Raw genomic sequence first — 48,068 nt, 5'->3', positions numbered from 1 at the left:
GGGTGAAGCTCGACGGCAAACTGATTGCCAGCGGCGGCGATATTCAGCTCGATGCAAATGGCCAACTGAGTCTGGCCGACACCTCGGCCACTGGCGCGGTCAACATCAAAGCCGCCAGCCTCGATGCACGCGGCCCGGTCTACGCCGGCACCGCGCTCAACGTGCAAACTCAGGGCAACCTGACCAACCGCCAGACCCTCGCAGCCCGCGACAGCCTCACCCTCAGCGCCGGCGGCCAACTGACCAACGCCGGCGTCATCGATGCCGGCGTCAACGCCGACGGCAGCCGCAATGCCAGCGGCGATCTGAGCCTCACGGCACAGAACCTCGACAACACTGGCAAAAGCCTCACCGCCAGCCGCAACCTGACCATCAACACCGCGCAAACCCTGAACAACCAGGGCGGCACGCTCAGCGGCCAAACCGCTGCGATCAGCGCCGGTACGCTGGACAACCGCAACGCCGGCAAAGTGCAGAGCAACGGCACGCTGAACCTCAACGCCGCGCAGGTGCTCAACAGCCAGGGCGTGATCAACAGCAACGCCATTCTTACCGCCAACATCGGCCAGTTGATCAACAGCAACGGCGAACTCAGCAGCCAGACCGACGCGGTTCTCAACGTCACCTCACTGGATAACGTTGCCGGCCTGATGAGCGCCGGCCGTCTGCTCGACATCAGCGCCCTCGGCGCGATCAACAACCGCACCGGCAGGATCGGCGCCAAACAGAATCTCACGCTAAAAGCCCAACAGCTCGACAACAGCCAGCAGGGCCAGTTGACCAGCGAAGGCACGCTGACCACGCGGATCAGCGAGCAACTGAACAACCAGAGCAAGGGCCTGATTCAGGCCAACGGTGCCATGGACGTGCAGGCCACGCGCCTGGATAACCGCGCCGGCAAGATTTCCAGCCTCGACACCCTGACCGTCAGCAGCGCCAACACCGACAACCGCGGCGGGACGATTCGCGCCGATCGGGCGGCCAAACTGCTGATCGACAACCTGGACAACCGCGACAAGGGCCGCCTCGAAAGCAAGACGGCGCTGACCTTCGACGGCAATACGCTGAACAACAGCAACGGCGGCCTGCTGACCTCGACCGGCCTGTTGAGCCTCAAAGCCAAAGCAGTGACCAACGATGGCGGACGGATTTCCACCAAGGGCGATATCGACGCCAACATCGACACCCTCAATCAAGAACACGGTGAACTCGTCGCCGAAGGCAATCTGCTGCTGACCGGGAAAACCCTCAACAGCCATCAGGACAGTCTGGTCGGTTCGCTCAAAACCCTGACCGTCAATGTCGAGCAGATCGACAACCGCGCCAGCACACTGTCCAGCCAGCTGGATTTGCACATCAACGGTTCGCGCCTGGACAACAGCGATGGCGGCAAGGTGCTGTCCGACACCACACTGGCGCTGAAAGTCGCGCAGATCATCAACGCCACCAACGGCCTGATTTTCAGCAAAGGCGCGAGCACCCTCAGCGGCATCGGCCTGAGCAACGTTGGCGGGCGCATCGTCAGCCAGAACACGCTCGGGCTGACCTTCGACGAGGCCATGGACAACCAGCAAGGCCTGATCAGCAGCGAAGGGCAGATGACCCTCACCGCCGGCAGCCTCGACAACCGTCTGGGCAAACTGTCGAGCCTTGAAGCGATGGCGCTGACTGCCAGCGGTTCCGTGCTGAGTCAGGGCGGCCTGATCGTTTCGCAGAAAGGCCTGACCTTTAAAAGTGGCAGTCTGGATAACAGCGACAACGGCATCATCAGCGCCAAGGCTGATTCGACTCTGACTACCGGTGAGTTGAAGAACCGCCAGGGCGGCAGTATCGCCACCGATGGCTCACTATTATTGACTGCCGCACACCTGGACAACTCCGGCGGCAGCCTCGGCAGTCAGCAGAAACTCGAAGTCTCGGTGACTTCGCTGGCGCAGGACGGCGGCGAGCTGTTCAGCAACGGCGACCTGACCCTGGACATGCACAACGGTCTGCTCAACAACCAGCGCGGCAACATCCATACGCCGGGCCAGTTGTTGCTGAAAAACCTTAAAGACGTCAACAACAGCGCCGGCGAAATCTCTGCGGCCAAGGCTTGGGCCATCAACGCACAAAGCCTGAACAACGACGGCGGCAAACTGCTCAGTAACGAAAAACTTACCTTGGTCATCGAACGCGCCCTGAGTAACGTCAAAGGCCTGATCGCTTCCGCCAGCCTCGACAGTCGCAGCGACAGTTTGAACAACAGCAGCGGTGACATCCGCGCGCGTGGTGATGCTGATTTCAGCGTCACCGGCATGTTCGATAACCAGAACGGTGTGGTCATCGCCGACAACGGCCTGACGATCACCGCCGCCAGTCTGGATAACCGTCAGGAAGGCCTGATCGGTTCGACTAATGCGCTGAAGCTCAGTGTTGACCGCGTCGACAACCGCAGCGGCGAGTTGTCGAGCAAGAGCGATGTCAGCCTGATCGGTGCGTGGCTGGATAACAGCGACAGCGGTTATATGCTGGCGGGAGGCAATCTGGCGCTGACCGTCAACGACGTCATCAACCGCAATAAAGGCCTGCTGTCCGGCGACAGCGGGTTGACGCTGAGCGGCAAGACGCTGGAGAACAGCGGACGTCTGACCAGCCAGAAAGACCTCGCGATCAACCTTTCCGGGGATCTGAACAACGCACAGGGCAGCCTCGTCAACGAAGGCGCTTTGGCGATCACCGCGCAAAGTCTCAATAACAATGGCGGCACGGTCTCCAGCGCCAAAGCGCTTACCGTCAACACGCGCGGCGCCGTCAGCAACCAGGGCGGCAAACTGCTGACCAACAGCGATTTCACGCTCAACAGCAGCACACTCGACAACCAGCAAAACGGTGCGATCAGCAGCAAGACCAAACTGAACATCAGCACCGGTGCACTCAACAATAGCCAGGCGAGCATTTACGCTGATGACCACGTCGAGATCAGTGCCGCTCAGGTGACCAACAGCGGTGGCAGTCTGGGCGCGGGCAAGACCCTTAACGCCAATGTCCTGGGGCTCGACCAGCAGGGCGGCAAACTGTTCAGCGGCGGCACCGTCAGCGTCGATCTGAACGGTGGCGCGCTGAACAATCAGGGCGGCGTGATCAACGCGCCGGACCAGTTACTACTGAAAAACCTCACCGACGTGAACAACCGTGGCGGCGAGATTTCCAGCGACAAGGCTTTCGAACTGATCGCCACGTCGCTGGACAACAGCGGCGGTCAATTGCTGAGCAACCAGAAACTCACGCTGACCCTCGCCAAGGCACTGACCTCGATCAAAGGCACGATTGCCGCTGCGGCATTGCAGGTTCGCGCGGAAAGTCTGGATAACAGCGATGGCGGCGTGTTGCTCAGTGACAGCGACATCGAGGTGACTGTCGATGGCCTGCTGAAAAACACCAACAAAGGCAGCATCCGCGCCGCGCAACAACTGACCCTCAACAGCACCGGCCTGAACAATCAGGGCGGCACGCTGGTCGGCGTTTCCGGGCTGAATATGGATCTGGGCGCCACCGCGCAGGATCTGAATAACCAGAACGGTGTGATCAGCAGCAAAGGTGGGTTGAGCATTGCCCATCTGCGCGACCTGAATAACCAGAACGGCGTGATCAACAGCAAAGGCGTGCTGAGCATCGCCACCCTGCGTGACTTGAATAACCAGCAGGGCGAAATCTCCAGCGTCAACAGCTTCAGCCTTACTGGCAATCGCCTCGACAACCGCGGCGGCAACCTGATCAGCAACGATCAACTGACCGTGACGGCGGTCGATCTGAACAACCAGAACGGTCTGGTTTCCGGCTGGAAAGGCGCAAGCCTCAGCGGCGGCACCCTCGACAACAGCCTGGAAGGCGCCATCTCCAGCCAGCTCGGCAACGTCAACATCGACCTCAGCGGCGCGCTGCTCAACCACAGCAAGGGTGGCATCGGTGGCCTCGGCGAAGTGACCATCACGGCCGCCAGTCTCGACAACACCGCCGGCACCGTTAGCAGTGACGGCAAACAAACCCTGAGCATGACCGGCGGCGCAATCAGCAACGCTTCGGGTGGCCTGATCAAAAGCGGTGACACCCTCGACATCCGCGCGGCCAGCCTGAACAACAGCAGCGGCAACGTCATGGCGAAAAAAGCCCTGACTTTCACCGGCGGCCCACTGAACAACAGCAGCGGCAGTCTGGTCGGTGACGACAGCGTCACCCTCGATCTGCTCGGCGCTCTGACCAACGTCAATGGCGCACTCGGCAGCACGGGAACGCTGTTGATCAAACGCGCCGCCAGCGTCGACAACCAGGGCGGCCAGTTGATCAGTCAGACCCTGCTGAGCCTGCTCACCAGCGGCGATCTGAACAACAGCCAGCGCGGCACTGTATCGGCCAACGGCCAACTGGACCTCACCGCCGGCGGCACGCTGCGCAACGACGCTGATGGCCTGCTCTCCAGCCGCGATGCCGGCGTGAACATTACCGCCGCCGCACTGAACAACGCCAAAGGCGCGGTGCAAAGCATGACCGCGCTGACCGTAAACACCGGCAGCGGCGCCATCGATAACCAGGGCGGCAAAATCATCGCCCAGAACGGCGACCTGACCCTCAACGCCGCCAGCCTCAACAGCCGTAGCGGGGTGCTCTCAAGCCTCAACGGTCTGCTGCAAACCCGCCTGAGCGGCGTGTTGCGCAACGGCCAGGGCGGCAAGATCGAAGGCAGTCGCCTCGACCTGCAAGCGCTCGGCGGTATCTACAGCGACGGCGGTCGGATCGCCGCCAACACCGGCAACATCCTGCTCAACGCCGGCGGCAACACCCTCGACAACAGCGGCGGCGGGATCTATGCCAAAGGCGTGGTGAAAACCATCGCCGGCTTGATGAGCAACAACAACGGCCAGATCAGCGGCAGCAGCATCGAGCTGGGTGTCGACGGCAATCTGACGAACCGCAGCGGCCTGATCGAAAGCGCCGGCACACTGGCGATTCGCGCCGCCAACCTCGACAACCAGGGCGGCAAACTGCGCGCGCTCGGCACCAGCGGCAAAACCGACTTCCAGATCGGCAGCCTGTTCGACAACCGCAACGGTCTGGTGGAAACCGCCAACACTGACTTCACCCTCGCTGCACCAAGCTTCCTCAACGCCGGCGGTTCGGTGACGCATGTCGGGCTGGGTGAGTTCGGCATCTCTACCGCCAACGTGATGAACGCCGGCGGCTCGCTGGTGACCCGTGGCGGCCTGACACTGAACGCCGACAGCTGGACCAACAGCAGCGTGATTCAGGCCGGGCGGTTGACGGTGAATGTCGGCAATTTTGTGCAGACGGAAAGCGGGCAGTTGCTGGCTTCCAATCAACTGGTGGGGCGTGGTGGCAACTGGACCAACGAGGGCTTGATTGCCAGTGACGGCAGCATGGACATGCAACTGGGCGGCACCTACGGCGGCAATGGTCGTGTCAGCAGCCTGGGTGATATGACCTTCAATGCTGCGCAACTGGGCCTGACCAGCGCTTCGAGCATTGGCAGTGGCGGGCAGGGCACATTCAACATCGGTGGCCTGCTGAACAATGCCGGCGGACGACTGACTTCAAACTATGCGATGACGATCAACGCCGGTGCGGTGAGCAACACCGGTACGTTGGGGGCTGCGCAGGATCTGACGATCAGGACTGCAAATCTGGTGAATAACCGAGGCCTGATTTTCAGCGGCGGCAATATGAATCTGCTGCTCAATGACTTCACCAACCAGAACGGCAATGTGTACAGCCTTGGCAATCTGACGATCACCGGCATGGACGGCGGTCGGGCGAACAACGTTAACAACCGGGCTGCCACGATCAATGTGGACGGTGACTTTTCGTTGTCAGCCAGCAATTTCAGTAACAAGACCGAAGGCGTCTTGGGGCAGGACAAGCTTGTTTCCGGTGATATCACCTACCAGTGCATTGGCGGCGAATGCAAGTGGATGAATTTCTTCGTCGAGGAACAATACGAGTCAGAGTCGACAATCAGTGGCGAGCAGGCTGTTGTCTCCGTTGGCGGCAATGTAAACGCAACCGTCGGCAATTTTTCCAACTTCGCTTCGCTGTTCTCAGCGGGGAAAAATATCAAGCTCGACGTCGACACGTTTGATAACACAGGGCTGGAATCCGGAAGCTATACCAAGACCCTAGTCTACGAAGCCAGAAACCGTGATTTCGATTTGCTATTTGATGACGTCACCGGCCTGGTCACGGCTTATGCGAAAAAAAACTCCAAGTACGAGCATGAGTATTCGTTCTATTCGTGCGGCGGGCAGGATTGGCAGGGTTGCGGGCTAGGTAGCATTCCCCGCGGCAATCAGACAAAAACAACACTCAACCCTTTCTTCGGCCAAGGCCCTGACGTTCCAGTTCCGGCGAAACTGCTGGGATATGCGCTAGTACCCGGTGGCGGTATCACCTACACAAGCAAAGGTGGAGCCTCCGCGATCATCCAGGCCGGCCAGGCAGTGGAGGTCAATGCTAAAACGACCATCAAAAACGGTACCTTGCAGGCCTATACCAACTTCGCCCCCGTGGCGAAGAACGCTCCGAAGACCGGCGTAAATGCCGGAGCGACTATTCCGGTCATTCGCATCAACGCCCAGCTTCCTCCAGACCTGGCCCAACAACAGGTCAACCCACTGGCTTTGCCGGGCTTCACCCTGCCAACCGGCGATAACGGTCTGTTCCGCCTCAGCCGCAAGGACGGCAGCGAACAAGCGATCTCGCCGGTCAAAGACTGGGCAATCGGCTCGATCACGGCTGCATCCTCTGGACATACCACCGGAATGCCGGTCAGACATGCCACCGATTTCCAGATCGACAAGAACGATCCAGTCTCGATGAAAAAACGCGATCTGGCATTGAGTGATGCCGCGTCGCTGAATCTCAACGACAGAACGGCTCAGTTCAACGTAGGTGCAACCGCTGCTGACGGTCCGGTCGGTGTGCTGGTGCCTGGCCGTGGCAGCCCTTCCTTTGACGTACCGCGCGTACAAGGTTTGCCCGACACCAGCGTGCGCTCCAACCCGCACAAATACCTGATCGAAACCAACCCGGTATTGACCAACCTCAAGCAATTCATGAGCTCGGACTATCTGCTGGGCAAGCTCGGCTACGACCCCGACACCAGCGCCAAGCGCCTGGGTGATGGCCTGTTCGAACAGCGCATGGTGCAGCAGGCCGTGGTCGCCCGCACGGGCCAACGCTTCATCGACGGCCAGACCTCGGACGAAGGCATGTTCAAGTACCTGATGAACAACGCCATCGCCAGCAAGGATCAGCTCAACCTGTCGATGGGCGTCACCCTGACCGCGCAACAAGTGGCGGCACTGACCCACGACATCGTCTGGCTCGAAGAGCACGAAGTGAACGGCGAAAAAGTGCTGGTGCCGGTGCTGTATCTGGCGCAGGCGAATAATCGGTTGGCGCCAAACGGGGCGTTGATTCAGGGCGGCGACGTCACTCTGATCGCCGGCGGCAACCTCGATAACGCCGGCACGCTGCGAGCCTCCAACAACCTGTCGGCCGAAGCCGGTAACAACCTCACCAACACCGGTCTGATCGAGGCCGGCGAACGCCTGACGCTGAAGGCCGGCAACGACATCATCAACAAGTCCGGCGGCATTATCTCGGGCAAGGATGTCAGCCTGACGGCCACCAACGGCAGCGTGATCAACCAGCGTGATGTGACCAGTGTCGATGTCAGCCGCGGTGGCAGTGTGTACCACCGTGACTATCTGGATAACGCTGCGCGGATTGAAGCGGCCAATGATCTGACGATCAAATCCGGTAAAGACATCAACAACATCGGCGGCGTTCTGCAAAGCGGCCGGGACATGACGCTCGATGCTGATCGCGATGTGAACATCACCTCGGTTCAGGATCGCAGCACTGATGCTCGTGGCGGCAGTTACCTCAATCAGACGATCACTCAGCACGGCGCTGAAGTGAAGTCCGGGCGGGATCTGTCGATCAGTGCTGATCGTGACGTGGCGATTGTGGCCAGTCGGCTGGATGCCAAGCGCGATCTCAGCGTCGATTCAGGCCATGACATTGTCATTACTTCGGCCGCCGACGAGAGTGACTACGTCTCGCGCAGCAAGAAGCGCGCGAACGAAACTCACAGCATCACGCAACAGTCGTCGGTATTGAACGCCGGACGCGATATCGCGCTGAATGCGGGTAACGATCTGGGCATCATCGCCAGTCGGATCAAGGCTACGGAAGATGTCAGCCTCGATGCGGCTCAGGACATCACCGTTGCCTCGGCCAAAGACGAAAGTTCTTCTTATTACTACAAGAAGAAAAAGGGCTCGTTCGGGCGCAGCAAAACCACCACGACAGAAAGTTATGAGAGCGAGAACGTTGCTTCCGTGATCGAGGCTGGACGTGACTTGACCGTCAACTCGTCCAAGGACGAAGACGGCGCCGTGAGTCTGGATGGTGGGCGCAATGTCACCATCATCGGTAGTCAATTGAACGCCGGCAAAGACCTCGTCGTCGGTGCGACCAACGATGTGGCTGTGCTTTCCGCTACAGAAGAATCCGGCTCCTACACCAAGAAAACCAAGACCGGTACATTCGGCTTGTCGAAAAGTGGCAGCAGCCATTTACAGACTGCTGTTACTCAAGTCGGTAGCCAGTTGAACGCCGGGCATGATGCCGTGGTGCTGGCAGGACGCGATGTTCGTCTGAACGCCAGTGAAGTCAATGCCGACAATGATGCTGAACTGCATGCGGGTCTCGTGGACAAGGAGGGTGATATCACCCTGTCGTCTGCGGATGACCAAGCGTACAGCCGAGCCGAGGAATACAAGAAAAAACTGGGTATGTCGCTCAAGGACACCATTGGTGTCTTTGCCGGTACTCCGGGGCTGGGAGCCGATATTACCGTCGGTGCCTCGCACAATGGCGGACGTGAAGTCGTCAGTTCCAACAGCATTGGCAGCCAGGTCAATGCCGGGCACGATGCGATTCTCAATGCATCTCGCGACATCAACGTCATTGGCAGTGGAGTCAGTGCCGATAACAGCGTTTCGCTCGATGCCGGCCGCGATGTCAATGTAGTCGCCTCGATCGATCAGCAGCGCAGCAATACTTGGGAGACGGACAAAAGCGTCGGGATCAAACAGACCATCGACAGCAATGCCTTCACCACGTTCGTTGGCAGCGAAACCCTTCAACATGGCGTCAACAGCAAGGGCTACACCGCAGCGGGCAGCTCCATCGATGCGGGGATGAACATCAATGTAAACGCCGGTCGCGACATCAACCAGCAAGGTTCCGATCTGACCGCCGAGAACAACATCCGGCTCAAGGCTGATCGCGACATCAACATCGATGCCAAGGAAGAGGCAAGCGAAGTCACTATCCGTGACAGCATCAAGCGCAACGGCATCACCGTGACCACGGCCTACAACATCGGCAACACCATGGATGGCCTCAAAGGCACTGGCAAAGGTGAGGATGGGGTCAGCAAAGGCTCAAGTGTTCTGAAGTCGGTTGATACGCTGGATCAATTCTTCAGTGGACCGAAATTTGACGGACATATCGGTGGATCGAGCGTCAGTTCAAGCCAGACTCAGACGTCGGTCACTCAACGTCCGTCGACGCTTTCTGCAGGCAATGACATCTCGCTGGACGCTGGCAATAACGTCAATGTCAGCGGTAGCCAGTTCAATGCCGGCCGTGACATCAACGTCAAAGGCAAGGACATCACCTTTGACGTTGCGCATGGTTCGGAAAGCAGCGACGGGCATTCGACCCAGAGCAAGGGCGGCGTCAAAGGGGGCACCACCGGCGGTTTCAAACTGGGCGTAGGTGTCAGCAATGCCGGCACTGTAGACAAATCGACGCAGGGCACCTCGACGGCCAGTCAGTTGAACGCCGGTGGCAGCATCAACCTTGACGCGGAAAACGATCTGACGCTGATCGGTACTCGGGCCACCGCCGAGCGGGATATCTCCCTCAAGGCCGGCAACGATTTGAACATTCTCTCGGCGCAAAACGCCTACGAGAGTTCGCACGATCGGCGTAGCTGGGGCGCGGAGGGCGGCATCATCGCCGGCCAGGACGGCTTCGGTGTTTATGGTTCGGCGAATGTGGGCATCGGCGATCTCAACCGTGAGGGCGTCAAGCAGCAAGAAGCCTATCTGTATGCCGGCAACAAACTGGGCTTCGAAAGCGGTCGCGATACCAATATCGCTGGCGCGACTTTGCGTGGCGACGAAGTCATCGGTGATGTCGGTCGAAACCTGACCGTGACCTCTGTGCCGAACACCGGCAAGGTCGAAGGCAAGGAGTTCGACGCCAGCCTGACGGTTGCGGTGAGCTTCGGCGCAACCGTCAGCGGCTCGCTGGGTTATGGCGAAACCAACGGTAAAACCAATTGGGTCGACAATCAGACTGTTATCAGTGGCAAAAGCAAAGTCGACATCCGTACCGAAAAACATACGCAACTCGATGGCTCGGTGATCAGCGCTGACAACGGCAACCTGAAACTCGACACCGACACCCTCGGCTACCGCAATATCACCGGCAAGGATAACGAGCACGGTTATTACCTCAATGTCAGCGGCAGTTATGGCGGGGGCGGTGGCGCCCAAGCCGACAAGCCGAACAAGGGCATGGAAGGCGAGAGCAAAAACAGCTGGGCCGTGGAGGGCTACAAGTACGACAAGGATCGTCAGCAGACGCTGAATGCCACCGTGGGTGAAGGTCAGATTGTCGTGCGTAACGACAAGGCTACCGGCCAGGACTCCACGGCGGGACTCAATCGTGATGTGAACAAAGCGTATGAGATCACCAAGGATGAGGAACATCGCACGACGTTGTATGTAAGCGATACTTCCCTTGATGCCGTTAGCCATCCGTTAGAGACACTCGAGCGATGGGGCGATAACGTTACCAACATTCATAAAACGCTGCTCAACCAAGCGCTTTTTGCCGTGCATGCCGCAAAAAACGTACAGGCAGAAATCGCACTTATACGACTTGACATTGATGACGTGCCTTCATTGGCCCGTGAGAGTCTGGGTGACGAGAAGGCACTGGATGTCGCGAAAAATCTTGTTCGCCGAGGCTTCGATCCTTCCGATTTGAAATCGCTGGATGCAGGAATCTTCCAGGGCTTGAGCAACTTCGCCAACTTGGCGGAGAACTATGACAAGGAAGTGCAGTCGTGTGTCACCAGAGGGGACTGTTCGTTCAGCCTTGAAGATGACGGCAGTGGCGGCAAAAAAGACGTCGTTTATCTTGACCCTTCTTTTGTAGAGGGGACAGGAATCAAAATGGGCAGGCAAGCCCTCGGTCAGTTGCAGGATGTACTGCTGCTCGCTGATAAATTACCTCTTGAGCAGGTTCAAGCGATTGCCGTTGCAGCGCAAGCTGTAATGGGGCCACTGAAATTCATGCTGACCATTACGCTCAACGCTGCCATTAACGCCGCTACGGATGGAAAGATTGAACAGTACAAGGATGAGGCCGCTGTCAAACTGGCGGCGCTTTTCCTTGGTGTACCTGAAAGTGAAGTGATTGAGCTAAATACGGAAGGCAAGGCAGCCCATCAAGAAGATAAAATCCAACATCCTTTCAATGGTGACGGAAACGTTGTAGCGGCACGCTTTTTGGTCGATGCGGTTCTCGGTGAGCTGCAATCGCTGGGTATCAAAGCTGGCAGTAGAGTTTTGGCTGTTCGCGACCGGTCTGGTGAAAGCCATACCAGTGGTGGCTCTTCAGATCTCAAAAGAGGAGCCGAATTCAAGGAGGCTGCTGCGCGTTTAGGATTCGATCGACGCATTCCTCCCCAAAAAGCTCCATTCGACTCTCATGGGCAACCGGTATTTTTTGATGGAAAAAAATACATAACGCCAGACGTGGATGGGCATAACGTAACGGGTGGATGGAAAGTGTTTGATAAAAAGGGTAGACGTGTCGGTACATACGATAAAGATTTGAACTGGGTGAAGGATTAAATAATGAGCTTTGAAATCTTGCTGGAGAAAGAGCCTTCCGAGCACTTTGGAGTCCAAGCTCTACGTGGCTTGATCCGACTGGGTGACGAAGAGGAAAGCTTCTTTGCTCCGATCTCCTTTTGGGGCAGGCAGGAATACTTGAGCAGTTGGTACTCATCGCTTTGCCGTGGTCTTGAAAGGAGACAGCACTCTGTATTGGTCACTTCAATGCTTGATCCAGAGTTGGCAAATTTCCTGATGGTTTGGGTTTTGTATTTTGTTGGAGAGTCTGTTCACATTCAGAATAGTGTGGTTTTTCTAGACGACGTTGTTCCCGGGTTTAATGGGGACGATGTCAATACTTACGTCGGTGAGCGCGAGGTGGTTAACGAAGATGGCGACAAGATTTCCGAATGGGTCGTACCTCTTTCGGAAGTGCTCAGTTTCAAAGAAAAATTGAAAATGGAAGTCGATGCTTGAGTGCGTGCCGCCTACCGCCCTACCTCAATCAAAATCAAAAGATCGCAGCCTTCGGCAGCTCCTACAGGGGATACGTACCCACTTTGTAGGAGCTGCCGAAGGCTGCGATCTTTTGCTTTTACTTCGGATAAAGCGGCGGCAACCCGCTGTCACCCACCGGATCCTGCACCCGTTCCGCCGCGGGAATCGTGCGGATCGCCCGCCACAAATCCTCACCCTGCCAATGCTGCCCCGTCTCGCTGTACAGCGCACCATTCAACCCATCCAGCGCATCTGACAACGGCACAAACCGCGCCGCCATGTCCGCCAGTGTCTCCGGCTGCTGACGCGCCCACGCATCCAGTGCCTGCCGCGTTGCTTGCGGGTCATTCGCCTGACTCGCCCGTTTGATGTCATCCATCAAGGTGCGCGGGCTCGGGCCGGTTTGGGCGGCGCGATGCACTGCCGGTTGCCAGCGTGCGCGCCACCACAGGCCGAAGCCGAGGAGGGTGGTGCAGGCGAGGATCAGGGTGCTGAGTTTCCACCACCACAACACATCGTTATCGACGATGCTCGGCTGCAGGTTGCCGGTCGGGGTGTCGACTTGCAGGCTTGGGTTGTTGGCCACTTGCAGCGTGCGCGCGGGCAGGCTGCTGTGTTCCAGGTGGTCTTCGAAGGTGTTCCACCAGACCACGTCCACGGTCGGCAATTCGATGGCGCCGCTACGGCTCGGCACCAGCGCTTCGCGTTCTTCGCGGCTGCCGACAATGCCGCGGTCGGTGCTCTGGTTGCTCAGCACCGGTTGATCGGGGTAGCGGCGCAGGCCGTTGACGTCGGTGGCGGGCAGCGCTGGCAGTTGCGAGCTGGCGAGGCCTTCGACTTTCAGGGTCAGGCTGCGCGTCATCGAATCGCCGACCTGCGTGTGTTCCGGTTCCGGGTTCCAGCTTTCGCTCAGGCTCAGGCTACGCGCGGGTAGCCATGGCGCATCGACCGGATAGGTCAGGGGTTTGGGTTTGACGGTCAGGGGGATTTCAGAAGAACTGACGCGCATCAGCTTGCCCGGTTTCGGCCCCTGCGCATTGGCGTCCTGAGACGGCTGCGTGTCGACCAGTGTGGCGCTGAAGGTCTGCGGCGCGATGGTCAGCAAACCGCTGTGTTGCGGGTAGATCGCGTAGCGCATTTCGATCACGCCATGGCGCACACCGTTGAGGTCTTTTTCGTAGGTGCGCGTGTCGCCGAGTTGCTCGATGCGCGCATCGGCGATTTGCAGCGGGGTCAGGCTGCTGTCGTCGTACAGCGACACCGAATGGTAGATACGCAGGGTCAGAATTGCCTGTGCCTGCACATACACGCTGGACTGATCGAGGCTGGCCTCGATGAACACCGGATCAAGGCTGTTCTGGTTCTCGCGGGTATCGCTTTCGACCACTTGCACGGTGATCGGCTGGCTCTGCGCGTCGCCCAGTTGCAGCGGCGGGATCACCACGCTGCCGTTCTCTTTGGGCAGCAGGGTGATGATCCAGCGCGTGGTCGCGCTGTTGTCGCCATTGAGGGTGTTGAGCTGGTTGACCTGCCGCGTGCCGCGCACTTCGAACAACGCTTCCAGCGCGGTCAGGTCGGGTTTGCCGAACTGGGTGACGTCGCTGGTCTCGAGGGTGAGCTCGACCGTCTCGCCGGAGTTCAGGCGACTGCGATCCACGCTGGCGGTCAGCTCGGCCGCGTGGGCGGTGGCCGTGCAGAGCAGCAGGGGCAGCAAGAGAGCGGTGAAGCGGGTCATCGAGTGTTTTCCTGATCCTGATGTTGTTGCTGTTCGTACCAGAATTTGCGTCGCAGCAGTTCGCCCGGATCATCCGGGATCTTGCCCAGCCATTGTTCCAGTGCCTGACGTTGCTCGCCTTGGAGGTTGTCTTCACTCGGGCGCAGCGTCGGCACGGTGTCCGTTTGTTCTTCCTCGGCGCTGCCCGGCACTTCGTTGGGGCCTGGCTGCGGCGGCGTGGTCGGTGGCGGTTCGCTGGCCGATTCGCTCGGTTGCGCTTCGCTCTGGGTTTCACTTTTTACCGCCGGTGGCGGTGTGGTCGCTGGCGGTGGTTCGTCGCCGGGCAGGCTCTGTTCGTTCGGTTTGTTTTCCGGTTCGGCGGGCGGTGGTGTGTTTTTCTGCTTGAGCAGGTTTTCCACCAGCGCCTTGTTGGTCTGCGCCGGACGCAAATCCGGTTGCAGTTCCAGTGCCTGTTCATAGGCGTCGATTGCCGCTTCCAGCTCACCACTTTTCGCCAAGGCGTTGCCACGATTGTAGTGGGCGCGGGCATCGCTGCCTTCGGCGAAGCGCTGGGCGGCGCCACTGTAGTCGCCGGCCTCGTACAACGCCACCCCTTGCCACTGATGATTTTCGAAATGTTGGGCGGCTTCGACCGGGCGCTTTTGCTTGAGCAAATGCAGGCCCTGTTGGTCGGGGCGCAGCCACAAATCCTCAAAGTCAAAAGCGTAGCTGGGCTGCGGCAAGCAAAACAACAACGGCAGGCAGAACAACCAGCCACGCCGCCCGGCGCAGGCGGCGAGCAGCAACAGCGGCAACAGCAGCCAGTAACCCTGATCGGCCCAGGTATCGAGGCGTACGGTCTGGCCATCGTCGCGCAGGCTGCGAGGTCCGTTGAGCAGGCCGAGCGCGCCAAGATCCGCTTCGTCGAGGCGAGCAGGGTGGTATTCGCCACCGACGCTGTTGAGGAAAGCCGCGAGGCCCGGGCTGTCGAGTTGCGGCACGCGAATCGCGCCTTGTTCGTCCTTGAGGAAACTGCCGTCCTCCTGAGCGATTGGTGCGCCTTCAGCGGTGCCGATGCCGAGCATCAACAGTTGCGTCGATTGCCCGTTGAGTGCGCGACGAATGCCTTGACGTTCTTCTTCATCGAGCGACGAGCCGATCAACAGAATCCGCCCCTGACCGAGCGCACCCTGTTTCAGCAGGGCCAGCGCTTTACTCACGGCCAGATCGGCGCGATGACCGCTTTCCGGCATCAACGAAGGCTTGAGTGCATCGAGCAAATTGCGACTCGTCGCGAGGTCATCCGACAGCGGCACCAGCGTGTGCGCGCTGCCGGCATAGACGACGATGGCAGTCTGCGCATCGCTGCGCGCCTGCAACAGGTCGAAGAGCTTGCGACGCGCCTGCTCCAGTCGCGTCGGCGGCGAATCGGTGGCGAGCATTTCCGGGGTCAACTCCAACAGCACGACCAAGGGATCGGCTGGCTTCTGACTGGTCTGTTCGACGCGCTCCCAGCTCGGTCCGAGCAGGGCCAGAATGGTCAGCAACCAAGCCACGCCGAGGGCGACCCATGGCAGTTTGCTGTCGCGACCATTGCCGCCACTGAGCAGCGTGGCATGAAACGCTGGTGGCAAAATCATCTGCCAGCGCCCGGCGCGTTTCTGCCGGTGCCAGAGTTGCCAGATCAGCCAGCCCAGCAGCGGCAACAGCAGTAGCCACCAAGGACGGAACCAGTGCGGCCAGAGCGCGATCATCGGCGCCTCCGCAGACGCAGGCGCTTGAGACGCTCGCGCCAGTCAGGCAGCGGACTTTGCAGGTACAGCTCTTTGGTGAACAGGCGTTGCAACGGGTTGTCCGGCCACAGTTCCCGGGCGACCAGCAACAGGCTCAACCACAGCGCTAGCGCCAAAGGCCAGTGATACAAGGCTTGGGCCGGGCGGGCCTGGGTCGGTTGCTGGATCACCGGTTCGAGTTGATCGAGGGTGTCTTTGATCGCTTGCAGTTCTTTGCCGTCGTGGGCTCGGAAATATTGCCCGCCGGTAACTTCGGCGATGGCTTTGAGTGCCGGTTCGTCGAGGTCCAGGCTCGGATTGACGCCAAGCAGGCCGGTTGAGCCGCTGTCCTCGGGATTGGCGCCGATGCCGATCGGGTAGATCTTCACGCCTTCGCTGGCGGCCAGTTTTGCTGCTGTCAGCGGGTCGATTTCGCCGCCATTGTTAGCACCGTCAGTCACCAGAATCAGCACGCGACTTTGCGCCGGGCGCATGCGCAGGCGTTTCAGCGCCAGACCGATGGCGTCGCCGATCGCAGTGTTCTTGCCGGCAATGCCGATGCGCGCTTCGTCGAGCCAGACGCGCACGGTGTGGCGATCAAAGGTCAGCGGCGCTTGCAGATAGGCCTGGCTGCCAAACAGGATCAAGCCGACCCGGTCGCCATCGCGACTTTCAAGGAAATCGCCGAGCAGATGCTGCACCAGCGTCAGGCGACTGACCTCTTCGTCCTGCCACTGCATATCGGGGAAGTCCATCGAGCCGGACACGTCCACCGCCACCAGCAGATCGCGGCCGCTAGCAGCAATCGGCAGCGGCTCGCCGAGCCATTGCGGACGAGCGGCGGCGGTCAGCAGCAACAGCCACAACAGCATGAACGGTGCTTGTTGGCGCCATGCGGGGAGATTGGCGCGAGCGCGACGGCGGGCGAGGCCTTCGAGGTCGGACAAGAAACTGACTTTCAGCGCCGGTTCGCCGCTGTCGGCCACTGGCAATACGAGGCGCATCAGCCACGGCAGTGGCACCAGCACAAAGATCCACGGCCAGGCGAACTCAAACATGTTTGCGAATCCACGTGTCGACCGCTTGGGTCAGGCCGGCGATGGCTTTGTCATCGAGTTTGCATTCCGGTTTGTAAGCGCCTTCGACCAGCACCATCCAGCGCGTCAGGCCGGCGGCCGGGCAACGGTTGTCGAGAAACGCCAGCCATTTGCGCCCGTTGAGGGTGTGGCTCTGGCTGTAGGGATAGTGGTTGCGGCACAGGCGTTTGAGCAGGCCGTTGAGTTGCTGCAGCCAAGCACCGGCCGGGGCGCCGTCGTAGGGTTTGGGCATTTGTGCAAGTTCAGCGAGGGCGGCAATGCGCACCGGGTCGAGTGGCTGTTCGGCGCGCACGATCGGGCGTTTCTTCATGGGAATGAAGCGGCGCAGCTTCCACGCGGCGAAACCTAGCAGCGGCAACAACAGAAGCAGCAGCCACCAGCCCGGCGCCGGCGGCCAGAAGGCAATCGGTGGCGGCGAGATCAGCGGTTGCAGTTGTTCGAGGCCGTTCATCGACTTTTGCCCGGACGCTGCGGATTGAGGAATTCGCGCATCTGCTCGACCATTTCACTTTGCGTACTCAGCGGCATCAGCAATACCCGCAGCTTTTGCGCGAGTAATTCCCAGCGGGCGATGCGTGCTTCGGCCTGGGCGCGATAGGTCTGGCGCAGCTCGAAATTCAAGGTGTCGAGTTCCAGTTGCGCGCCGCGTTGGGCGAATCGCAAAAGTCCGGCGGCGGGCAGGGCGTGATCGAGAGGGTCGGACAGCGGCAGCATCAGCAGATCGCAATGGCGCGAGAGCAGGCTCAGTTGCTGCTCGGCGCTGTCGGACAGCGCGCGCTCATCACAGATGACAATCACCAGACTGCCGGGCCGCAGCACCTCGCGGGCACGGCGCAAGGCCACGCCAAACGCATCACGATCCGGCTCACGCTCGCTGTGCAGCGACTGATTGACCTTGACCAGACGGTTGAGCAATTGCAGCAGGCTCTGTTTGCTGCGCCGTGGCTTGATTTCGTAGTGCTCGTTGTCGCCGAACACCAGCCCGCCAACGCGGTCGTTATGACCCAGCGCGGCCCAGCCGATCAGCGCCGCCACTTGCGCCGCGAGCACCGATTTGAACATCAGCCCGGAGCCGAAAAACAACCGCGTGCTTTGCTCGACCATAATGAAAATCGGCCGTTCGCGCTCTTCGTGGAACAGCTTGGTGTGCGGCTCTTGCGTGCGCGCCGTCACGCGCCAGTCGATGGTGCGCACGTCGTCGCCGGCCTGATAGACCCGCACCTGATCGAAGTCGACGCCGCGACCACGGAATTTCGAGTGATGCAGGCCGATCAGCGGGCTGCGCTGACTTGGCGTGGAAAACAGCTGCACTTCGCGCACGCGGTGGCGCATCTCGATCAGCTCGGCGAGGCTGACGCGAATACCGGGTTCGGAAGGCTGGGGGGCGTTCATCGGGGTCAAGCGACGGCTACGACGTCGAGAATCCGCTGCACCACCCTATCCTGATCGATGCCGGCGGCCTCGGCTTCAAACGACAAAATGATGCGGTGGCGCAACACGTCGAACAGCACCGCTTGAATGTCTTCCGGACTGACGAAGTCGCGACCGGCCAGCCAGGCGTGGGCGCGGGCACAACGGTCCAGAGCAATCGAACCGCGCGGACTGGCGCCGTAGGCGATCCACTCGGCCATTTCCGGGTCGAACTTGGCCGGGTTGCGCGTGGCCATGACCAGTTGCACGAGGTATTCCTCCACTGCGTCAGCCATGTACAGACCGAGGATTTCCTTGCGCGCGGCGAAGATCGCCTGCTGGCTGACGCGGCGCTCGGGTTTGGTTTCACCGTTCAGCGCTTCGCCACGGGCCTGCTGGAGGATGCGGCGTTCGACGGCAGCGTCCGGGAAACCGATTTTCACGTGCATCAGGAAACGGTCGAGCTGCGCTTCCGGCAGCGGATACGTGCCTTCCTGCTCGATCGGGTTCTGCGTGGCCATCACCAGAAACAGCGGCGATAGCTCATAAGTGCTGCGGCCGACACTGACCTGACGCTCGGCCATGGCTTCGAGCAGCGCCGATTGCACCTTGGCCGGGGCGCGGTTGATTTCGTCCGCCAGCACCAGGTTGTGGAAGATCGGCCCTTGCTGAAACACGAAACTGCCAGTTTCCGGACGATAGATCTCGGTGCCGGTGATGTCGGCCGGCAGGAGGTCGGGGGTGAACTGGATGCGATGGAACTGGGCTTCGATGCCCTCGGCGAGTTCTTTGATCGCTTTGGTCTTGGCCAGACCCGGCGCGCCCTCGACCAGCATGTGGCCGTCCGCGAGCAGGGCGATGAGCAAACGCTCGATGAGTTTTTCCTGGCCGAGAATCTGCGTTGAAAGAAAGGTTCGCAGCGCCAGCAGCGCTTCACGATGTTCCATCGGTGACTGTTCCTGGAAAGGGGTGGCCACAGGCGTTCGGATAACGCCGGGGCTGGGGGCGTTACTTTAATCCATCGTGGGGGGTGGCGACTAACGGCATTTTGCGCAAAGTGCGGGAAATGACTGGGGGATTTGTTGGATTTTTGTAGTGCCGGAGAGTGGCAGTGTTCTTTCGGGCCCCTTCGCGAGCAGGCTCGCTCCCACATTTTGAGCGGCGTACATCCGACAATGTGGGCGCGAGCCTGCTCGCGAAGGGGCCAGCCCAGACGCAATCAAACTTCGTTAATGAACGTACCCGTCCCATCAAGGATGTTCTTCAGGGTCTCGACCACCTCATCCATATCCACCATATCCGGGTTAAAGCTGATCTCCAGCACATCATCCCCATTCAACGCATCGGCATCCGCCGCCGCTATCTCGATCTTCAACAGAGTCTTGGTCAGGGTGACTTTCACACCGTCGAGGGTCGAAGGCTCGCCATCCAGCGTAATCTCCAGCTCATCCTCGTCCGGATAGCGGCTCATCAGGAACATATCGCCGTTGTCGCTGTGGCAGCAGAGCATGGCCATGTTGTCTTCTTCGTCATCGCACGGGTTGACGATGAGTAGGGCGGTGGTCATTTGCATGGGGAGTTCCTGATTGGGCGGGCGCGTCTGACGGTGCGCAAAAAAGCCGATTTTGCCAGCCTGAGGAAAATTCTGCTGCACATCGTTTGAGCCAAGGCATGCTCTTAAGGACATTTCTTCAAGGTGGGTACGAATTGTCTAGCGGCCTCGTAGGACTCCGGAAAAGGCGATAGATGGCGCAAGTTAGACGTGTTTTCGCTTGTTTTGGCGAATTTTTCCCGTCAGATTTTACTGCTCAAGCGCAAGGGAGTGCGATGGACAACATGAAAAAAAGGATCTCTTTTGATGAAGCAGTATTTCGAATGGGCGCAAGAAATCCGGCATCTGTCCGAAGAACAGGTTGAAGCGCTTTACCAGCGCTACCTCAATGGCGAAAAAACCGCTGACTTGATCGCCGAGTACAAGCTCGCGGACACCGTACGCAGTGTGCTGAAAGTACTGCCGCCGATTGTCAGCGCCGACTTGAGATGCCCGTATTGCGATTTGCCGATGTGGATGCGCCGCCCCGCCCGCGGTACCCCGATTTCCCTGCGCAGCGCTTACAAATGTGTGAATTGCGAGCATCGATACTTCACCGCCGGTTTTGGCTCGCGACGCAATGTGTGTGGTTGTGATGCCTGCGTCCGGCTGCGCAAACAGCAAATCGCCGATCAGGCCGAACGTGACCGCAGTGATTTAGCCATGCGCTACGGCACGCCAAGCCCACCGGTGCCCTTTACCAGTCTTGGATTCCAGCAAAAACTTGCTCTGCTGGCGTTACTGGATGACGGCGGCCAAGGCGCAGGCGAACGCGAACGCGAACGCATTGCCGCGCTTGATGTTGAACTCAGAGGGGAAAAGCTCACGTCCACTGACACTTTCAGTGAAGAACTGGTGAAAGGTCTTCACGAGGCGGGCGCCTTGCAGGTCGATACGGCATCGGACATTCGGGCGTTCAATCGGGCCGACGATTTCAGCATCAGCACTTATTCGACCATTTTCTGGCGAGCCAACGTCGCGCTGGACGAAGGCGTGCGCTGCACGCGCGATACGCTCTATCTGGCGCTATACGAAGAGTTGTCCGGGCCTGTGCTGCCAGGATGGAAGCGTGAGTTGTACGCATTGATCTTCAGGCTCGCGCGGGAGGAATCGATTCAATACGTTCACTTGCTGGCCAATCAGGTCGGTATGGCGTTCACCGCCGAAGCCCGCGCCGACTCGGTGATCGGCACTTTGCTGCAGAATTTCTCGGTCAGCCAGATCTACTACTTCGCCAGAGTGGCGGTGAAAAGTGCCGCGCACTTCTATGCTACCGGCAACTCCAAGGGCCGCACCCACGCCTCCAACACGATTCCGCGCAACATGCAGAGCACTGCGCAACTGGCCTTGGCGGAGAACTGGCGCAAGGACAGCTACCGCGATTCGCGCGTGCCGCAGCCGGCCATGACCCGCCTGCTTTACGACGTCGTGCTCAAGGACAGCGGTGCCGGTTTTTCCAAGTCGCCGGGGCTGTTCTGGCGAGACGAGTTTGTGCCTCGGTTTCTCACGGGCTCGCCGATCGCCGCGCCGCAGTTCGACCATCCGCAGCTGTTCTGCCGCGAGTGCGACTCTAACAACATCGACGCCAGCATGGATAAATTGACCCTGCAAATGCAGTGCTACGACTGCGCCACCGTGAGCAAATTTCGCGCTTACGAAGAGTTACCCGACTGATCCGCGTCAACCGCGGGCGCTGAACCCGATGCCACGCTCAAGGTCGATAGAACGGCCTTGGGCGTTTTCGTTTCTGGATATGTAAAGGCAAAAGGTCTGCACCTGGGACGGATGTCCCGTAAATACGGGCGTGCAACCCGGCGTTTTGCGCCACGACTGCTAGTGTTTACCGATGCCAAAGCCCTCGTTTACGTGCCAATGACCGAATATGTCGCAGCACCGCAAGCAGACACATTGTCGCACCCTTTAAGCTGCGCAACGGATGAGCACCCGTAAAGGCATTGTCGGCACCGCTGGCAGTCGCTTTTGCAGATGCTCATTCTATGGAAGGTGAATGTGACCTGAGTGTCCCGTCCAGCTTCACCCACCTGTCCCCCTGTTTCCTCTGCCCGAGAATCAGGAACAGGGCGACACAAGCCCCGAAAGGGGTGTTGCACGCGACGCTTTCCATCAATAACAAGCTTAAGCGGAGTACCACAGATGGCGTTCTTCACCGCAGCCAGCAAAGCCGACTTCCAGCACCAACTGCAAGCGGCACTGGCGCAGCACATCAGTGAACAGGCACTGCCACAAGTGGCGCTGTTCGCTGAACAATTCTTCGGCATCATTTCCCTGGACGAGCTGACTCAACGTCGCCTCTCCGACCTCGCTGGCTGTACTCTCTCTGCGTGGCGCCTGCTTGAGCGCTTCGATCACGCGCAACCGCAAGTGCGCGTCTACAACCCCGATTATGAGCGTCATGGCTGGCAGTCGACCCACACAGCGGTCGAAGTCCTGCACCATGACCTGCCATTCCTGGTCGACTCGGTCCGTACCGAGCTGAACCGCCGCGGCTACAGCATCCATACCCTGCAAACCACCGTGCTCAGCGTACGTCGTGGCAGCAAGGGCGAGTTGCTGGAAATCCTGCCAAAAGGCAGCACCGGCGAAGGCGTGCTGCACGAGTCGCTGATGTACCTGGAAATCGACCGCTGCGCCAACGCGGCCGAACTGAATGTGCTGAGCAAAGAGCTGGAACAGGTGCTCGGTGAAGTCCGCGTCGCGGTCGCCGATTTCGAGCCGATGAAAGCCAAGGTGCAGGACATCCTCACCCAGCTCGACAACAGCGCGTTTGCCGTCGATGCCGACGAAAAGAACGAAATCAAAAGCTTCCTGGAATGGCTGGTGGGCAACCACTTCACCTTCCTCGGCTACGAAGAATTCGTGGTCACCGATCAGGCCGATGGCGGCCATATCGAGTACGACCAGAACTCCTTCCTCGGCCTGACCAAACTGCTGCGCACCGGCCTGACCTACGATGACCTGCGCATCGAAGACTATGCGGTGAACTACCTGCGCGAACCGACCCTGCTGTCGTTCGCCAAGGCTGCGCACCCGAGCCGCGTGCACCGTCCGGCGTACCCGGACTACGTGTCGATCCGTGAAATCGACGCTGACGGCAAAGTCATCAAGGAACACCGCTTCATGGGCCTGTACACCTCCTCGGTGTATGGCGAGAGCGTGCGGGTCATCCCGTTCATCCGCCGCAAGGTCGAAGAAATCGAAACCCGCTCCGGCTTCCAGTCCAAGGCTCACCTGGGCAAGGAACTGGCGCAGGTGCTTGAAGTACTGCCGCGTGATGACCTGTTCCAGACCCCGGTCGACGAGCTGTTCACCACCGTGATGTCGATCGTGCAGATCCAGGAACGCAACAAGATCCGCGTGTTCCTGCGCAAAGACCCGTACGGTCGTTTCTGCTACTGCCTGGCCTACGTGCCGCGCGACATCTATTCCACCGAAGTTCGCCAGAAGATCCAGCAAGTGCTGATGGAGCGCCTGAAGGCTTCCGATTGCGAATTCTGGACATTCTTCTCCGAGTCTGTTCTGGCGCGCGTGCAGCTGATCCTGCGTGTCGACCCGAAAAACCGTCTCGACATCGACCCGGTGTTGCTGGAAAAAGAAGTCGTCCAAGCCTGCCGCAGCTGGCAGGACGACTACGCCGCACTGACCGTCGAAAGCTTCGGCGAAGCCCACGGCACCAACGTGCTGGCCGACTTCCCGAAAGGCTTCCCGGCCGGCTACCGCGAGCGTTTTGCTGCGCATTCGGCGGTGGTCGACATGCAGCACCTGCTGAGCCTCAACGAAAAAAATCCGCTGGTCATGAGCTTCTATCAGCCGCTCGGCCAGGTCTCCGGCCAACGCGAACTGCATTGCAAGCTGTACCACGCCGACACCCCGCTGGCGCTGTCCGACGTCTTGCCGATTCTGGAAAACCTCGGCCTGCGCGTACTGGGTGAATTCCCGTACCGCCTGCGTCACACCAATGGCCGCGAGTTCTGGATTCACGACTTCGCGTTCACTGCCGCTGAAGGCCTGGATCTCGACATCCAGCAACTCAACGACACCCTGCAGGATGCCTTCGTCCACATCGTTCGCGGCGACGCCGAAAACGATGCGTTCAACCGTCTGGTACTGACCGCCGGCCTGCCATGGCGCGACGTGGCGCTGCTGCGTGCTTACGCGCGTTACCTGAAGCAGATTCGTCTGGGCTTCGATCTGGGTTACATCGCCAGCACCCTGAACAACCACACCGACATCGCTCGCGAACTGACCCGGTTGTTCAAGACCCGCTTCTATCTGGCGCGCAAACTCAGCGACGACGATCTGGAAGACAAGCAACTGCGTCTGGAACAAGCGATTCTGACCGCACTGGACGACGTTCAGGTGCTCAACGAAGACCGCATCCTGCGTCGTTACCTCGACCTGATCAAAGCCACGCTGCGGACCAACTTCTATCAGACTGACGCCAACGGCCAGAACAAGTCGTACTTCAGCTTCAAGTTCAACCCGCACGCGATCCCTGAACTGCCGAAGCCAGTGCCGAAGTTCGAAATATTCGTCTACTCGCCACGCGTTGAAGGCGTGCACCTGCGCTTCGGTAACGTCGCCCGTGGTGGTCTGCGCTGGTCTGACCGTGAAGAAGACTTCCGTACCGAAGTTCTCGGTCTGGTAAAAGCCCAGCAAGTGAAGAACTCGGTCATCGTGCCAGTGGGTGCGAAGGGCGGCTTCCTGCCGCGTCGTCTGCCACTGGGCGGCAGCCGTGACGAGATCGCGGCCGAGGGCATCGCCTGCTACCGCATCTTCATTTCCGGCCTGTTGGACATCACCGACAACCTGAAAGACGGCGCGCTGGTACCGCCATTGAACGTGGTTCGCCACGACGATGACGACCCGTACCTGGTGGTCGCGGCGGACAAGGGCACTGCAACCTTCTCCGACATCGCCAACGGCATCGCCATCGACTACGGCTTCTGGCTGGGTGACGCGTTTGCGTCGGGTGGTTCGGCCGGTTACGACCACAAGAAAATGGGCATCACCGCCAAAGGCGCGTGGGTCGGCGTACAACGTCACTTCCGCGAGCGCGGCATCAATGTTCAAGAAGACAGCATCACTGTTGTCGGCGTCGGCGACATGGCCGGTGACGTATTCGGTAACGGCCTGTTGATGTCCGACAAGCTGCAACTGGTCGCTGCCTTCAACCACCTGCACATCTTCATCGATCCAAATCCGAACCCGGCGACCAGCTTCGTCGAGCGTCAGCGCATGTTCGACCTGCCGCGTTCGGCCTGGACCGACTACGACACCAGCATCATGTCCGAAGGTGGCGGTATCTTCTCGCGCAGCGCGAAGAGCATCGCAATCTCCCCGCAGATGCAGGAACGCTTCGACATCAAGGCTGACAAACTGACCCCGACCGAACTGCTGAACGCCTTGCTCAAGGCACCAGTGGATCTGCTGTGGAACGGCGGTATCGGTACTTACGTCAAGGCCAGCACCGAAAGCCACGCCGATGTCGGCGACAAGGCCAACGATGCACTGCGCGTGAACGGTAACGAGCTGCGCTGCAAAGTCGTGGGCGAGGGCGGTAACCTCGGCATGACCCAACTGGGTCGTGTGGAATTCGGTCTGAATGGCGGCGGTTCCAACACCGACTTCATCGACAACGCCGGTGGCGTCGACTGCTCCGACCACGAAGTAAACATCAAGATCCTGCTGAACGAAGTGGTTCAGGCCGGTGACATGACCGACAAGCAACGCAACCAGTTGCTGGCGAGCATGACCGACGAAGTCGGCAATCTGGTGCTGGGCAACAACTACAAGCAGACTCAGGCCCTGTCCCTGGCGGCGCGTCGCGCTTATGCGCGCATCGCTGAGTACAAGCGTCTGATGGGCGATCTGGAAGGCCGTGGCAAGCTGGACCGTGCCATCGAGTTCCTGCCGACCGAAGAGCAATTGGCCGAGCGTATCGCTGAAGGCCACGGTCTGACCCGTCCTGAGCTGTCGGTACTGATCTCCTACAGCAAAATCGACCTCAAAGAGCAGCTGTTGGGCTCCTTGGTGCCGGACGACGAATACCTGACCCGCGACATGGAAACGGCGTTCCCGCCGACTCTGGTCAGCAAGTTCTCCGAAGCCATGCGTCGTCACCGTCTGAAGCGCGAGATCGTCAGCACCCAGATCGCCAACGACCTGGTCAACCACATGGGCATCACCTTCGTTCAACGCCTCAAAGAGTCGACCGGCATGAGCCCGGCGAACGTCGCTGGCGCTTACGTGATCGTGCGCGACATCTTCCATCTCCCGCACTGGTTCCGTCAGATCGAAGCGCTGGACTACCAAGTCAGCGCTGATGTGCAGCTGGAGTTGATGGACGAGCTGATGCGTCTGGGTCGCCGTGCCACGCGCTGGTTCCTGCGTGCCCGCCGCAACGAGCAGAACGCTGCCCGTGACGTCGCGCATTTCGGTCCGCACCTGAAAGAGCTGGGCCTGAAACTCGACGAACTGCTGAGCGGCGAAATCCGTGAAAACTGGCAGGCGCGTTATCAGGCGTACGTCGAAGCCGGTGTGCCGGAATTGCTGGCGCGTATGGTGGCGGGCACCTCGCACCTGTACACGCTGCTGCCGATCATCGAAGCCTCCGACGTGACTGGCCAGAACCCTGCCGAAGTGGCCAAGGCCTACTTCGCCGTGGGCAGTGCGCTGGACATCACCTGGTACCTGCAACAGATCAGCGCACTGCCGGTTGAAAACAACTGGCAAGCCCTGGCCCGTGAAGCGTTCCGTGACGATGTCGACTGGCAGCAACGCGCGATCACCATCTCCGTCCTGCAACAGGGCGACGGCACTCAAGACGTGGAAGCACGCCTGGCGCTGTGGATGGAACAGCACGAAAGCATGATCTCGCGCTGGCGCGCCATGCTGGTGGAAATCCGTGCGGCAAGCGGCACGGACTACGCCATGTATGCCGTGGCCAACCGTGAGCTGCTGGACCTGGCGTTGAGCGGGCAAGCGGTAGTGCCTGCTGTTGCTGCGAATGCCGAGCTTGAATTGGCGTAAGTAGTGGCTGAATGAAAAAGCCCCGGTGTCGTGAGATGCCGGGGCTTTTTATTGCTCGCTGATTACTGAAGGCGCTGTTCGCGTTTAGGCGTACGGCACGGTAGAAGTCGGGTAATCGACGTTACGCTCGAGAATCTCCAGCGTGAACGTCACCGACTCGCCCGGCGCATCGCCATAAGTGTAAACGTGAGGGTTTTCGCGCAATTGTCTATTGATGATGCCGGCGTTTTGAGCCTTCAGATAAACAGTTGCCTGATTGCCTTGCAAGTTGTCGAGGGTAATGATTTTGCGTTCGTTGTTCAGAAGATTGAATGAAGTCGTGTTGCCACCGGCTGGCGGGAATGCGCCGAGGATGCGGTCGTTGTTCTTGCTGAAAAAATGGCCGAAATACAGGCTGCTGCGAATCTGAATGTTGTAATAGTCGCCGTAGCAACGGAAGTAAGCCACGACATCGGGGATGGGGGCGCCGTTGTTTTGATATCGCGCCATGAATTGCAATCTGGAGTAGGCGTGGGTTGTAGTCAGTAGATTGCCCGACCCCTGGAGTTCTTCAGTTGCAGGATGTTTATCGAAGAACGTAATTTGCGCGTTGTTACAGGTTATTTTTGCAATGAAGGATTTTTCCTGGTTGTTGCTCATATTATCGTCCGATCCTTGGCGATGGTTGAATAAGTTCGAATGCCTGATTTGCATTCGCCAATGAACATTAATGGGGCGTGTTGATGAAGTCCAAAAGGATTGCATGTGGGGATATGTCGAGTGGGGGGGGCATGTGGCGGCGCCATCGCGAGCAGGCTTGAAACGTGTACCTCCTGTAGGCCTCAGCCTGCTCGCGATGACGCCCTTTATATCAATACAACTTCTGACCCTGTTTGTTATCAAGCATCGACACGTTGTCCGCCGGCCGCGCGACTAAATTGTTGAGCGATTGGTCAAACTTCTGCAGTGCCCGAACTTGCACATCCTGCTGCTGATTAATATCCGCGACAATCTCCTCCGACCGTTTGAAGTCCGCCCACACTGGCGCCAGTTCTCGCGCCTCCGAACCTTGCGCCGTACCGATATAGTTCAACCGCGCATCATAAAAATCGGCACTGACATCGGCCTTGATGTCGGAACTGCGCGAGGTGATCAACTGGCTGTGGGTGTCGACGATCGCCACCACATCTGGTCCGGCCGCACGCAAGCTTTGCATGTCCGGATACACCGTCACCGAGCCGAACTGACGTTGCAGGGACGCGTTGACCCAATTCACCGCCATGTCCGGTTTCGAGCTGGCAACATAGGCGTCATGGATCGGCTGCACGAGCAGGCTCTGGCCGAAACCGGTGCCGGCGTTGGCCTGGTAGTCGCGCAGGTATTCGCGGTTGGTCTGGGTGCTCGGGCTGTAGACCACGCCGAGCGATACGCCGGGACCGCTTTTCACTTGGGCGGCGCTACTGCGACCTACCGGTTGCGTGAAGAGCGTGTCGAGGGATGAAACCGCTTTCGGCGCGGTCGGTACTGAACAGGCGGACAAGGCTAAAACCGATATCGCCAAGGTACTGGCAAAGGCAAGTTTCATGGTGTTTCTCCCGTGAAACAACATCAGTCGGAAAGTTTGAGGGGGCGTCATTGACGACCGTAAATTCAGACTAAACCCGCCAAGCTGTAAGTAAGCTGACAATTTGCTGTCTTGTTTGGCGTTGAATAGTTTTATTTGCTGTAACCCGAGACGGTTAATTGCGCCGGGAAATAAAAAGGCCCAAATCAACGATTTGCGCCTTTTTATTTATGGCTGATTAAACATCCATCAGTTTTTCAGCGGGATCAACACTTGTTCATCCGGGGCCAGCACCATGAACACCAGCAACCTGGCCGGTTTGGTTTTGCTGGCGTTTTTCGAGACAAGATGTTCGGAGCCAGCAGGTTCGTACCAGAATTGGCCCTTCTTGTAGGTAATCGCCTGTTCGCCTTTGACCTGGGAGATGACTTCGCCTTCGAGCACGTAGGCCATCGCGGTGCCATCGTGTTTGTGGGCAATGGAAGACTGGCCGGGCTTGTAGTCGACCTCAATCATCATGGCTTTTTTGCCGGGAGCGTTTTTCAGCATCTGGTCTTGCAGGACGGTGACTTTTTCGGACGGGTCGTGGGCGAAAGCGGCCGGGGTGCAAAGGCTCAGGGCGAGGGCGGCGGAGAAGATGTGCAGGGCTTTCATGGCGGATTACCTGTGAGGGTTGGGGCTGCTGATCACAGTAGTCCGCAGGGCAGGGCATTCAAACGGCCAATATTCGAGAAGACCAGGTGACCAATTCAAGTATCCCCAAAATCAAAAGATCGCAGCCTTCGGCAGCTCCTACACCGATCTCTGTAGGAGCTGCCGAAGGCTGCGATCTTTTGATCTTGCTTTTAAACAATAGGAAAGCTGTTGAAATCCACACTATTGGCCAACCGACTATCGATCAAGTCAATAAACCCCTGCGCCTCGGGCCGGGTGAAATGTGCCTGCATCGCCGCTTCCGACTGCCAGCGGGCACTGACCGTCCAGCGGTGGCTGTCCTCGGGGCAGCGGTCGACCAGGTAGGAATCGCAGCCCGGCGTTTCGCGCAGGGTGTCGACGATCTTCTGCAGTTGCCGGCCCAGTTCATCCGAGCGGCCGGCGGCAGCCTGCACCTGGACCGTATTGATCACTTCGTTGGACATTGCTCACACTCCTGAATCAGGCCGGACGAATCCTGCTCATTGAGGGATAACGCCTGTGCAGAATAGGCCTGCACCCCCTGAACACCAATAACCAATCGGCGGTTAAATCTTCAGGCCAATGACTCAGGCGACCTGCTGGAGAATGTCGCGCAGGCGATCGAGGGCGATATCGATGTCGAGGGTTTCGATAGCGCCGAAGCCGAAATACAGGCCGTTTTTCGCCGGCTGCTGATAATAGAAACCGTTGATCGAGTACAAACCGACTTCGACTTTTTTCGCCAGTTCGATCACCAGCGGCAGGTCGATCGGCACCTTGCAGAACACTGCCATGTGGAACCCGGCACTCGGCGGCACCGCCTCAAGCCACGGCGACAAGTCATCCGCCATGCGCGCCAGAATGCGCTCGCGGCGCTGCGCATAAATGGTGTGGCAGCGGCGAATATGCTTGAGCAGGCAACCCTCGGCGATGAACTTGGCCAACGCCCATTGCGGCAGGGTCGAGGCGTGCAGATCGGTCAGTTGCTTGGCACGGATCACCGCTTCAAGAATCGCCGGCGGCAGGATCGCATAGCCCAGTCGCAACTCCGGCAGCAGGGTCTTGGAGAAGGTGCCGACGTAAGCAACGATGCCGCGCTGGTCGAGGTTGAACAGCGAATCGGTGGGCCGACCTTCGTAGCGAAACTCACTGTCATAGTCGTCCTCGATGATGATCGCGCCCAGCTCATGGGCGCGGGTCAGCAGGGCTTCGCGGCGCGCGTGGCTCATCGGCATGCCCAGCGGGAACTGGTGCGATGGCGTTACATAAATCAGCCGCGTGCCGTCGGGAATTTGCTCGACGACAATCCCTTCAGCATCCACCGGCACGCCGACCACCTCGGCGCCATGGGTGCCGAACAACAGGCGTGCCGGCGGATAACCGGGATCTTCCATCGCCACCAGACTGCCGGGGCTGATCAGCACGCGCGTGATCAAATCCAGCGCCTGTTGCGCGCCGTTGCACACGACGATGTCTTCGTCCTGACAATTCACCCCACGGGAAAACGCGATGTGCCGGGCGATCGCATTGCGCAGCGCCGGCAAGCCTTCGGGCAGGCTGTAGAAACCCTTGGACTGCGCCATCTGCCGCATCGCGTGAGACACGCAGCGGCGCCAGTCATCCTGCGGGAACTGGCCCTTGCTGGTGGCGCCACCGATGAAGTCGTAGCGCAACGAACCTTCCAGCGTCGGGTGACGCAGAAACACCGGCAGATTGCGCCAACTCTCGATCACCTCGGCGCCGGCCAGTTCGGTGTGGCTTTGCTTGCGCTGGACCTGCGCCGGGCGCGCGTTGACGTAGGTGCCTTTGCCGATGACCCCGGTGAGGAAGTTTTCGTAAGTCAGCTGAGCGTAGGTGTCGGAAATGGTCTTGCGCGAGATGCCCAGTTGCTCGGCGAGCAGACGGCTGGGCGGCAATTGCGTGCCAGCGGCCAGGCGCCCGGATTCGATGGCGCCGCGCAACTGCTGATACAACTGACCGGCAAGATCCTTGCGGCCGTTGATCACGACATGAAGTTCCATACCGACGAGGCTCCTGGGGCTGTTTGGCGTGCCCGCCAGATTACCGCTGTTGCGGGATCCACAATAGTTGCCTACCCGAAAAACCCGAAATTGGCCTAGATCCCCTGTAGGAGTGAGCCTGCTCGCGATGACGGTGGCACATCCGACATCAATGTTGCCTGACACACCGCTATCGCGAGCAGGCTCACTCCTACAGGGATTTGTGCTCGGCTCATGGTGATTGGTGTAGCGGTTTTCCGTGCAATTGGGGCTGTAATGCATCGCTGTCGGCGTTTACGGTGAAGTCATTACTCCGTCTACCGAGACCCGCCCATGTCCCCGCGCCTGGATTACTACAACGCTTCGCCCAAGGCGATGAAAGCGATGATTGCCATGGAGGCGCTGACCAGCAACCTCAGTATCGAACAGCCGCTGCTGCAACTGATCCGGATCCGCGCCTCACAACTCAACGGCTGCGCGTTCTGCACCGACATGCACTCGGTGGACGCGCGGCGGGCCGGGGAGAGTGATCGGCGCTTGTATGCGATCGCGGTGTGGCGCGACAGCAACTTCTTCAACCCGCGCGAACGTGCGGCGCTGGCCTGGGCCGAGGCGGTGACGTTGTTGGCGGAGAGCCGTGTGCCCGATGAGGTTTATCAGCAGGCGCGCGAGCAATTCAGCGAAGGCGAACTGGTCGATCTGACCATGGCCGTGACCACCATCAACAGCTGGAATCGCCTGGCCGTGAGCTTCCGTCAAACCCCCAGCGACTGAGCCCGCCCTGATCGTTCCCACGCGGAGCGTAGGAACGATCGGTAAGCGACTGAACACCACAGGATCGTTCCCACGCTCTGCGTGGGAATGCCTCAACGGACGCTTCGCGTTCGGCTCTGGATGGGACGCGGAGCGTCCCGGGCTGCATTCCCACGCGGAGCGTGGGAACGATCACGATCAAAATCATTGCGGTGGGCGTTGCGGTTTCACTGATGTGCCAAAGGTATTGCCCATCCGCGTACTGGTCGCCGCCGGCGTCGCCAGCCCAACCTGATTCGGCGGCCGCTTGTTCACCGGCACATTCAGTGCCTCCTGATTCTTCTCCGCCGCCGCAGCACCTTCCGGGTTGTTACCCATCTGCTGGCTCAAGCAGTCGTAATTCGGCGCCTTGTAGCCGCCGACCGTCACCTCGACACAGCCCAACGGTTCCTCGGCATAGGCGCTCGACAGCGCCATCAACAACAGCCCGCCAAGGCTGATTCGCCACAGTGTGTTCATGCTCGCCTCCTGGCCGGCCCGACGGGACCGCGCTATGGCTTGAGTCTAGTGCAAGCCCTGCGCAATTCCCGTGATGGTTTTTTTGCACCGCCCGTCACACCAGATTCATAAACAGCCCTCAGGATGACGATTTCCAAGGATTCGTCAGCCGTGCAGCGAGGCAATTCCACGGACGGTTTTCAGCGTTCAACGAGGCTTGTGCGCCGGATGTGTCTGGGGTGGCTGCTTGGCTGCGCGGCGAGCCACGCCATGGCTGACGCGGTGCCGGCGGACTTGCGCATGACGCTGCACATTCCGGCACAGGATCTGGCGCACGCGCTGGATCAGTACAGCCACGCCACGGGCGTTGCGGTGCTGGTCGACAGTCAGTTGAGTCGCGGTCGTCGCTCGCTGGCGGTGGACGGTGAATACACCGCCGCCGATGCCCTGCGTCGATTGCTCGGCGGCAGTGGGTTGATGGCGCGCTATGCCCGCGACGATGCATTTACGTTGCAAGTGGCGCAGGTCGAAGACGTACCGGCGCCGCCGCAAAAACAGACGCCGGAAAGCGTGGCGGTCAACCGCAGTTACGCGACGGCGGTGCAAGCGGCGATCGAGCGCAACCTGTGCCGCTCGGCGCTGACCCGGCCAGGCAGTTATCGCGCGGTGTTGCAGGTCTGGGTCGGCCGCGATGGCTTGGTGCAACACAACCGGTTGGTCACTTCGACCGGTGATGTACGGCGCGACAACGCGCTGGTGGAAAGTTTTCGCAACCTCAAAATCGACCGGCCGACGCCCAGCGCCTTGCGTCAGCCAGTCACGTTGCTGTTGTTACCGGAGTCGTCAGGGAAACGCATGGAATGCACCAAATGGGAAGGAGTTTCCGGGGGATGAAAGACACCGGACAAGGTTCGATGGTCCAACTGTTCCTGACGTCCTACGAGGACTTTCGGGTGCGCCTGCGTCGGCGTCTCGGCTCGGAGGATCTGGCCAACGACGTGCTGCACGAAACCTACCTGCGGGTCGACCGCATGGAGACGCCGCCGAACGTCCTGCGGCCCAATGCCTACCTCTATCGCATGGCCCTGAACATCGCCGCCGACCGCCGTCAGGCCGACGCGCGCCTGCTCACCGGTGAGGAAGTCGAGGAGCTGCTGCAAGTCGGCGACGAAGCCCTCGATCCGGCGCGGGTGGTCGGCGGGCAGAAGGAAATCCAGTCGCTACTCAGTGCGTTGTACGAGCTGCCCGCACGGCGCCGGAAGATCTTCATCGCGGCGCGTCTGGAAGAGGCGCCGCATCTGGAAATCTCGCAGCGCTTCGGCATTTCCACGCGCATGGTCGAGAAGGAAATCAAAGCCGCACTGGGCTTCTGCGCCGCGAAACTGGAAAGAAAAGTGTTTCAGCGGTTCGGTCGCGGGGCCGGAAAACCGTCTTCTGAATAGTGCCCGATCAATTCGTTGAGAATCTGCGCGTTTGAACATCTTTCGACTGACACCTGCCGAGCCATCGGCGGCCGACAATCTGCACAGCGAAGCCCGCGACTGGCTGGTCCTGCTGACCTCCGGCCGCGCCACCGTGGCCGACGCCCGCGCCCTGCGCGAATGGTGCGCGCAGAGCGCCGAACATGCCCGCGCGTTCGAAGAGGCCAAGCGGTTGTGGCAGCAACTGCAACCGGCCGTGGAGCAAATGCAGGCGCCGCGCGGGTTTGGTCGACGTGCTTTTCTCGGTGGGGCGATTGCTGCGTCGGCGGCGTTTTTGCTGGTGCGCGGGACGATTCCTGGTGGTTTTGAAGGGCTGGGCGCTGACTACATTACTGAAGTTGGCCAGCAGCGGCGTTTTGAACCGGCGCAGGGGGTGAGCCTGGAGCTGAATACGCAGACGCGGATCAATCAGCGTGCGGTGTCTGAGGGTGTGCAGGGTTTTGAGCTGGTCAGTGGTGAGGTTGAGGTGCAGACCGCGCGGTTGCCGTTGGCGATGCAGGCTGGGGGAGGGTGGTTGCGCGCGAGTCAGGGGCGGTTCAATTTGCGTAACACGGATCAGCAAGTTTGTGTGACCTGTCTCGATGGCGCGGTGGAAGTGGATGTTGAGGGGCGTAGTCTGCGTCTTGAACCGGGGCAGCAGTTGACCTTTGACGCGCGGCAGGTTGGCAGTGTGCAGAGTGTCGACACGGCGGCGGTGATGAATTGGCGTCAGCAAGTGTTGGTGTTTAACGGTGCTACGCTGAGCCAGATGATTGATGAGATTAACCGGTATCGGCCGGGGATGTTGCTGCTGCTTAATCGTGAGCTTGGGCAGCGGCGGGTGCAGGCGCGCTTCAGCCTTGATCAACTTGCTGGTGTTGCGCTGCTGATTCGGGATGCTTATGGCGTCAAATGCACTGAGCTGCCGGGTGGCGTCGTTGTTTTGAGTTAGTGGGTTTTATTGGGTACATATCCGTTGCTGCGGTTATGGCGGCTTAGGGTTCCGCCCTGACGGCGGGTCACTTTTTCCAGACGCCGAAAAAGTAACCCAAAAGGCTTGCTCCTGCGTGCGGCCCGCTCGCTAAAGCTCGGGGTTCCTTCGCTCCGGGATCCATCCGGGCGCATCGTCTACGGTTTGCTTCGCTGCACCTCCTCTCGATGCATTTGGCTGCGCCAAACGGTCGCTGCGCTCCCACCCCCGGATGAATCCCTCCACTCAGCCTTCCGACGTCGCCCGTGGATCAAGATCAAGAGCTGCAGCCGAGCTAACGCTCATCCTGTTGAGTGGGGCGGCTTTGCCGCTGGGGCTGTACGCAAATTAAAACGGTGGGAGCGAGCCTGCTCGCGAAGACGGCCTGCCAGCCAACCAATCTCTTTCTGATGTATCCAATCCAACTGTAGGAGTGAGCCTGCTCGCGATGACGATCTCACAGCCAACCAACCTCCAACTGGCTACCCCCAATCCAATTGTGGGAGCGAGCCTGCTCGCGAAAGCGGTCCATCAGTAACAACCATGTTGACTGACCCACCACGCCCGCGAGCAATCCCCTCCCACATTTGATTCCTGGCCGGCGATCTACTGCAACGGCCCAATCACCTGCCGATACTTCTCCACCCCCTGCGCTGTCCCCCGACTCAACCGAATCTCCAACCCCAACGGATCCTCCCGCCGATTCCCGCTCAACTGCCGCCACCCCTTATCCACCTCCCAAACCCGCACCTGCACATCGCTGACATCACTCAAAACAGCAACCCCATTCCCAGGCGCCGGCAACGGATACCGACTGCGCGCCTCAGCCACCGCCCGATACAACGTGTCGCCCTTGACCCACCAACGCACCCGCTGCAAAGCCCCCGGCTGATCCGCCGCTGTGCGAATGATGTCCAGACGAAAACCCTTACTGTCGCTACTGCGCACAGTCAGAGCGGGCGGCGCCGTCGGCGGCTCATCATCCACCCCAACCTTCTTCGGCTCAGTCAACTCAATCCCCGCCCGCATCTCCACATCCCGCTGCAACTGATTCAGCGCGCGCAACAAACCGTCACTCTGCTCACTGCTCGCCTGCAAATGACTGTCCGCCCGCGTCACACTGTCCAGCCCCCGCCAGGCAATCAGACTCACCACCGCCATCAACAGAATCGCGACCATCACCTCAATCAACGTAAACCCTTGCTGGCGCTTCATTGCAGGCTGATCCTTCCACTGCCATCACGCAGCACACTCAAGCGATTCAAGCCATCCGACAACGTCAATTGCAGCGGCGGATTGATCCACTCAGCGTTCAGCACAACCTTCTGTTTCGGCTCCACCCGCACCTCCATCTTCGGACTCTGCCAGGCACGCGGCCGCAACTGCGGATCCTGCGGGAAATGATCAAACCCCTTGCCACCGTCACTGCGCCGACTAAACCGAAACCCCTTGGCATCACTCACCCACACAATCGGCCGACCATCCGCGCGCGCCTCCGCCTGCGCCACCTGCAGCAACTGCGCCACACGCTCGGCATCCTTGCGCAGCAACTGCAACGGATCCGGCTTGATACTCAGGCTGATCGCCGCACTGGCGATGCCGATGATCACCAGCACCACCATCAACTCGATCAGCGTAAAACCCTCTTGCCTGTTCATCGCGCGCGCGCTCCTTTGCGTCCTGCGCCATCGTGCACGGCCAACATGTAAGGCGTGTGAAATAAAACGGAGAGAATTGCCGCGTAGGCTGACAGCAGGGATAAAAAGGAGATTCAACCCATGACCTTCACTACACGCATTTCCCCGCCCCAAATGGTCCAGGCCCTCGCGCTGCTCGCCGCGCTGGTCGGCGTGGCGACATGGTCGTCGCTGCTGCTGACCACCGCCGAATCCCACACCCCGGCAGCGGCCCCGCAGTTGCTGGCGGCGCGCAGTGATAGCCCGGCGTTGCAGTGGTTTTCCAATCAAACGGCGCCGATGGATATCAAGGTGAGCGGGGTGATGGCGGGGAGTCGGGGGGCGGTGGCGATACTGAGCCTGAACGATGGGCCGCCGAGGAGCTTTTTGCAGGGGGAGAAGGTGGGGCCTGGGGTGAAGTTGGTGGCGGTGGAGGGGGATGGGGTGGTGATTGAGCAGGGTGGGGAGAGGGTGCGGTTGGGGGTGGATAGGTTGGGGGAGGGGGTGGTTTTGCCTAGGTTGGTGAGGCCTGAGTTGTAGGGCTGAAGTCGATTAGTTTTGCCTTTTAGTTGATTGCTAACTCAAGTTATAACTGAAAATAGGAGAGCGAACATTAGAAGAATTTTCGCAACTGCTTTCGACCGGAAAGCGATAGTCCGCTAAAGCGACAAATAGATGCGTTTGAATGAGTCCTTGTAAGCATTTTTACTGAAGTGTGACCGGAAGCATTTGGTTAGATGCCCCGGTCGATTCATATTAAAGTGTCGTGATTTGGTATGAGTATTCGAGTGATATTCTACTGTTTAAGTAATTTTGCCTTGTTGGTAACAATGTCAATTGCCCTAGATTGACTCATGCCAATGTTCACAGAGGCTGCTAATCGCTGCTTATCTTTGTCGGTCGTGTGGAACATGTGCAAGTGGTAGAATACTAAGCTTTGTAATATCGTAAAGGCAAAATTATTACTCATGGTATCCTTCGCTAGTTTTTCAATTGCTTCAAACGGTATATGCCCAGGGTGGACAAGGCACGATGCTATACCGATCAAGCGATAAGCATTATTGTTTTTTGTAGTTACAAGCGAATTTATATCTTCACGAATTTTTTCAGAGCTTATTACTTGGCCTGCTCGTGCTATAAAGCCCGTGCAGATCATGCCAAGTACTTGGAACGCCAGTCGTTTCGCAGTTTCTTTAGCTTCATTAGCGGTTAAGTCAGGCTTTCGGTCGCTAAGCATTCTCTCTAACTCTGCAACAAATGCATCTGGCTGCTCAAAAATTTCCTCAAAAATAGCTTTCAAGCTACGCAATGAACCGTCAAAAATTTGTTCCAAGTAGCTCGCTTTGCGAGATCGCTCCAATGATCCATAGTAATTTTTCGTAATGTGGCCCATGATTTCCGATGTTTTAATCATCAGGTTTATATTAGAACTGAAGCTAAGTATTGCGTCTGCATCCCCAGGAGATAGCGAGGTTGATTTAGGTGGCTCGGGCACCTCTGGGGTGTCAGATAAATCGGCAGCACGGCGAGAGTTTTGTTGGTTTCTTTCAACGTCTTGGTCGTTAATCTCATTAATTACTATTTGCGCGGTGGTATTAACTAGTGCGCTAATGGACGCGATGTCTCCATTGAATTCAATTGGGGTCTGGTCGGAAAAACATCCGTTTAAAACCTCTGAAACTTGTTCTATCACCCAAGGGTTATTTCCGTGATGTGTTAGAAACATTACAGAGTTGGCATTTTCTTTGCGATATAGTTCTTTGCAATAACCCCTGACCAACGCTTTGATATCTTCTTTGTGCAGGTTTGCCGCAAGATACTTTCCGACAAATAGGAAATAAACGTAGGAATAGCTAAAGCTATATAGGTCACCGTCCTGCTTCAAGATTTTTGCTTGCTTTAGCAACGCTATTCTTGTGTCAAAGTCGACTGTCGCATATTCGGCGCAGAAATTTGCGTTAAACTCTCGTAAGTTTTGTAGACTAAGCTCCGTCACGTCTCTGCTTTTAAAAAACCAAGCCAAATTAGATAAGTAATTGAACATTTCATTTAGGTGGTCAAGTCTGAAGTCGGCTTCCTTTAGACTCTTGACTATTAAAAATTCATAGTACTGGGAGAAGCCGCTGTTTTGAAGTTCTGATTGTTGGTCTTGTGCGCAACTTTGTAGCAGTATGAGTAAATAAATGGGTTTCGATGGAACAAGGTTCTTTCCTAGGATTATCCCGAGCATTCGTTCAACATCATGTACTTTTTTGTCCAGTTCTGATTTGGTGTTCAAGCCACCGAGTAGACACCATTTTTTTATAAGGTTATGGCGCATTAAATGTCCGAAAGGACGTATTTTTAAAGTTTCAAAATCTGAAAGCGCTTCGGATGCTGAAGAGTCTATATACTCATTTAGTTGGTATCTTGAACTGGCGGTGACAAGTAACGTTCCGAATGACTCGCTTAGATACTCTATCAATTTTGCTTGGTTTTTTGATCCTCCGTTTAATCGGTCTAAATCATCAATCAATGCAATTTTATTAATTCTCTCTGCGTAAATGAATTCTTCGTTCTTTTCGTACTGTATTTCTGCAAGTTGTGATATTTTACGATCAAGCTCTCTTGTTCCTACTGAACTAAGTTCTGCAGCTTTTATATAGATCGGTAATCCGCCTTGTGAATGAATATCAAAAAAAGCTCTTTTTAGTAAAAAGCTCTTTCCGGACTCGTCATCACCCAAAATAAGCGTACGTTCTAGATTCTGCCAGCCATTGATTACTTTATCGGCAAAAAAATATTTTTTATCCTGCTCTGCATTGGTGTCTTCCAGTTCTGGATAAAGGAATACGTCTTCCGCGACTATCTTTTGTTTGCTCTCATGGGTGAAGTTGCCTCCGGCATCAGAAAGGAAATCAATAAAGCTATCAGATATTTTATTAACCTGCCTTGCGCATCCATCTGATATTTTTAGCGCGTGCTGTAACTCTTCAAGTTCAATAGGGCTTGCTTTTCCTGCTTTGAACCTTTTTTCAAAAACTATTTTTTCATCTGCATCGAATAATAAGCAACTGAACCTTGGATCGAAATCGTTCCCATGGGGCTGTAGGGCTGCGCCTTCAAAAATCAAAACATTACCAATTGATCCATCTATCACCTCTTCAGATGCAGATGAGTGCTCATGGCCTGAAAGAATTGCATTTGAGTGCGTTCTCAACGCTTTCTTTAATGGGTGGTAGCTCGCTTGGCAATACCAGTTCAGAGGGTGGTGTATTAGTGATAGCCTCAGATTAGACGGAGACTCTAGAAGGTGATAATAGTTGTCGATTGGGAAGACCAATTGTCCCTGAGGCTCCGGAAGTCTTGACATCCAAGCAGCATTCAGTGATGAGATTCGAATGATAGAATTTTTTATCTTTAATTCATATTCGTTCCAAAGGCTATCTGAGTATAGAGGAGTTAGTGTCGATATTTTTTCTTGGAAATTAAAAAACTCGCTCTGTACGGATGTGCAATCCTTTACCAAACTTTTACTATTTGCTTTCGATGGGTTCTTAACAATTTGTTCAATTATAATGGTTCGGCCTTCGTTTTCAGGCTTAAGCATGCAATCATGATTTCCGGGCGCTAGAAATAAATCGACGGCTCGCCCGGTTTCGGATTCGATTTCCTTTTTTATTGTTCCAAAAAAAACTTCAGCTAAATCGTATTCTTCTTTCTTGCAGCTGAATGCAATGTCACCAGTGATAATTATTGCGAAGGCGTCGCTTTGATGAGCTGTTGCGTAACATGCTTTTGCTATTGAAGATCCAACCTCTAGAACTTTGTCGGTTGAGTTTTTGATATGAATATCACTTATATGCAAGACACCTAGCTTCATCGCAGACCCCAGCTCATCCTTGTGGTTTTATACCTAGCGCCAGAAGGGCTTTGCTCCTTCTGTAGATCCGCCTTGTATAGAACTATTATTAATTTTGGTCGAACCTATTGCCATTGTTTTGATATCACGATTTTTGGCGTCACGCAATTGCAGATGGGCGGAATCGATCAACGGCCGAGGCAATCGCATTGCCGATGCGCCCTTGGATCGCTCTGTCCCGGTAGCTTCACCAAGGAGAACGTTTGTTTCTGGCTGAAGGCAGTCACTGGGAGTGATCGCGCACCCCGAAAGAAATCGTCGCTAGATCTTGTGCGCGTGGGCGATGGCCGTTCCAAGCTCGCCGCTTGGAAATCATTGGGTGATCGCATTTTTTTGGCTTAGGACTAAACCGAGTTCGCATTACACGACATGGAGCGCAGTCACCGTTGCACTCACAATAGGGAGTAGGTTCAGTGCCTAGGGGGATCTATTTAAGTGGAGCGGTGGCACAGTTAAGTCTCGATAAACACCAACGTTTAAAAAGACATCTCCAAACACTCTCCAAGGCTACACATCCTTGCGCCTTTGCCTACAGCTACGCCAGAATCCGCCGGCTTGTGCGCTTTGGGGGTGGGTTCTATTGTGGTCCGGTCGCTGACGAATCAGCGATCGGGTTTGGTAGCCCGGCTTAGACTTGGCGCATAGCGTCACCCGATACAGGTCTTTTTGGGGCTGTGTATTTATGGTGGCCATGCGCAGGGCGTCTTCGGGCGCGCCGGTTCTCCAAGTCACCGGTCTACCAACCTTCGTATGGCCACCACCCCTTCGTTTGGTAGCGAAAGATGATGGCTCCTTTTCTATGATTTGGAGATTCACTCATGATCAAACCAACACCCAACCCACCTGAAACCGCCTCGGTTTCGCCCTACGAATCCATCGATTCCAAAAAACTCCACGAAGCCGCCGACCGCGCGCTCGACCATTACCTCTGTCCGCCCGGTTCCACGCCGCCGCCACGTAAAAACCGTGGGATGTACGCCGTGACGGCGGACAACAAAACCGAAGAACTGCTGGTCGATGCCAGTGCAACACTCGCTTCGGCCAAAACCATCGCCCAGAACGTCTCCAGCCTGTTGCCGGCATCGCAGCGCCATGCGCTGGCGGGGATTGCGCAGTTGATCATGCTCGGGGAGTTGGCGGTGAATCGGGCGTTGGATAATTTGCAATTGCCGGAGTGATGCGGGGGGCGGGATCACTTGGTGATTAATCGGGTGTTCATTCTGGCGCCTTCGCGAGCAGGCTCGCTCCCACCTTTGAGCGTGTTCCAAGGTGGGAGTGCGCAGGCTCTTTAGTCGCGATAACTGTTGAGATGATGTACGCGTATCAGGACCTGCGAGTGGGTTGCTTTCTTTGCGTCAATCGACTGCCAGGTTGTCCCGAGCCCACTGTTCAGCCGTTGTTACCTGAATCGACTGCTGTTCGTTGAAAGTCCCCGCTTTAGGCCACGACACACCTCTGCCTTGGGCAAATACGGCGCGGTATTTTTTGATGTGGTGAGTGGGGTCTTTTTCCAGTTCCTGCATCAGGTACGGAACCGTCCAGACGTTACGCTTGAACGGACGCCCCAGCACACGTTCAAGGATGCTCGCCACCTGCCCGTACGTCACCGTGTCGCCAGACAGGTAGACGATCTCATTGCGAAAGCGCGGTTCGAAGAAAACGATGTCCGCTGTCAGCTTGCCGATGTCCTCCGGTGTCGTGAGCGTCACGCTGGTTTCCAGGCTGCCCAAGGCGTTGACGGTGTCGCTCTCAAAATCGACGACATCAAAGACCGGCTCGAACAGAAAACTGGTGAACATGCCGGTCGAGATGATCACCCATTCGGTTTTATCCTGGGCGCGGAGCAACTCGCGCACGTCGAGTTGCGCATCGAACAAATCCTGCGGGCTACCCCGGCCAATCACTTCGAAATCGACGCCAAACTGCCAGGGGATATAGCGGTTCACGCCGGATTTCAGCGCCGCTGTCGCCAGTTTCATCGGCGTTTCACGGCCCGCGACCATGCCGGCGCAGCCTATGACGGTGTCGAAAGCTGCGAACACTTCGGCCAGTTGATCGATGGAATCGTTGACCAGGTCTGCGGCGACCAGTTGGATGCCCAGACTGCGAAGTTCATCGATTTCCCGCTTTTTCTCAGGGACTTGTGTGTTGATGGTCGAATCCCTGAGCAGGACGCTGATGGTGCTGCCGGGCGAGCGTTTTGCTACCCGCGCAAGATTGCGCAGTACCGGCAGGCCGAGTTCGCCGGCGCCGAGTACGAGAATGGATTGTGGGGAAGGGTGGGTCGCTGCGGTCATGATGTTTCCTGAGATTCGTCGTCTGTATGATTTGTCGATGCTGGCACGATTGCGCAGCGCTCAGAAGAAGGCACACGCGTGATACCAGGAGGACACATGACCGATGAGGAAATTCTTAGCCAGGCAGAAGCGATCTGCCAGACGCTGAGACGAGACGAGGATGGCGTGCGACGCGAAGTCCTGGCGCACGCCGGTAGCCGCTGGTCACTGGGTATCCTGCATACCCTGGGTGTGTACGGCACGATGCGTCACGCCGAGATCAAACGGCAAATGACGGGCGTGACTCAGCGCATGTTGACCAAGACGCTGCGTGCACTGGAACGCGATGGTCTGCTGATACGGCGGGAGTTGGATCAAGTGCCGCCCCATGTTGAGTACGAGCTGACGGCGTTGGGGATGGAGTTGTTGGTTCGCATGTCGCCGATTTGGACGTGGGTTGTGGAGCACGTCGATGATTTTCGCGAGGCGCGTCGGGTGTTTGATGGTCAGAGTGGGAAAAAGCCTGCTTGGCAGGTACCGGTGGTGGGGCTGGTTGATTTGGATGGGGCTGATTGATTGGTTGCTTTGGTTCAGGCCATTGCGCAGAAAGTGGCGAATCTGTTGCCGGGTTTGGGGGCTTGCGAGTAGAAGCAGCCCTCACCCCAGCCCTCTCCCGGAGGGAGAGGGGGCCGACCGAGGTGTCTTGCGGGGTATGTCGACCTGGAAGATTTTGGTGATTATGGTTTTGGTGAAGGGCCTTGGGGATTATGGCTTTGGTGATTCTGGGGGGTGCGAGTAGAAGCGGCCCTCACCCCAGCCCTCTCCCGGAGGGAGAGGGGGCCGACCGAGTTGTCTTGCGGGGTACGCCGACCTGAAAGATTTTGGCGATTATGGCTTGGGTGAAGGACCTTCGATTTGGCTTTGTGAGCTTGGCCATTTTGGATTCAATGAATGGCTTTCAAGTCGGTGTAGCTCTCGAATATCCCCAAATCGGTTCCCTCTCCCTTGGGAGAGGGCTAGGGTGAGGGGCTTTCCGTTCGGGACAACAATGTCTCCAGCCTGGCCAACGGCGGCGCATCCTGGTTGCGGTCGAATACCTGGATACCAATCTTGAGTAAGCGGCCGTTTTCTTCTGCGCTGATCAATTGCTCGCACCGCAACAACAACCGCCCCTGATCACATTCCTGCGCTTTCATCCCCATCGGCAACTTACCTTCCAGTCGCAACTCCGCCATCCGACTCTGCGCCGCAATCATCGCCACCGACCGATCCCGTAAAACCCCACTACTCTGCGTCATCAACCCCGCCACCCGCACAGCCGCCGACATCGCCACGGCAATAATCGCCAGCGCCACCAGCACTTCAATCAACGTGAAACCGTCTTCCCGCGAACGCGCACGCATAAACCGCCCAAAGCCAAAACCCAGCCCTCGACGCTAACCCGCGTGCTTGACGGCTTGACGACGAAAACTCCCGAGGATTTTCAACATCACTGACATATCTTCTTGCAACACTGCGCGTCGAATCGAATCAAGCCAGGGTATGTCGAGATGGATATCGCACCTTTCAAATCGCTTCAGCAACCGCTGCGCACGCCGCGTGGGCAGCAGGGTTTTACCCTGATCGAGATCATGGTGGTCGTGGTGATTCTGGGGATTTTGGCGGCGATGGTGGTGCCCAAGGTGCTTGACCGGCCGGATCAGGCGCGGGCGACGGCGGCGAAGCAGGATATTGGTGGGTTGATGCAGGCGTTGAAGCTGTATCGCCTCGATCACGGCACTTACCCGAGCATGAATCAGGGTCTGAAGGTGTTGGTGGAGCGGCCGGCGGATGCGAAGAACAGCAATTGGCGTTCGTACCTGGAGCGCTTGCCGAACGATCCGTGGGGGCGTCCTTATCAGTACCTCAACCCCGGCGCCAATGGCGAGATCGACATTTTTTCCCTCGGTGCTGACGGTCAGCCTGACGGCGACGGCGTGAATGCCGATATCGGTTCCTGGCAGTTGTAAGGCCGGCCATGAACAGCCGCTCGCCTGAGGGGGCGAAGCAACAGGGCATGGCGATTATCAGCGCGTTGTTGATTGCGGCCGTGGTGGCGGTGATTGCGGCGGGCATGTTGACGCGCCAGAGCGTGTCGACCCGTGCGCTGGAGGCGGATCAGCAGCGCGTGCAGGGGCGGTGGGTGGTGCAGAGCGGGTTGGAGATCAGCCGTCAGTTGCTGTGGGATGCACGGCAGCGCGACCCGTTGACCCGGCTCGATCAGCCGTGGGCGCAGCGTCTCTCCGCGCAAGGTTTTGAAGGGCGCCTGGAGGATGAGCAGGGCAAGTTCAACCTGCGCAATCTGGTGGCCAACGAGCGGGTGGATGAGGCGCAGGTCGCGGCTTTTCAGCGCTTGTGCGAGTTGATCGGGGTCAGTGCCGGGTTGAGTCAGCGCATCAGTCAGCGAGTGATCGCGTCCTACCCGCGACTGCTGAATGCGCAGATTGCCGAGGCGCCGAAAAGTGGTTTCGACAGCGGTCGCGCGACCTCGCCCAACGCTTCACGCAAACCGCAGAATCCGACAATGCCGATGCTGCGCAGCCTTGATGATTTGCGCAGCCTGGACGGCGTGAATGAAGCGGTGATGAGCAAACTCGCGCCGTACCTGACGGTGATTCCCGCGACGACGTGGCTCAACGGCAACACCGCCACCGCGCCGGTGTTGGCTGCTTATGTACCGGGGCTGTCGCTGGAGCGCGCCAATGCGCTGATCGCCGAGCGCGATGCTGGGCGCTGGTTTATCAACCGTGGCGATTTTGTTAACCGCTTGCGCATGCCGCAACTGGAGCTGACCAGCGTCAAGGTCGGCATCACCAGTGACTGGTTTCGCCTGCGCGGTGAGGCGCGACGCGATCAGCGGCGGGTCAGTCTTGAGGCGTTGCTGCATCGCAGCCAGGACCGCTTGCCGCAAGTGATCTGGTCGCGGGTGGGCGTATGAGCCAGTTGAAGGTGGCGTTGCCGCCCTTGGCGGAACTGGATCTGCACAGTCAATTGCACTGCGCCTGGCTGGATCGTCAGGGTCAGGTCACGCGCGAAGAACGCATCAGTCTGAGCCAGTTGAGCCAGCAGTCGAAACTGCCACCGCTGGTGTGTTTTCTGCACCCGGCTGACAGTCTGTTGGCGAGTCTCGATTTGCCGCCGTTGCAGGCCAACAAGATTGTCGCGGCGGTGCAGTGTGCGGCGCAGGCCTTGATGCTGGGCGACAGCAACGAGATGCACATTGCGCACAGTTCGCGGGACGAGGCCGGGCAAGTGCAGATTGCCTGGGCGCCTCGGCAGCACTTGTTGCGTTTTGGTCAGTTGCTGAAAAGTGCTGGGCTGAACCTGCGCGGACTCTATCCGGCGCCGTACAGTTTGCCGGTGCTGCCCGGCAGCGTCGCTTGCATGCAGGACGGGCATTTGTTGTTGCGCGATAGCGTGCAAGCGGCGAGGGTGCAGCCGTTGTTTGATGACGGCCTCAACGGTGTTGTGTGGGAGCCGGGCATCACTTTGCATTGGATCGGTGATCAACCGCCGCCGGGTGCTGAATTGCCGATGGCGGATGCGCAGCGCTGGACTGGGCCGTTGCCCGGTTGGGGACTGCAAGGCGCTGTCCAGCAGCAACAAACCGAGCATCGCGGTTGGGGCCGAGCCATTGGTCTGTCGGCGTTGGCCGTGGCCGTTTGGGTGATCGGTTTGAACCTGTATGCCGCTCGCGAGGCCGGGCAGGGCCAGCAACTGAAAACCCAGATGAACCTGCGGGTAAAACAGGCCTTCCCTGAGTTGCCGGTGATCCTCAACCCGTTGCAACAGGCCCGTCAGCAATTGGCGGCGCGGCAGAAGGGCGCGGCGGATGACCCGGCGCAGACGTTCAATCGTCTGGTGTTGCAGGCCGGCAGCGGCATGCCGTCGATGGCTGGCAGTGTCGAGCGGCTGGCGTTTGTCGACGGCGTCTTGCAACTGAGTCTGCTGAGTGAAGCCCGTCGCGGCGGCAATGATCAGGAGTGGCAAAGCACCTTGGCCCAGGCCGGCATCAGCGTCACTGCCGATGACGAGGGCTGGACGTTTCGTCCGGCCACTGAAGCTACCCCAAGCGACAGCGATGACAGCGGCGGAGCAGAAGAAGATGAATAAGGCCTCGCTCGCGCTGTACCGCGCCAAGTGGCAACGCTTTAACGCTCAGGTGCAGGCGCGTTGGCAGCCTTTGGCGTTGCGCGAAAAGCGCATGGTCGCCGGCATGGCCATTGCGCTGGTCGGCCTGCTGCTGTGGGTCGCGCTGATCCAGCCGCCGCTGAAGAAAATCGCTTATTGGCAGGCCGAGACGCCAAAGCTGCGCGCGCAGACCGAGGCGCTGGAAGTGCTGCTGCGCGAAGTCAGCGTGCGTCCGGACGGGCAAAGCGCGGCGCAGTCGCTGGAGCAAACCCTTCAGGCCAGTGGCTTGGCGGGTCATTACCAATTACAGGAGGCACAGGGCGCCTGGCTGTTGACCTTCGACGCGGCACCGGCCGACGCCGTGCTCGACTGGCTGTTGAGCAACCCGGCACAACTTTCTCTGCAAGTGGTCGAGGCCCGTTTGCAACGCGCAGACAACCCCTCGACCGAAGTCACCGCCGGCACTTTGTCAGGCACCGTTCGCATGGATCAGGCGCTGGGCGCTAAGGAAGCTTCATGAAGGGGTCAGGATCCAAACCGGCACGTCTGGCGTTGCCGATGTTGCTGATGGCGTTGAGCGCGTGCAGCAACACCACCGCACCACAGAATCAGCCGCCGTTGCTGGTCGACAGTGAACTGGGCCGGCCGCTGGCCAACACCCAGCGCAGCGGCGACGCGGTGCTCGACCGCGAGCGCGCACAGGCTCAGGCGCGACCTGTGCCGAAGCCATTGCACAACATCAGCAAGAGTGCGCGCAGCGGGGCGGCTGCCTCGGGCATTGCGTTGCCGAGCAATCCTTTGGGCGATCAACCGGTGACGCTGAATTTTGTCGACGCCGATATTCAAGCGGTGGTGCGGGCGTTGGCGCGTTCGACTGGTCAGCAGTTTTTGGTCGACCCTCGGGTGAAGGGCACGCTGACCTTGGTCTCTGAGGGACAAGTGCCGGCGCGGCAGGCTTACGACATGTTGCTGGCGGCCTTGCGCATGCAGGGTTTCAGTGTGGTCGATGTTGGCGGTGTGGCGCAGGTGGTGC

33 protein-coding genes and 2 pseudogenes are annotated in these 48,068 nt (G+C 58.3%); 17 read left to right on the top strand and 18 right to left on the bottom strand.

What is annotated here, in order from left to right; genetic code table 11:
• Positions 1-2: 2 nt before the first annotated feature.
• The 3 genes and pseudogenes from ACWR1S_RS25985 to ACWR1S_RS25975 form a co-directional block, all read left to right on the top strand.
• Positions 3-11,774, top strand: a pseudogene (locus tag ACWR1S_RS25985) (hemagglutinin repeat-containing protein); the annotation flags it as partial.
• Between the two features lie 48 nt (positions 11,775-11,822).
• Positions 11,823-11,999, top strand: coding sequence for a toxin C-terminal domain-containing protein (locus ACWR1S_RS25980; RefSeq protein WP_454565483.1), 177 nt, complete (start codon positions 11,823-11,825; stop codon positions 11,997-11,999).
• Between the two features lie 3 nt (positions 12,000-12,002).
• A complete protein-coding gene (locus tag ACWR1S_RS25975) occupies positions 12,003-12,458 on the top strand; it encodes a hypothetical protein (protein WP_454565481.1) in 456 nt (151 codons plus the stop codon).
• 118 nt (positions 12,459-12,576) lie between these two features.
• Here the strand turns inward: ACWR1S_RS25975 and ACWR1S_RS25970 are convergent, their stop codons facing one another.
• From ACWR1S_RS25970 to ACWR1S_RS25940, 7 genes are all read right to left on the bottom strand, one after another.
• The gene (locus tag ACWR1S_RS25970) at positions 12,577-14,214 is read right to left on the bottom strand and encodes a BatD family protein (protein ID WP_454565480.1); all 1,638 of its coding nucleotides are present in this window, start codon (positions 14,212-14,214) and stop codon (positions 12,577-12,579) included.
• Positions 14,211-15,947 (bottom strand): tetratricopeptide repeat protein, encoded by a 1,737-nt coding sequence (locus ACWR1S_RS25965; RefSeq protein ID WP_454565479.1) that lies wholly within the window; start codon positions 15,945-15,947, stop codon positions 14,211-14,213. The genes ACWR1S_RS25970 and ACWR1S_RS25965 overlap by 4 nt, the downstream gene beginning before the upstream one ends.
• Complete coding sequence (locus ACWR1S_RS25960) at positions 15,944-17,023, bottom strand: vWA domain-containing protein (RefSeq protein WP_454565478.1); 1,080 nt, start codon at positions 17,021-17,023, stop codon at positions 15,944-15,946. Before ACWR1S_RS25960 ends, ACWR1S_RS25965 begins: the two co-directional genes overlap by 4 nt.
• Positions 17,016-17,513, bottom strand: coding sequence for a DUF4381 domain-containing protein (locus ACWR1S_RS25955; protein WP_064119837.1), 498 nt, complete (start codon positions 17,511-17,513; stop codon positions 17,016-17,018). Before ACWR1S_RS25955 ends, ACWR1S_RS25960 begins: the two co-directional genes overlap by 8 nt.
• The gene (locus ACWR1S_RS25950; protein WP_242206039.1) at positions 17,510-18,454 is read right to left on the bottom strand and encodes a DUF58 domain-containing protein; all 945 of its coding nucleotides are present in this window, start codon (positions 18,452-18,454) and stop codon (positions 17,510-17,512) included. The genes ACWR1S_RS25955 and ACWR1S_RS25950 overlap by 4 nt, the downstream gene beginning before the upstream one ends.
• Positions 18,455-18,459: 5 nt before the next feature.
• Positions 18,460-19,419, bottom strand: coding sequence for an AAA family ATPase (locus ACWR1S_RS25945; protein WP_007913915.1), 960 nt, complete (start codon positions 19,417-19,419; stop codon positions 18,460-18,462).
• Between the two features lie 272 nt (positions 19,420-19,691).
• Positions 19,692-20,045 (bottom strand): hypothetical protein, encoded by a 354-nt coding sequence (locus tag ACWR1S_RS25940; RefSeq protein WP_454565477.1) that lies wholly within the window; start codon positions 20,043-20,045, stop codon positions 19,692-19,694.
• A 285-nt stretch (positions 20,046-20,330) separates the two neighbouring features.
• Here ACWR1S_RS25940 and ACWR1S_RS25935 point away from each other — a divergent pair, with 285 nt between their 5' ends.
• Positions 20,331-21,737, top strand: coding sequence for a hypothetical protein (locus ACWR1S_RS25935; RefSeq protein ID WP_454565476.1), 1,407 nt, complete (start codon positions 20,331-20,333; stop codon positions 21,735-21,737).
• A 480-nt stretch (positions 21,738-22,217) separates the two neighbouring features.
• Positions 22,218-27,113 (top strand): NAD-glutamate dehydrogenase, encoded by a 4,896-nt coding sequence (locus ACWR1S_RS25930; protein ID WP_454565475.1) that lies wholly within the window; start codon positions 22,218-22,220, stop codon positions 27,111-27,113.
• Between the two features lie 84 nt (positions 27,114-27,197).
• Here ACWR1S_RS25930 and ACWR1S_RS25925 read toward each other — a convergent pair whose 3' ends face one another.
• From ACWR1S_RS25925 to pdxR, 5 genes are all read right to left on the bottom strand, one after another.
• Positions 27,198-27,602 carry a hypothetical protein gene (locus ACWR1S_RS25925; protein ID WP_454565474.1) on the bottom strand — a complete coding sequence of 135 codons (405 nt, stop codon included), beginning with the start codon at positions 27,600-27,602 and terminating at the stop codon, positions 27,198-27,200.
• A gap of 361 nt (positions 27,603-27,963) precedes the next feature.
• Positions 27,964-28,677: an ATPase gene (locus tag ACWR1S_RS25920; RefSeq protein ID WP_454565473.1), complete on the bottom strand. Its 714-nt coding sequence runs from the start codon at positions 28,675-28,677 to the stop codon at positions 27,964-27,966.
• A gap of 228 nt (positions 28,678-28,905) precedes the next feature.
• A complete protein-coding gene (locus ACWR1S_RS25915; RefSeq protein WP_454565472.1) occupies positions 28,906-29,310 on the bottom strand; it encodes a cupin domain-containing protein in 405 nt (134 codons plus the stop codon).
• A 191-nt stretch (positions 29,311-29,501) separates the two neighbouring features.
• Positions 29,502-29,795, bottom strand: coding sequence for a putative quinol monooxygenase (locus ACWR1S_RS25910; RefSeq protein ID WP_454565471.1), 294 nt, complete (start codon positions 29,793-29,795; stop codon positions 29,502-29,504).
• A gap of 123 nt (positions 29,796-29,918) precedes the next feature.
• The gene (gene pdxR / locus ACWR1S_RS25905) at positions 29,919-31,352 is read right to left on the bottom strand and encodes a MocR-like pyridoxine biosynthesis transcription factor PdxR (RefSeq protein WP_454565470.1); all 1,434 of its coding nucleotides are present in this window, start codon (positions 31,350-31,352) and stop codon (positions 29,919-29,921) included.
• A 312-nt stretch (positions 31,353-31,664) separates the two neighbouring features.
• On the opposite strand from pdxR, the gene ACWR1S_RS25900 reads away from it, so the two are divergent.
• Positions 31,665-32,105, top strand: a complete 441-nt coding sequence (locus ACWR1S_RS25900) for a carboxymuconolactone decarboxylase family protein (RefSeq protein WP_454565469.1) — start codon at positions 31,665-31,667, stop codon at positions 32,103-32,105.
• Positions 32,106-32,288: 183 nt separating this feature from the next.
• On the opposite strand, the gene ACWR1S_RS25895 is transcribed toward ACWR1S_RS25900, so the two are convergent.
• The gene (locus ACWR1S_RS25895; protein ID WP_454565468.1) at positions 32,289-32,603 is read right to left on the bottom strand and encodes a hypothetical protein; all 315 of its coding nucleotides are present in this window, start codon (positions 32,601-32,603) and stop codon (positions 32,289-32,291) included.
• Positions 32,604-32,810: 207 nt separating this feature from the next.
• On the opposite strand from ACWR1S_RS25895, the gene ACWR1S_RS25890 reads away from it, so the two are divergent.
• From ACWR1S_RS25890 to ACWR1S_RS25880, 3 genes are read left to right on the top strand one after another with little or no spacing between them, the layout of a single operon-like run.
• Positions 32,811-33,476, top strand: coding sequence for an STN domain-containing protein (locus tag ACWR1S_RS25890; RefSeq protein WP_454565482.1), 666 nt, complete (start codon positions 32,811-32,813; stop codon positions 33,474-33,476).
• Positions 33,473-34,024, top strand: a complete 552-nt coding sequence (locus tag ACWR1S_RS25885) for an RNA polymerase sigma factor (protein ID WP_016984411.1) — start codon at positions 33,473-33,475, stop codon at positions 34,022-34,024. Before ACWR1S_RS25890 ends, ACWR1S_RS25885 begins: the two co-directional genes overlap by 4 nt.
• A gap of 31 nt (positions 34,025-34,055) precedes the next feature.
• Positions 34,056-34,994, top strand: a complete 939-nt coding sequence (locus ACWR1S_RS25880; RefSeq protein ID WP_454565467.1) for a FecR family protein — start codon at positions 34,056-34,058, stop codon at positions 34,992-34,994.
• A 624-nt stretch (positions 34,995-35,618) separates the two neighbouring features.
• On the opposite strand, the gene ACWR1S_RS25875 is transcribed toward ACWR1S_RS25880, so the two are convergent.
• Positions 35,619-36,227: a prepilin-type N-terminal cleavage/methylation domain-containing protein gene (locus ACWR1S_RS25875; protein ID WP_454565466.1), complete on the bottom strand. Its 609-nt coding sequence runs from the start codon at positions 36,225-36,227 to the stop codon at positions 35,619-35,621.
• Complete coding sequence (gspH, locus tag ACWR1S_RS25870) at positions 36,224-36,670, bottom strand: type II secretion system minor pseudopilin GspH (RefSeq protein ID WP_454565465.1); 447 nt, start codon at positions 36,668-36,670, stop codon at positions 36,224-36,226. The genes ACWR1S_RS25875 and gspH overlap by 4 nt, the downstream gene beginning before the upstream one ends.
• A gap of 120 nt (positions 36,671-36,790) precedes the next feature.
• On the opposite strand from gspH, the gene ACWR1S_RS25865 reads away from it, so the two are divergent.
• Positions 36,791-37,228 (top strand): type II secretion system protein N, encoded by a 438-nt coding sequence (locus ACWR1S_RS25865; protein WP_454565464.1) that lies wholly within the window; start codon positions 36,791-36,793, stop codon positions 37,226-37,228.
• Between the two features lie 256 nt (positions 37,229-37,484).
• On the opposite strand, the gene ACWR1S_RS25860 is transcribed toward ACWR1S_RS25865, so the two are convergent.
• Positions 37,485-40,550: an STAND family AAA ATPase gene (locus ACWR1S_RS25860; protein ID WP_454565463.1), complete on the bottom strand. Its 3,066-nt coding sequence runs from the start codon at positions 40,548-40,550 to the stop codon at positions 37,485-37,487.
• An 857-nt stretch (positions 40,551-41,407) separates the two neighbouring features.
• Here ACWR1S_RS25860 and ACWR1S_RS25855 point away from each other — a divergent pair.
• On the top strand, positions 41,408-41,767 hold the full coding sequence (locus ACWR1S_RS25855; protein WP_008087957.1) for a DUF6124 family protein: 360 nt from the start codon (positions 41,408-41,410) through the stop codon (positions 41,765-41,767).
• A 177-nt stretch (positions 41,768-41,944) separates the two neighbouring features.
• On the opposite strand, the gene ACWR1S_RS25850 is transcribed toward ACWR1S_RS25855, so the two are convergent.
• The gene (locus ACWR1S_RS25850; RefSeq protein ID WP_454565462.1) at positions 41,945-42,886 is read right to left on the bottom strand and encodes an aromatic alcohol reductase; all 942 of its coding nucleotides are present in this window, start codon (positions 42,884-42,886) and stop codon (positions 41,945-41,947) included.
• A gap of 96 nt (positions 42,887-42,982) precedes the next feature.
• Between ACWR1S_RS25850 and ACWR1S_RS25845 the strand changes: the two genes are divergently transcribed.
• Entirely contained in the window at positions 42,983-43,441 is a 459-nt protein-coding gene (locus ACWR1S_RS25845) for a winged helix-turn-helix transcriptional regulator (RefSeq protein WP_454565461.1), read from the top strand.
• Between the two features lie 440 nt (positions 43,442-43,881).
• On the opposite strand, the gene gspI is transcribed toward ACWR1S_RS25845, so the two are convergent.
• Positions 43,882-44,268 carry a type II secretion system minor pseudopilin GspI gene (gene gspI / locus ACWR1S_RS25840; protein WP_454565460.1) on the bottom strand — a complete coding sequence of 129 codons (387 nt, stop codon included), beginning with the start codon at positions 44,266-44,268 and terminating at the stop codon, positions 43,882-43,884.
• A 147-nt stretch (positions 44,269-44,415) separates the two neighbouring features.
• Here gspI and gspG point away from each other — a divergent pair, with 147 nt between their 5' ends.
• From gspG to ACWR1S_RS25815, 5 genes and pseudogenes are all read left to right on the top strand, one after another.
• Entirely contained in the window at positions 44,416-44,874 is a 459-nt protein-coding gene (gene gspG, locus ACWR1S_RS25835) for a type II secretion system major pseudopilin GspG (RefSeq protein WP_007918211.1), read from the top strand.
• Positions 44,875-44,882: 8 nt separating this feature from the next.
• Entirely contained in the window at positions 44,883-45,842 is a 960-nt protein-coding gene (gene gspK / locus ACWR1S_RS25830; protein ID WP_454565459.1) for a type II secretion system minor pseudopilin GspK, read from the top strand.
• Positions 45,839-47,017 carry a type II secretion system protein GspL gene (gene gspL / locus ACWR1S_RS25825; RefSeq protein WP_454565458.1) on the top strand — a complete coding sequence of 393 codons (1,179 nt, stop codon included), beginning with the start codon at positions 45,839-45,841 and terminating at the stop codon, positions 47,015-47,017. The genes gspK and gspL overlap by 4 nt, the downstream gene beginning before the upstream one ends.
• Entirely contained in the window at positions 47,010-47,555 is a 546-nt protein-coding gene (gene gspM, locus ACWR1S_RS25820) for a type II secretion system protein GspM (RefSeq protein WP_454565457.1), read from the top strand. Before gspL ends, gspM begins: the two co-directional genes overlap by 8 nt.
• Positions 47,552-48,068: pseudogene (locus ACWR1S_RS25815) on the top strand (type II secretion system secretin GspD); the annotation flags it as partial. The gene gspM and the pseudogene ACWR1S_RS25815, both read left to right, overlap by 4 nt.

It is taken from the genome of Pseudomonas sp. AIG (assembly GCF_977020205.1).
Note: the sequence above shows the minus strand (reverse complement) of the source record. Positions and strands in the feature narration are given on the sequence as shown.

Excerpts from the sequence above, each read along its gene's own strand:
- ACWR1S_RS25865 (WP_454565464.1), top strand. The coding sequence starts at position 36,791 with ATGACCTTCACTACACGCATTTCCCCGCCCCAAATGGTCCAGGCCCTC.
- ACWR1S_RS25970 (WP_454565480.1), bottom strand. The coding sequence starts at position 14,214 with ATGACCCGCTTCACCGCTCTCTTGCTGCCCCTGCTGCTCTGCACGGCC.
- ACWR1S_RS25875 (WP_454565466.1), bottom strand. The coding sequence starts at position 36,227 with ATGAAGCGCCAGCAAGGGTTTACGTTGATTGAGGTGATGGTCGCGATT.
- gspI (WP_454565460.1), bottom strand. The coding sequence starts at position 44,268 with ATGCGTGCGCGTTCGCGGGAAGACGGTTTCACGTTGATTGAAGTGCTG.
- gspM (WP_454565457.1), top strand. The coding sequence starts at position 47,010 with ATGAATAAGGCCTCGCTCGCGCTGTACCGCGCCAAGTGGCAACGCTTT.
- ACWR1S_RS25915 (WP_454565472.1), bottom strand. The coding sequence starts at position 29,310 with ATGAAAGCCCTGCACATCTTCTCCGCCGCCCTCGCCCTGAGCCTTTGC.
- ACWR1S_RS25890 (WP_454565482.1), top strand. The coding sequence starts at position 32,811 with ATGTGTCTGGGGTGGCTGCTTGGCTGCGCGGCGAGCCACGCCATGGCT.
- gspH (WP_454565465.1), bottom strand. The coding sequence starts at position 36,670 with ATGAACAGGCAAGAGGGTTTTACGCTGATCGAGTTGATGGTGGTGCTG.
- ACWR1S_RS25920 (WP_454565473.1), bottom strand. The coding sequence starts at position 28,677 with ATGAAACTTGCCTTTGCCAGTACCTTGGCGATATCGGTTTTAGCCTTG.
- ACWR1S_RS25945 (WP_007913915.1), bottom strand. The coding sequence starts at position 19,419 with ATGGAACATCGTGAAGCGCTGCTGGCGCTGCGAACCTTTCTTTCAACG.
- ACWR1S_RS25975 (WP_454565481.1), top strand. The coding sequence starts at position 12,003 with ATGAGCTTTGAAATCTTGCTGGAGAAAGAGCCTTCCGAGCACTTTGGA.
- ACWR1S_RS25925 (WP_454565474.1), bottom strand. The coding sequence starts at position 27,602 with ATGGCGCGATATCAAAACAACGGCGCCCCCATCCCCGATGTCGTGGCT.
- ACWR1S_RS25940 (WP_454565477.1), bottom strand. The coding sequence starts at position 20,045 with ATGCAAATGACCACCGCCCTACTCATCGTCAACCCGTGCGATGACGAA.
- ACWR1S_RS25910 (WP_454565471.1), bottom strand. The coding sequence starts at position 29,795 with ATGTCCAACGAAGTGATCAATACGGTCCAGGTGCAGGCTGCCGCCGGC.
- ACWR1S_RS25960 (WP_454565478.1), bottom strand. The coding sequence starts at position 17,023 with ATGTTTGAGTTCGCCTGGCCGTGGATCTTTGTGCTGGTGCCACTGCCG.
- ACWR1S_RS25950 (WP_242206039.1), bottom strand. The coding sequence starts at position 18,454 with ATGAACGCCCCCCAGCCTTCCGAACCCGGTATTCGCGTCAGCCTCGCC.
- ACWR1S_RS25900 (WP_454565469.1), top strand. The coding sequence starts at position 31,665 with ATGTCCCCGCGCCTGGATTACTACAACGCTTCGCCCAAGGCGATGAAA.
- ACWR1S_RS25845 (WP_454565461.1), top strand. The coding sequence starts at position 42,983 with ATGACCGATGAGGAAATTCTTAGCCAGGCAGAAGCGATCTGCCAGACG.
- ACWR1S_RS25885 (WP_016984411.1), top strand. The coding sequence starts at position 33,473 with ATGAAAGACACCGGACAAGGTTCGATGGTCCAACTGTTCCTGACGTCC.
- ACWR1S_RS25855 (WP_008087957.1), top strand. The coding sequence starts at position 41,408 with ATGATCAAACCAACACCCAACCCACCTGAAACCGCCTCGGTTTCGCCC.
- ACWR1S_RS25935 (WP_454565476.1), top strand. The coding sequence starts at position 20,331 with ATGAAGCAGTATTTCGAATGGGCGCAAGAAATCCGGCATCTGTCCGAA.
- ACWR1S_RS25895 (WP_454565468.1), bottom strand. The coding sequence starts at position 32,603 with ATGAACACACTGTGGCGAATCAGCCTTGGCGGGCTGTTGTTGATGGCG.
- ACWR1S_RS25930 (WP_454565475.1), top strand. The coding sequence starts at position 22,218 with ATGGCGTTCTTCACCGCAGCCAGCAAAGCCGACTTCCAGCACCAACTG.
- ACWR1S_RS25965 (WP_454565479.1), bottom strand. The coding sequence starts at position 15,947 with ATGATCGCGCTCTGGCCGCACTGGTTCCGTCCTTGGTGGCTACTGCTG.
- gspL (WP_454565458.1), top strand. The coding sequence starts at position 45,839 with ATGAGCCAGTTGAAGGTGGCGTTGCCGCCCTTGGCGGAACTGGATCTG.
- gspG (WP_007918211.1), top strand. The coding sequence starts at position 44,416 with ATGGATATCGCACCTTTCAAATCGCTTCAGCAACCGCTGCGCACGCCG.
- ACWR1S_RS25955 (WP_064119837.1), bottom strand. The coding sequence starts at position 17,513 with ATGAACGGCCTCGAACAACTGCAACCGCTGATCTCGCCGCCACCGATT.
- ACWR1S_RS25850 (WP_454565462.1), bottom strand. The coding sequence starts at position 42,886 with ATGACCGCAGCGACCCACCCTTCCCCACAATCCATTCTCGTACTCGGC.
- pdxR (WP_454565470.1), bottom strand. The coding sequence starts at position 31,352 with ATGGAACTTCATGTCGTGATCAACGGCCGCAAGGATCTTGCCGGTCAG.
- gspK (WP_454565459.1), top strand. The coding sequence starts at position 44,883 with ATGAACAGCCGCTCGCCTGAGGGGGCGAAGCAACAGGGCATGGCGATT.
- ACWR1S_RS25860 (WP_454565463.1), bottom strand. The coding sequence starts at position 40,550 with ATGAAGCTAGGTGTCTTGCATATAAGTGATATTCATATCAAAAACTCA.